The following is a 55661-nucleotide window of genomic DNA, read 5'->3' on the forward strand; positions in this document are numbered from 1 at the left end:
CTTCGCGGTCTCTTCGGCGGCGGCGCCGTTGCGGTCGACGCAAAACACCTGCGCGCCCTCGCGCGCAAAGGTCACGGCGGTCGCCTTGCCGTTGCCCCAGCCCGGCCCGATCGAGCCGGCGCCAACCACCATCGCAACCTTGCCCTTGAGCCGATCCATCGTGGTCTCCCTTATTGCTGTTGTTGTTCGCAGATGCTCATCTTGGTGACGTTAGCACCGATCGGATGCCCGATGATCTCCGACAATGTCTGGCAGGCGCCATCATGGCACAACCGCCATTCGCCGGCGGCGCCGGAATTGCCGAGCACGACCTCCTGCATGGGTGCGCGTTTCGGCTGCCACTGAAACCAGCCGTCGACGAGCCGGGCTTGCGGCGGCGGCTCCATGCCGGCGCCCGTGCCCTTCACCCGTGCCTGCACCAGCTCGAGACCGGCCGGCGTGACGCGCCAGTCCTCCTGCCATTCGATCTTCTCGATCGAATGCGTCCAGGCAAGCGTGAAGGCGGTCAGCGCCAGCGCCTTCACGCCGCCCGCTGTGGCAAAGCAGAGGCTCACACCGCCTCGACCACTGCCGGCGGCCGCTGCCNGCCACTGCCACAGCACGAGCGCCGCAGAGAGCACGAAGCCCGCGGTGTCGCTGAACGGGAAGTCACCGAGCAGGCAGAGCGCGGCGCCGAGCGCCGCCGCGCGTTCGACCAGCGTCAGCCGCGTGAACAGGAAGCCGATCGCCACCATGCCGAACAGACCGATCGCGACCAGCGCCTTGAAGGTCGCCAGCGCCACCGCGCCGTAGAAGCCGAGCTGCGCGGCCATGGGATCGCCGGCCTGCAGCATCAGGGCGGGCGAATAGACGAAGATGAAGGGAATGACGTAGCCGGCGAGCGCGATGCGCATCGCTTCCCAGCCGATCTTGTCCGGATTCTCCTTCGCGATCGGCGCCGCCGCAAGCGCGGCCAGCGCGACCGGCGGCGAGAGGTCGGCCATGATGCCGTAGTAGAACGCGAACATGTGGCTCGCGATCAGCGGCACGCCGAGCTTGGCGAGCGCGGGCGCGGCGAGCGCCGCGGTGATGATGTAGGTCGGGATCGTCGGGATGCCGGTGCCGAGCAGGATCGACAGCAGCATGGTCATGATCAGCGCCAGGAACAGGCTCTTCTCCCCGAGCCCGATCACCCAGCTGCCGAAGATGGTGCCGACGCCGGTCTGCGACATCATGCCGATGATGACGCCGACGATGGCGCAGGCCATGCCGACGGTGATGGCGGATTTCGCACTCTCGGCCAGCGCATCGCGGCAGGCGCGCAACGCCGCGAGGCCGCCACGCACGAACGCCGTGATCACGATCAGCCCGACGACGACGCTCGCGACCGGCACGATCTGCAGGCCGTCACGCGACAGCGCGGCGACGACGAGCGCGAGCCCGATCCAGAAGATGTAGCGGATGACCATGGAGGAGGCGCCGGCGGTGATGCTGGCCCCGAGGATCAGCGTCACCGTGAGCGCAAGGCCCATGCTGCCGGCATAGAGCGGCGTAAAGCCTTCGAACAGCATGTAGACGAGCGCGGCGAGCGGCAGCACGAGATACCAGCGCGTCACCAGCGCCTTCCAGGCGCTCGGGATCTCCGCGCGCTTCATGCCGACAAGGCCATACTTGCCGGCTTCCAGATGCACCATCCAGAACGCGGAGGCGAAATAGAGCATGGCTGGGATCGCAGCGGCTTTGACGATCTCGGAGTATTGGACGCCGAGCGTCTCCGCCATGATGAAGGCGACCGCGCCCATCACCGGCGGCATGATCTGTCCGCCCATCGACGCAGTGGCTTCGACGCCGGCCGCGAAGGCGCGGCGGTAGCCGAACTTGATCATCAGCGGGATCGTGAACTGGCCGACGGTGACGACGTTGGCGACGCCGGAGCCGGAGATCGTGCCCATCATGCCCGAGGCGAACACCGCGACTTTCGCTGGACCGCCGCGGGTGCGGCCGAACAGGCCGAGCGAGACATCCGTAAAGAGCTGGATCATGCCGGCGCGCTCCAGGAACGAGCCGAACAGGATGAACAGGAAGATGTAGGTCGCCGAGACGTAGATCGGCACGCCGTAAAAGCCTTCGGTGCCGAACGACAGATGCGTGATGATCTGGTCGAAGTCATAGCCGCGATGGTTGAGCGGCGACGGCAAATATTGGCCAAAGAACCAGTAGACCAGACACGCGCCGCACATCAGCGGCAGCGCCGCACCCATCAGGCGCCGCGTGCCCTCGAAGATCAGCACCGCGAGCAGCGTGCCGACGGCGAGATCGAGCCGCGTCGGATCACCGTCGCGCGCTATCAGGTCGGCGTAGAAGATCCACTGGTAGAGCCCGCAGAGGAAGCCGGCGCCGCCGACAAGCCAGCCGAGCGCGCGACTGAAATCGCTCTTGGCGGTGAAGTTGGCGATCAGGCCGAAGGTGAGCAGGATGAGGAAGCCGACATGGACGCCGCGCACCACCTGGCTCGGCAGGTAGTTGAAGGCGGCGACATAGAGCTGGAACGAGGCGAAAGCGATGCCGATCCAGTAGGCGAGATTGCCCCACCAGCCCGGGCCGAACCCTTCCGGAAAACCATGCTCGAAATTGTCGAATTCAACCTTGATGGGCGCTTGTTCGCCCTCTGCCTGCAACATCGATGTTCCCCGCGCCCATCACCTGTGGCGCTTATAACACTGAGCTTCCGCTCACCACACCGTCATGGCCGTGCTTGTCCCGGCCATCCACGGCTTGCGGCGCCTCCAAGACCGTGGATGCCCGGGACAAGCCCGGGCATGACATCGACGGATGAAGCGCCTTACTTGATCAGCCCCTTTTCCTTGTAATAGCGGATCGCACCGGGATGCAGCGGAACCGGGCTGCCGCTGGCGGCGGTCTCGAGCTTGATCTCCTTGCCGGCGGCATGCGCGTTGGCGAGCTCGGGGAGCGACTCGTAGATCAGCTTGGTCATCTGATAGGCGAGATCGTCAGACACCGCCGAGCTCGTCACGAGATAGTTGACCACGGCCGCGGTCGGCACGTCCTTGTCCTGGCCGGTATAGGTGTTGGCCGGAATGATCGCCGAGATGAAGGGCGGCCCGATCTTGTCGACGGTCTCCTTCGGCACCGCCACGACCGTGATCGGGCTCGAGGTCGAGAGATCCTTCAGCGAGGCAACACCGAGGCCGGCCGATTGCAGCGTGGCAGCGAGCTGCCGGTTCTTCATGAGGTCGACGGATTCGGCGAACGGCAGATATTCGACCTTGCCGAGATCCTTGTAGGTCATGCCGGCAGCGGCGAGGATCGCGCGCGAATTGAGCTCGGTTCCGGACTTCGGCGCGCCGACCGACAGGCTCTTGCCCTTGAGGTCCGCCAACGTCTTGATGCCGGACTCGGCGGTCGCAACGATCTGGATGTAGTTCGGATAGATCGCCCCGATGGTGCGCAGCTTGTCGAGCTTGTTCTTGAAGCCGGCTTCCTCCTCGCCCTCCCAGGCCGCTTTCAGCGAGTCACCCAGCGTGAACGCCAGCTCGCCGCGGCCCTGCTGCAGCAGGATGAGGTTTTCGACCGACGCCTTGGTGGCCTGCACCTGCGTCTTCACGTTCGGAATCTTGTCGCCGTAGATCTTCCCGATCGCGACCCCGAGCGGATAGTAGACGCCGGAGGTGCCGCCGGTCAGGACGTTGATGAACGACTGCGCATGCGCGCGAGGTGCCGACGCCGCCAGAGCAAGAGCCGCGGCAACGCCGAAAAACTTCAATTTCATGATTTCTGAACTCCCCAAACCGGGCGGGAAATTGGCCGGACGAGGGAAGCGGGTCAACCCATCCAAAAGGCAAAACAGGGCTGCGGGAAGCGGCTGTTTTGGCTCGACCTTGGTGGAACCCGGCAGGTGCGGCGACGTGGCGCAGCTAGATCAGGCCAGCTCACGTGAGGATCACTCACTCGCGCCACTGGTTCGGCGCGACGTCTCCCGCTTGCGGGAGAGGCAGAGACGCCGAGGCAAAGTCTCCGCGATGGCGAAGCGCCGGGTGAGGGCTTCCTCCGCTTGGGGATTGTCTCATTGCGGATGCACCCTCTCCCCAACCCTCCCCCGCAAGCGCAGGGCAATCGCATATGAGAGAGAGTTTGGCAGGCAGCCTCCTTGCGGCCCATCCTTCGAGACGCCCGCTTTTGGCGGCTCCTCAGGATGAGGTCTTTTTGCGGCAAGATCTTAGACCCTCATGGTGAGGAGCGCCGCCTTACGGCGCGTCTCGAACCATGAAGGCCGAGCGCGCGCCACCAGGGCATATGCGATAGCCCTGCCCGCAAGCGGGGGAGGGAGTGCACCGTCACTGGAAGGTCATATCCAGGCACTTGGAGATGTCGGAGCCGAGGCCGGAGGAGATGATGATGCAGCCGCGGACCTTCTGCGTGGTGACGTCGGCGGCCCAGACCGAATAGCCGCCAGGACCGAAGAACGAGTTGGTGTTCGGCGGCTCGGTCTCGGTCGCGTCGAAATCGTAATGTCCGTCGGTCTCGAAGATGCGCTGCTTTTTGGTGCAGCCGCCGTCGGTCTGCACGTTGATCACTTCCTTGTTGTCGCGGGTCAGCGCGAGCGAGACCTGGCAGCGGAAATATTCCGAGGTCCTGGTATTGAAGAGATAAGTGTAGGACCTGCAGGTCGCGGTGTTGAGCTTGCCCGGGGCAAGGCCACGGCTGCAGGAAATCCTCTGGTTGTGGCTGAGCTGGAAATCGTCGGCCCAGGCGGCCGGCTCGGACGTCACCAGCGACAGCGCAGCGGCCGAACAAATTTTCATGACGTGACGCATTCGAATCACCCCCACCAATCTTTTTGTCGAGTTGCGTTCTAGACTGAAAGCGGAACATAGTCGCGCGGGGACGAAGGGAAAATCACAAACTGCTGGACAAGACGTGATGCGCCGCGGTGGAGATCGCAGATTGACCCGAAAACGCCGTTCGTGATTTGTTCAAGCCTGCTAGCCCCGATTAAGGGGAGGATGGATGATGGCATTTTCAACGAAGACATTCGCAACGAAGACATTTGCAATCGCAGCGGTGCTCGGCGCGTTCACAGCGCCGGCTTTCGCGCAGGCCGCGGCGACGCCGTGGGAGCTGAAGCCCGACATGGGCTATGCCTATGACAAGGACGGCAAGACCTTTTCCTACAGGATGGGCACCAGCAATGCCGGCGAGCTCCTGAAGGGCGCCAAGAAGGTGCCGAAGGGCACGCTGTTCTTCATCGGCCACAACGGCCAGCTCTACATGCGCACCGGCCCGTATCTCGAGGGCGACGGCAAGTTCAAGTTCGGGCCGGATCAGTAGACCCTCGCTGCCGTAGGGTGGGCAAAGGCGCACCAGCGCCGTGCCCACCATCTATCAGCGCATTCCGATCTGAAAAATGGTGGGCACGCTTCGCTTTGCCCACCCTACGGCACCTGCCTAAAACGCCCCCGCCAGCTCCCGCGCGCCACCATTGCTGCTGTTGCTGTCCATCCGCGCATCCGTCACCGCGAGCAGCTTCGCCACAGTGTTGTGGCGGATCGCGACCGGATTGCGCTCATAGCCGCCGCGCTGGAAGAAATTCGAGGTCGGCACCTGCTCGCGCATCGCCTGCGGCATGGTCACCATGTCGAGCCCGGTGCCATCGCCGGTGAGGTTCATCATCTCGAGCTCGGCGGCGGAGAGCTGGCGATTATAGCCCTTGGCGCGGGCGAACAGCACCGACGTCAGCAGCTTGTGAGTCTGCAGCATCGGGCCGACGTCGATGTCGAGCACCATCGCATGCATGGCCCAGCCCTGCGCGGTGTTGCCGATCTTCTCGTGCTCCGACCAGGTGTCGGGCACCGACTTCGCATGCGCCACCATGCGCTTCAGCACGGCGAGCTTGTACTCGAGCGACTTGCGCGCCGGCCCCGAGGTCTGCGTCACCTTCTCACCGAGCGCACGGATGAATTCGTGGCCCTGCTCGGCCAGCAGCTCGACGCTGTTGGTCGTCAGCAACTGGTTGTAGCCAATCGCGGTCGAGATCGCGCGCTTGCCGCCATGCTCGATTCCCGCCTGCACGTCGTAACTGCCGGTGCCGCCGGTCTCGAACGAATAGACCCGCACGGCCTGCTCGCGCGTAAGCCCTGAAGCGAGCGCGTAGCGCGCATAGACGCGCTTGAACTCGACCTCGGAGGTCGGACGCTGTGGCGTGAACTGATATTGCTCCTGCGCCGCGCGAAGGAGATCGGCGACCACGGGAATCGGCTTTCGGGCGGGACGCTCCGGCGTTTCCTCCGGCTCCGGGTTCACCGGCCGCTTCGGCCCGTTATAGAGCGGCGGATGCTCCAGCACATAATCGTCGAGCGTGACCTGCTGCCCGCTCCGGCGCTTGGCGTTGCGGGTGCGCCGCTTCTCCGCGATCTGGCTCCAATAAGCGCCGGCCTCGGCATCAAAGGCGGCGCGCGCCTCCTGATACTCCTGCAGCTTGCGGCGATATTCGAGCACGGCAGACGACGCCCCGCCTTGCGCAAAAAACTGCGACAATAGCTGGGCTTTGGCATTGCTGACGGCGGGCGGCAGCGCGGCAGAATCCTGGGCGGGCGCCGCGGGCGCAAGCAGGACGAGCGCGAATGGAACCAGCCTCAGGACACGTCGAATCGGGATGTGATGCATGCGCCCTTGTAGCAAGCATCCGGTAACCGTCACGTTAACGCTGCGTTTACCATCGTCACTTCCAGGCGAATACCGGCTGTTCCAGGTCGCTGACGCGGGTTTGGCGCCCTGCCAGCACCTCGCGGAACTGGTAGATCAGGGCTGCGGTCGGCGCGTGGATCAGGCTCTCATGATGATGGAAGCGGATCACACGGCGCGTGCTCTCGGGAATCGCGACGAAGTCGAAGGCAGCATCGCGCTCGATCGTCGCGAGCGCGATGCGATGCACGGAGGCGACCTCATCGGGGTTCGGCCTGATCGCGGCGCTGCCGGCGGCCCAGACCACGACCGGTGTGATCAGATAGCCCGAGCGGGTCGGATAGTCGTCGAGCTGGCCGAGCACCTCGCCAGCCCCGAGCTTGAGGTTCAGCTCCTCGTCGAGCTCGCGCAGCGCCGCCTCAACCGGCGTCTCGCCGGCATCGCAGCGTCCGCCTGGCAGCGCCCATTGCCCGCGATGCGCGCGCAGGTGTGATGCGCGCCTCGTGAGCAGGAAGGCGGTGTCGTCGCTGTCGCGCGCCGCGGTCAGCGCAACCACCACCGCCGCGCGCTTGAGCGATGCCGGGTCGGCATTCTCCGGCAGACGCGTGAAGGCTGCGCAGGCGGCCGCGATATTCCGCCTGGTGGCATCGTCGAACGGTCTCATGATGCTTGACTACACCAGGAGCGCGCTTGATGAAATGACGGCAGATGCCCGCGCAAGAATGGACCAGCAGATGATCGACAAGACCGCCGCGAAGCTCAAATCGGACGGCTGGACCATCCTCGAGACCACGGGCTTCATGCACCTGATCGGGCCGCTCTGGGAGCGCAAGGTCGATGGCCATTACGAATTCGCGCTGGCCACCGAGGACAAGCACCACAACCGCCGCGGCATGGTCCAGGGCGGCGTGATGATGACCTTCGCCGACCGCACCTGCGGCATGACCGCCCGCTACGTCTCGGGCAAGGAATTCATGGCGACGGTGCAGCTCGACACGCATTTCGTCGAGGCCGGCAAGATCGGCGACCTCCTGATCTCCCGCCCCCGCGTGGTCCGCTCGACGCGCAGCCTCATCTTCATGAACACCGAAGTCACGGTGGACAACCGCTGCATCGTGATGGCGAACGGTGTGTTCAAGATATTGAAAGGGCCGGAGTAGCGGACCGTTTCGCTTCGCCCCCACCTCACGGTGAGGCTGCCAGCGCTGCGCGCCACACACTCCGCCGCCGTCCCGGCGAAGGCCCGGGACGACGTTGGGGAAGCAAGGGAGCTTCCATACTTCGTCATTGCGAGCGCAGCGAAGCAATCCAGACCGTTGCTGCGGTGACATTCCTGGATTGCTTCGCTGCGCTCGCAATGATGGAGCGGCATGGTTATGCTGGCGCCAACGCAAGCGTTGAGGAAATAGCCCATGCAATATCGCCAGCTCGGCCGCAGTGGCCTGAAAGTGTCGCCGATCTGTCTCGGCACGATGATGTTCGGCGGGCCGACGGATGAAGCGGACTCGCGGCGGATCATCGCCAAAGCGCACGAGGCCGGCATCAACTTCATCGACACGGCGGATGCCTATTCGAACGGCGCATCCGAAGAGGTGGTGGGACGCGCGATCGCGAGCAACCGCGATGCCTGGGTGCTCGCCACAAAACTCGCCAACCCCATGGGCAAGGACCCCAATCGCGTCGGACTGTCGCGGCGCTGGGTGTTGCAGGCGGCCGATGAAAGCCTGAGGCGGCTCGGCACCGATCACATCGACATCTACTACCTGCACAAGGAAGACCATGCGACGCCGCTGGAGGAGACGGTGCGCGCGATGGGCGATTTGATCCGCGCCGGCAAGGTGCGTTATTTCGGCGTCTCGAACTACCGCGCCTGGCGTGTCGCCGAGATCTGCAACATCTGCGACCGGCTCGGCATCGACCGGCCCGCGGTGAGCCAGCCCTATTACAACGCGATGAACCGCATGCCGGAGGTCGAGCATTTCCCGGCCTGCGGCTATTACGGCCTCGGCATCGTGCCCTATAGCCCGCTGGCGCGCGGCGTGCTCACCGGCAAATACCGGCCCGACGCCGCACCGGACAAGGAGACGCGCGCGGGCCGCAACGACACCCGTATGATGCAGACCGAATGGCGGCCGGAATCGCTCCAGCTCGCGCAGCAGATCAAGAACCACGCCGAGAAGAAAGGCATCACCGCCGGCCAGTTCGCGGTCGCCTGGGTGCTGAACTCCGCCTTCGTCAGCTCCGTCATCGCCGGCCCCCGCACCGAGGAGCAGTGGGACGACTATATCCGCGCGCTCGACTATCGCTTCACGGCCGAGGACGAGGCGCTGATCGACGCGCTGGTGACGTCCGGCCATCCATCAACGCCGGGCTACAACGATCCGGCCTATCCGATCGAAGGACGGCGCGCACGGACGGCGTGAAAGCGGGAGACGACGATGGCGCATGAGGATCGCTACGGGCTGCCGCTCTCCACCGGCTCGGATGAAGCGGCATCCGCCTATCGCGAGGGCGTCGACCTCATGCTCGCCGGCTGGACCGGCGCGGCGGAGGCGCTGGAGCACGCGATCGCAGCCGACCCCGATTTCGCGCTGGCGCATATCGCGCGGGCGCGGCTCTACGCCTTCTATCAGCAGGGCGATCTCGCACGGCAGGAGGCGGCGGCAGCGCGCGCGCTCGTAGCCAAGCGAGGGACGGAGCGCGAGCGCTCGCATGTCGAGACCTTGGCGCTGTCAGTCGAGGGGCGGCCGCCCGAGGCGCTGGCGGCGACGTTGAAGCATATCGAGAGCTGGCCGCGCGATGCCGTCGTGCTGTCGCTGCCGCTCGGCGCGTTCGGCCTGTTCGCCTTCTCCGGCATGGCCGATCACGACCGCGCTCGGCAGGAGCTGTGCGAGCGCGTCGCAAGGCATTATGGCGAGGACTGGTGGTTCCTGACCCTGTACGGCTGGGCCATGACCGAGAACGGCGACGTCGCGCGCGGCCGCCCCGTCACCGAGCGCGGCTTCGCGTTGCGGCGTCAGAACGCCCATGCCGCGCACGCCGTGCTGCATGCGATGTTCGAGGACGGCTCGATCGACGAGGCCGATCGTCTCGTCGACGAGTGGATTCCGACTTACGACCGCGCCGGCATCTTGCACGGCCATATCCGCTGGCACCAGGCGCTCGGCGCGCTCGAGCGTGGCGATGCGGCGCGCGCGCTTGCGATCTATGCCGACGTGCTGCAGCCGCAGGCGACGCGGGCGCCGCCGCTCAATGTGATCACCGACGGCGCCTCGCTGCTGTGGCGGCTCGCGGCTTACGGCCACGACGTGCCAAAGGCACTCTGGGCCGAGGCCGACGCCGCCGCGCAAAAACTGTTCCCGAAATCGAGCATCCCGTTCGCCGACGTCCACATGGCGCTGTTCGCAGCCGCGACGCAGAACCGCGAGGCGCTCGCCGCGCGGCTGGCCGTGATCGAGCAGCGGCTCGCCGACGGCAAGCTGCCCGCCGGTCCCGTGGTGCCCACGATCTGCCGCGCGATGACGGCCTTTGCCGACGAAGACTATGGGACCTGCGCGCAAACGCTCGCGCCTGTCATCGCCGAGGTCGTGCGCATCGGCGGCAGCCACGCCCAGCGCGAGCTGATCGAGGACACTTTCATCGTGGCGCTGATGCGCAGCGGCGACCTCCCCCGCGCCCGCGCCCTGCTCGACACCCGCCTGCACCGCCGCCCTTCCTTGCGCGATACGCGCTGGCAGGCGGCGATGGCTTGAGGCAGGATAACGAAAACAGACCGGAGGACGCCCATGACCGAGATCGTTGCGCTGGAAGCGCTGGCCGCGCGCGTTGCATCGGGGCTGACGCTGGCCGTTCCCGTCGATCGCTCCGGCGTCGCGATGGCCGCGACCGCCGCGCTGATCGATGCCGGCGTCGACAACCTCCATCTGGTCTGCGTCCCCATCAGCGGCATGCAGGCCGATCTCCTGATCGGTGCCGGCGCGATCGCCACGCTCGAGACCAGCGCCATCTCGCTCGGCGAAGCGGGTGGCGCGCCGCGCTTCGGCGCCGCCGTCCGGGCCGGCTCCCTAACCTTGCGCGATGCCACCTGCCCCGCGATTCACGCAGGTCTCATGGCGGCGCAGCACGGCGTGCCCTTCATGCCGATCGCCGGGATCATCGGCAGCGACCTGCTCGAGGTGCGCCCCGACTGGAAGGTGATCGACAGTCCGGTCGGCGAGGCGCGCAAGGTCGTCGTCGTGCCGGCGATCACGCCCGACGTCGCGCTGTTCCATGCACCCGAGGCCGACCGTGCCGGCAACGTCAGGATCGGCCGCCTCCGCGAGCTCGCGACCATGGCCTATGCCGCAAAGCGCACGCTGGTCACCGTAGAACGCATCGTCGACCGCAATCTGCTGGAAACGGAAGACTCCGCCGCGGGCGTCTTGCCCTCGCTCTATGTCGACAGCATCGCGGTCGCTGCGCGCGGCGCCTGGCCGCTGGCGCTGTGGGACGAATATCCGGCCGACGAGGCCGAGATCGCGCGCTACGCAGCGATGGCGCGCAGCGAGGAGGGTTTTCGGGCCTATCTCTCGACCTTCCTGGCGCATCGCAAGCAGGTGGCGTGACGCCATGTCATCCGAACGCGAGCGCCGCGAAATCCTGATCGCCACCATCGCCGATCTGCTCGACGGCATCCGTCACGTCGCGGTCGGCGCGTCGTCGCCGATCCCGGCGGCCGGAGCGATGCTGCTGCGCGCGCGCAACGAACGCGACGGCAAGCCGCCGGTGCGCATCTCGATCCTGGGATCGCAAGCGCACAACTTCTTCACCAATGGCGGGATCGAGCTGTTCGACTGCGCCGCTCAGGGCCGCGTCGACGCCTTCTTCCTCGGCGGCGGCCAGATCGACGGCGAGGGCAACATCAACCTGGTCGGCACCGGCGACTATCCGCGAACCGACGTGCGCTGGCCCGGCTCGTTCGGCTCGGCCTATCTCTATCACCTGATCCCGCGTGTGATCCTGTTTCGCGAGGAGCATTCGCCGCGCGTGTTCGTGCCCAAGGTCGATTTCGTCAGCGCGCGGGCGATCACGCCGGAGGTCCCGCGCCGCGGCGGCCCCTACGCGCTGCTGACCAACATGGCGCTGTTCGATTTCGACCGCGAGGCGGGCGGCTTTGCCCTGCGCTCGGTGCATCCGCCCTTCACCCCGGCCGACATCAGGGACAACACCGGCTTTTCCTATGCGGAGCCGGAGGTGGTTCGGGAGACGCCGCGGCCCGATCCCGCAACGCTGGCGCTGCTGCGCGGACGAATTCTCGATGACCTTGCCGAGACTTATCCGGCCTTCGCGCGAACGATGAAGCAGGCTGCGTGACCCCTGCCCGCCTCTGCCACGAAAAAAACATGGGCTTGGCGGCATGTGCCGGCTTGGGACGGGTTGGGCGATCTAGCGAATCGCCGACGGGTGGCGCGGTGGTATTGCAGTCTGGCATCGTAGAACGAACGGGATCGCAACCAATTCGGGGTTCGATGGTTGGTGGACGGAATCTGCCCGCTCCACTGGTCTCCGCCTCTCTGGTCTCTTGGCATGCGAGCCTGACGATGCGCCTCCGCCGACCGGTTCTCGCCGCGACCCTCGTGCCTGCTTTCCTGGCTTTCGCCAGTCCCTGTTTTGCCGAGTCTTCCACCCCGATTGCAGTCAACAACCCGCCGGCGCAGCAGAACGCTCTGATCGACCTCCTGGCGCTGATGTCGGGCAAGTGCAAGACGTTGAAGATCGCGGGCCGCACCTTCGCCTGCAAGACGGTGGCGTACGCCCATGGCGACAAGGGCCGGGTCAATTTCGCCGTCGCGATCGACGATCCCAGCGATGACAGCCATGTGGTGTCGTTCTCCGGCGAGAACGGCAAGCGCGCCGACGACAATTCCTACGAGCTGCCGATCGACCGCATGTTGCTCAACTCCAAGCACCGGCCCAAGGTCGACGGCCTGCCGGTGCCGGCCGAGCAGGCCTCCACGGGAATCTGCCGCCAGACCGGCAATTTCGCCGCCAAGAAAGTCTCCGACATCACCTGCTCGGCGACCGACAGCGAGGGCCGCAAATACGAGCTGCTGTTCGTCTCCGACGGCACGCCGGTGAGCGTGCGCCGGATCCGGCAGTCGTCGCCGTCGATCCAGGATCCGTTCAAGTAATATTCCGCGCCGTCGCCGGCTTCTTCGCATAGATCCGCTCGATCTCGGCTTTGAAGCGATGTTCGAGCGCGGGTCGCTTGTTCTTCAGGGTCGGCGTGAGAAGTCCGGCGGCGATGGTCCAGGGCTCGAGCGTCCACCACACCGCACGCGGCGTCGCGTAGGACGGATAGGCCTTCACCGCAACAGCGATCCGCGCGAGCAGATCGGCGCGCTCGGCCGCTTCGCCCTGCTTGCCGCTCGTCGCAATCCGCGCGCGCTCCTGCTCCCAGGCCTCGGCGTTGAGCACGACCAGCGCGGTGAGGAACGGCCGCTGCTCGCCGATCACCATCGCCTGCTCGAACAGGGGATCGGCGAGGATCGCGGTCTCCAGATCCACCGGCGCGATCTTCTCGCCGGTGGAGGTGACCAGGATGTCCTTGATGCGGCCGGTGATGGTGATGCGCCCGTTGTCGATCCGCGCCTGGTCGCCGGTGTGCAGCCAGCCATCGGCCTCCTTGACGCGGCGCGTCTCCTCCGGCTTGTGCCAATAGCCGAGCATCACGCTCCGTCCGCGAACGAGCAGCTCATCACGCTCGCCGAGCCTGACCTCGATGCCGTCGAGCACGCGGCCGACCGAGCGCGGGTCGTTGTCCTCGACCGTGTTGACGCTGACCACCGGCGAGGTCTCGGTCATGCCGTAGCCCTGGAGGATGTCGAGCCCGAGCGACAGGAACAGGCGGATGACGGGCTCGGCGATCGGCGCGCCGCCGGAGACGGCGACCCGCAAGCGGCCGCCGAGCTGCGCCAGCACCTTGTCGACCACGAGCCGCTTCAGGAGCGGCCAGGCTAGGCGGTCGAACAGCGAGAGCGAGGCGCGCCCCTGCCGCGCATCGAAACGCCGGCCGCCGACGGCAAGCGTGAGATCGAGCAGCGCGCGTTCGATGCCGCCTGCCGCAGCGCGATGCTGCATGATCAGCGCGTAGATGCGCTCATAGATCCGCGGTACCGAATTCAGCACCGTGGGGCGGACGCGCTTCAGATCCTCCGACAGCAGCGGCACCGAGCGCGCATAGGCGACGCAGGCGCCGGCCGCGATCGGATAGTAGTAGCCGCCGGTCCGCTCGAACGTATGCGAGAGCGGCAGGAAGGACAGGAAGACATCGTCCGGGTGAGCGGCAATACGCCCGGCGATCGCCTTCACATTGGCGACGATGTTGTCGTGCGACAGCATCACCCCTTTCGGCCGCCCGGTCGTGCCTGACGTGTAGACGATGGCGGCGAGATCGTCCGGATTGACCGCGACGTCCGGCATCGGCGCGGCCGCGCCTGGTGCCGCATCGAGCCAGTGGTCGAGCGCGACGATGCGCGCCTCGTTTGCCGCAAGACCCGGCGCATCGGCACAGATGATGCGCTTGAGAGTGTCGAGCGGCTGGCCGGCGGCCACGATCGCCTGCCAGCGCGCCAGCGTGTCCACGAACAGCAGAAGCGCACCGGAATCGGCGAGGATGTAGGCGATGCTGTCTGGGTTGTCGACGGCGTGCATCGGCACCGGCACGAGGCCACGCGACAGCGCCGCCTGGTCCATCGCGATATGCGCAATCCCGTTCGGCATCAGGATCGCGACGCGTTCGCCTGCCGCCAAGCCCTCCGCCGCGAGCGCCCGCCGCCAGCGCTCGAGCTCCGCATCGATCTCCTGCCAGGACTGGCTGACCCAGCGCCTCGCGGCGTTGTCGAAATGCCAATAGGCCTCCGCCGCCGGCGTCAGAGCGATCCGCCAGCGCAGGAGCTCTGGCAGCGTCCCCACCTCGGCGAGCGTGCGAGGCGCAGCCTGCGGTCGACTGATCGGCGGTTGACTGATGGGCTCCGGCATGGCGTCCTCCCGCAGCGATCGATTCCCGGAAAGATTTACTGCCTTGAGGTTAGGTCGGCCAGCCAGTCCCACCTTGATCCTCAGCAAGGCGGCCATGTTTCGGAGCGGCCCATGACGCGTGACCGTCTGTTTCTGCTGCGCCCCGATTTCGAGGACCCGGCCTTTCCGGGCCGGCGCTTCTATTGCTGGCATTGCGCACTGATCGAGGGCGTGCTGGCCTCGTTTCCGGCGCTCGCCGGAAGGCTCGACGTCGAGCGCATCGCATGGCCGCGACCGCGGCAGGCCGTGATTGAGCTCGTCGGCGAAGAAAACCAGTCGCTGCCGCTCCTGGTGCTCGCGATTGGGGCGACGTCACCGCACCAGACCGGCCAGCATCGCGGCCGCGCCTTCATCGCCGACAAGGACGCGATCCTCGCCGCACTGTCCGAACGCCACAGCTTCCCCGATCCGCATCCGTGAGGGGGTGCCGCGTGCGCGGTGGCTGCATCAACACGCCATTGCGAGCATGAGGTCGCCACTCAGCTCACTCTCGCCATCCGGCGGCCCGTCTCGAAACGAGGGAAAAATCGGCCTTGTCTGCACCGGTCGCAACCTCGCATACTCCCCACCAAGACCCGGAAAGCTACCCCCATGATCCGCCTGCCCTCGCTCACCGCCCTCATCGTCGTCGACGTCCAGCGCGCGTTTGATGAATGGGAGGCTGCGGGGAAGCGGCGCAACAATCCGGATGCGGTGGCCCGGATTGCATATCTGCTCAAGGCGTTCAGGGCGAGCGGCGCGCCGATCTTCCACATCCGCCACGAGGGCACGCGGCCGACATCGTCGTTTCTGCCGACAAGCTCCGGCCACAAGGTCAAGGACGAGGCGCGCGAAGCGCCGGGTGAGCCGGTGATCATCAAGCGCGTCAACAGCGCCTTCATCGGCACCGACCTCGAGAGCCGGCTGCGCGCAGCCGGCATCACCACCCTCGTCATTTGCGGCGCCACGACCAATCATTGCGTCGAGACGACGACGCGGATGGCCGGCAATCTCGGCTTCGACACCGACCTCGTGCGTGATGCGACATGGACGTTCGATCGGCTCGGGCCCGATGGCGACGCGCATTCGGCCGAGGCGATCCATGCGATGACGCTGTCGAACCTCAACGACGAGTTTGCCCGCATCGTCACAACGGATGAAGTTGTCGCGATGCTTGCCACGGCATGACACCGCGGCGATTGCGAGGCAGATACGGCGTCATGCGACAATAGATCGCGCGACACGCGATCATTCACACGCGTTGATCAAACTGAGATCTGCGTCGTTTCGACGCCGGAACGTCGCGGACGCACTTCTGTTATCACACGGTAATCTCAACTGGAGTGATGACATGAAGTATCTCCTTGTCGCGATGGCTGTCGGTGCTGCGGCACTTGCCGGCGGATCCGCGGCTCACGCGGCCAACAACGGAAAGGCGGCGCAGAACGCGCAAGGTAGCCCATCGACCGACATCAGCGCGCAACACCGGCATCACTGGCGCGGACACCGCCACCATCATCATCACTGGGGTCATCACGGCCACTATCGTCCATACTATCGCAGCTACGGCTATTATCCGCGGCATAGCTATTATGGCGGCGGGCCCTACGGCTATTACGGCGGTGGCGGTCCCGGCGTGACGTTCAGCTTCGGCTCCGGCGGCTATCGCTACTAGACGAAAGGCCCGCAAAGATGCGGGCCTTTTTCCTGGCGAACGCACTCGGCCTCATGGTTCTCTAGGCGTTGCGAAAGCATCGTCCGGGAGACGCGCCGGAAGGCGGCGCTCCTCACCATGAGGGTCAAAGATCGTACCGCGAAACAAGACCTCATCCTGAGGAGCCCGCCAAAGGCAGGCGTCTCGAAGGATGGCCCGCTATGAAGCTGCTTCCCAAGTTCCTCTCCAAATGCGACAGGCCTATCCCCGCAAAATCATCTTCGCCGTCTCAAGCCCGCTCGCCAGTGCCGCTTCGACCGTTCCCATGTCGCGGCCGCGATAGAGCGCTTCGCCGGAGAACAGGACAGGACCATCCGCGCGCTCAAGGATCGATTGCGCCTCGCGCGTCTGCGGCGTCGCCCAGGAATAGGCGCCGCGCGCGAAGGGATCGTGCGCCCAGTTGGTCGCGGTCGCCGCCACAAGGCCGCGTTCGATATCCTTGCGTGGCAGGCCGAAGATGGCGGCGAGCGAATCCAGCCCGGCCGCGATCAGCGCCTGCGGATCGAGGCGGGACAATTCCGCCGTCCTCGGGCCGCCGAACCAGCCGGTGAGCACCGGACACTTCGAGGGACGTTGCGTCCACCACACCGGGATCGTCTCGTCCGACAGCAGGAAGGTGAGCTCGCCGAGATCCTCCTTCCAGTCGAGCCACCATGGCCGCTCGAAACGCAGCAAAATCTTGATCACGTTGCCGAAGCCGATATCGGCGGCGACTGCAGCCTTGTCGCGCGCAGCTTGCGGAAGCGCGATTTTTGCCAACAGCGGAAGCGGCACGGTGAGGATAACCCTGTCGCAGGCGTACGCCTCGCCGTCGGCGCAGCGAACGCTCACCGTGCCGCCAGTCTCCTCGATCGCCGAGACGACCGAGCCGAAGCGAATCGCAACGCCATGCCTGCGGCACTCGGCCGCGAGATAGGCGACGAGGCCGCCATAGCTGCCGATGATCCGCGCCAGCGGGCTGTGCCCGCCGTCCATCCATTCGTCGCGCAGCGCCAGCGTAGAGGCACGCTCGGGGTCGGCGGCGTCATAGCCCTCGACCATCAACGCAATGTCATGGCGCAGCCGCTCGTATTCGCCTCCCGCAAAATGGCGGCGCAGGAAGTCGGCGACGGAAAGATCGTCCTTCAGCTCCTTCAGCACGCCATGAAGCTTCGCCTCATGCGGATCCAGCTCCTCGCGCGCGAGCGTTTTGCCATCGAAAATCCATTGTGCGCCTTCGATCTCCTCGAGCGACAGATTCGCCTCGCGCGCAAGGCCGCGCGTGACCGGCGCCTCGCCGTGGACGAATTCGGCGCCGCCGTCGGCGGCGTAGCCGAACTCTGATGAGGACAGCGGATGGATGCGCCCGCCGCAGCGCTCGCGTGCCTCCAAAATCGTCACGCGCGTCCCCGCGCGCGCGAGCTCGCGCGCGGCCATCAGACCGGCCGCGCCGGCGCCGACGATGACAATGTGCTCTGATGATTTGCGTGACATGCCGGCGCTTTTACTTGCCCACGGCCTGCGGGTCATTCTGGATGAGATAGCGCAGCAGCAGGACGCCGCCGCCGAGCGGCCGCGTGCTCTCCAGCGTCATCGCGGTGACGGGCGCGCGCTCATCGCTCTCGGCTTCGCCTGAGTCGAACACGATCGGCGCGCCCCTCGCGCCATCCACCGCGGGACACAGGATCAAGTTGAGCTCGTCGATCAGCCCTGCGCGCAGGAACGCGCCATTGGCCGCGCCGCCGCCCTCGAGCAGCAGTCGCTTCACGCCGAGCTCGCGATTGAGAATTTCCAGTGTCAGCGCCAGGTCAATCTCCGACTTTCCGGCAAAGATGTAGGATACGCCTTCGCCGCGCAGGCCGGCGAGATGCGCATCCGACACACTCTCGGTCAGCACCACGACGATCGGATCGCCGCCGATGTCCGAGCGGCCCCAGCCGATCTTGCCGTGCGCGTCGAGCACGACGCCATAGGCGCTCGCATCGCGCCGCGCGAACCAGTTTTCGCGCGGAAACGTCTCGCTCGTCGTGGTGGGATACGGCCTGCCCTTGGCAAACTCCGAGCCGGTGACGCGCCCGATCAGCCAGGCATCGCCGCCGAGCTCGTCATGGATCCGCTCGAACCACTCCGCCCCCGCGCCCTTCGGCCGCCAGCGGCTGTGATGCGTGCGGCCGTCGACGCTCGTGGTCATCAGGCAGATGACATGCGGTTTCATGCAAAACTCCGGGATGCTCTCTCAGGCCGCCGGTCCGCCACCCTTGGCGCGATCACCCTTGGCGCGATCACCTTTGGCGCGATCACCTTTGGCGCGATCGTTCACGATCACCGCCAGCGGATTGAGCTTCGGCGGCGCGACCAGCTTGAGCGTATTGGTGTCGCGGTGATTGAACGGCGCGCCTCTCACGAAAAGCTCGGTCTGAATCAGGTAGGTCCAGCTTCCATCATCGTTGAAAGTGATATCACAACGATAACTGTCGGTGCGGAAGGCTTGTTCCAGGAAATCGGTCGAGCAGATCCCGTAAGCCGTCTCGCCGCGCTTCGCCGTAACCGAGATCTTCTTGTCATCCGGCTGAGCCTTGCCCGACGCAAGCAGCACCTGCCCGCGCGGAATGGCGAGCGTCTGCATGATCAGCCCGGTCGCGGGCTCCCACAGCCAATAGCCGACCTGGTCGTGGAAAGTGATGTCTTCCTCGGGTGTGTTGATGTGGATGTGATAGCGCAGCCCATAGAAGAGCTGCGGCCCGTTGGCCTGCGGATCGATCGGATCCATCCGGATGTGCTCGATGAAGGTCCGCCGCTCCGGCCCCTCGGCCTTCGGATTGATGTCGATGCCCTTGTCCGCCTGCCAGACCCCGGCGAGACGGCGGAGCGGTCCGAGATTGGCGAGACCATCGGGGGAGACGTCGTCGGGCTCGGTGAAGATGTCGGCTGGGATGGGAAGCATGGGGCGGCCTCGCGGGGGGTGCGGGAGTAGCAATAGCACAAGAGCAGGCTATGTGGATTCAAACGCGCCTCACAAACCGGGTGGGCACTGGCGATCCGTTCAGCGCAAGTCGCTCATCCAGGCCACGCCGGCATGCAGGCCTCGTCAGCTCTGGACGCGATGTTTACTACTTCAACGCCAGGCTGCTGCAATACGCCATAGTCTCACCGGATCGCCAACCGGTGATCCGTCCGGCTTCCTTGCACTCGTCGTAGGTCTTGTAGTTGCCGACGTTTCGGCAAGTGAACGAGTACACGCCACCCGAAGCGTTGCAACCGACCCAGGGCTTATTGCCCGTCTTGAAGCTCGATTGGCAACCGCCGACGCAACTGCCCGTTTCGTGTTCGAGCTTGGCAAGCTTCGCGGCATCCGACATTGGCGCCGCCGAAGCGGTCGAGATGGTTGGCGACGTGCGAGAGACGGTGCTGTGGGCTGCCATATGACGCGTCGGCCTGTAAGGCCTCGCCACTTGTTTCGGCGCGTCGACCGTGACGCCGGGAAGCTGGGTGTCGGCGGGTGTCGGTTGAGACATTGCCGCGCCGCCCAGGCCACACAGCAGCAGTGCGAGCGATGCGATTGCGACCGCTGGGCTCGCGAAGAAGAGCGACGAAAGCCTCATAGCCATGTCCTCCCAAATGCGGGGACGGCCAATGTCCATCCCGGAACGGAAGGTATCACGCTCCCATGAAAGTTGAGCTACCGCCTCTCACAACCAGACATGACTGTCGGTCAGATTCGGAAGCTTGACGGCGGAATCAATTGGCCCGCTTCGGCCGAGCATCCAGACTTCAGCAAGCGATTTTCAGGAAAGCGCCATCAGGCTGGATGGTGCCCAGGGGCGGAATCGAACCACCGACACTGCGATTTTCAGTCGCATGCTCTACCAACTGAGCTACCTGGGCGTGCTCCAAGAGAGGGGCCAAGGCCCATCGAGCGGGCGGTTTATAGTGGGCTCGGAGCGGCCTGTCCACCCGGCTTCGCCAAGAGGCTTCGCCGGGCGCGGCCCAGCTGTGCACAAGATGAGGCGGGGCTCGGCGGGTGCGGATGACGATGGACCAGACTTCACGTAACAGCTTGATAAGACATTACTATTCGACGTCATCCGTCTCGTCATCGCGGCCGGGGATGACGTAGGAGCCCTTCAGCCAGCGGTTCAGGTCGACGTCGCGGCAGCGCGAGGAGCAGAACGGACGGGTGGCATGCTCGGCGGGCTTGCCGCAGATCGGGCATTTTCGCTTCGGGTTGGCGGGCTTTTTGACGTGGTCGTCCATGATCGGGGCAGCTTACACGAGGTTAGGCAGTTCAAGAGCCTGTCGGCAAACGGGTTCCGCCAGTGGACGCGCACGCGTCGCCGCCAGGGTTCCACGGGGACTACTCTACTTTGCATGGGGTTGTTTTCGAGATTTTTGTCGGCGCGCGGCCGGCGCCGCCTTCGTGCTCACACGCCGGCGGCGTTGAGCCAGCCGAAGCGGATCGGGAAGCCCTCGCCGCCGAGCAGCGCGGTGGTCTCGTAGAGCGGCAGGCCGACGACGTTGGTGTAGGAGCCGACCATCTTCACAACGAAGGACCCGGCGATGCCCTGCACGGCGTAGCCGCCGGCTTTGCCGCGCCATTCGCCGGAGCCGATATAGGCCTGGATGTCGTCCTCCGAGAGGCGCTTGAAGCGGACGCGGGTCTCGACCAGACGCTGGCGGAAGGCCTCGCGCGGCGTCACCAGGGTGATTGCGGTGTAGACGCGGTGGTTGCGGCCCGACAGCAGCCGCAGGCACTGCGCGGCTTCGTCCACGAGGTTGGCCTTGGGCAGGATGCGGCGGNGGCCGACCGCCACCACCGTGTCGGCCGAGAGGATGAAGGCGCCGCGCAGCTCGTCGTCGAGCTGCACCGACTTCAGCGCCGCATCGGCCTTGGCCCGCGCCAGGCGGTTGGCGCAGGCGCGCGGCAGCTCGCCCCGCTTCGGCGTCTCGTCGACGTCGGCGGGCCTGAGCGCGTCCGGCTCAATGCCGGCCTGGTTGAGCAGCGACAGGCGTCGCGGCGAACCGGAGGCAAGAACGAATTTGGGGCGGCCAAGCATCAGGTGATTTGAGGGGGCGAAGCAGGGGGTGAATTGCGCGCGGAACCTATCGGAAGGGGGCTGATTTCACAACCCGGGAACCCGGACTTAAGCGATTCGGTGGTGCCATGATGCGTGTGCCTGCGCTCTGTGACGGGGGTGTTACGGGGCTCGGGGTTCCGGACGGGGCGCGAGAGTTACCCGCTCGCCGCGCCCGCCTTCGCAAAGCGGCGGCGGATGCGCAGCAGGAGCTGGTCGCAGACCTCGCGATAGGCCGCGAGCTTCTGGTCGCGGCTGCCCTCGGTGGTGGTGGGGTCCTGCGTCGGCCAGTATTCGACGTCGGCAGCGAGCGTTCGGGTCAGATCCAGCGCCTTGTGATGCGCCTCCGGCGACAGCGTGATGATGAGATCGAAGTTGAGCCCCTCCCAATCCTCCAGCTCCTCGAAGGTCTGCGGCCTGTGGGTGGAGATGTCCTGCCCGAGCTCGGCCATCACGGTGACGGCGAACGGATCGAGCTCGCCCTTCCTGGCGCCGGCGGATTTGACGTAGAGGCCTTGCGGAAACATGTGCCGCAGCAGGCTCTCGGCCATCGGCGAGCGCACGCTGTTCATCGCGCAGGCGAACAGCACCGATTGCGGATCGCGTGCGCGTGGCGGACCCGCCATCGCACTTAGCCCTTCCAGTGCAAGACAGTAATGAGCGTGAACAGCCGGCGCGAGGTCTCGAAGTCGACCCGCACCTTGCCCTTCAGCCGCTCCTGGAGCGTGCGCGAACCTTCGTCATGGATGCCGCGGCGGCCCATGTCGATGGCTTCGATCTTGTCCGGCGTCGCCGTGCGGATCGCCTGGTAGTAGCTGTCGCAGATCATGAAATAGTCCTTCACGATCCGCCGGAACGGCGTCAGCGACAACAGATGCGCGACCACGGGCGCGCCGTCCTCTTTGCGGATGTCGAACATCAGCCGGCTGCCGGTGATGCCGATATGCAGCGTGAACGGCCCCTGCCCATCCGCGCCATCAGGCGCGAACAGGTTCTGCTCGATCAGATCGTAGATCGCGATCGCCCGCTCGTGCTCGATGTCGGGCCCGGAACGGCCGATCGAGTCCTCGTCGAGGGTGACCGCGACGATGCGATTGTTGGAGTCGTCCTGTTCGGGCGAGCTGGTCATGACAGATTGAGGCGCAATCCAACCGAGCGCGAATGGGCGTCCAGCCCCTCCGCCTTGCCGAGCGTCATCGCGGCCGGACCCAGCGCACGGAGCTGATCCGGGCCGCATTTCAGAATCGAGGTGCGCTTCATGAAATCATGCACCGACAGCCCCGAGGAGAATCGCGCCGAGCGCGCGGTCGGCAGCACGTGGTTGGAGCCGCCGACATAGTCGCCGATCGCCTCCGGCGTATGCGCGCCGAGGAACACCGCGCCGGCGTTGCGGATCTTGGCGGCGAGCGCATCGGGATCCGTCGTCATGATCTCGAGATGCTCTGCGGCGATCGCATCCGCGAGCGGGATGGCGTCGTTGAGATTCTTCACCACGATGATGGCGCCGAAATCTTGCCACGAGGCGCTGGCGATCGCGGCGCGCGGCAGCGTCTTCAGCTGCGCAGCCACAGCGGCTTCGACATCGGCGGCGAGGCGCGCGGAATCGGTGATCAGGATCGACTGCGCGCTGGCATCGTGCTCGGCCTGCGCCAGGAGGTCGGCGGCGATCCAGTCGGCATTGCCGGTGTCGTCGGCGATGACCAGCACCTCGGAGGGACCGGCGATCATGTCGATGCCGACCTTGCCGAACACCAGCCGCTTGGCGGCGGCGACATAGGCATTGCCGGGGCCGACGATCTTGGCGACCGGCGCGATCGTCGCGGTGCCGTAGGCGAGCGCAGCCACCGCCTGCGCGCCGCCGACGCGATAGATCTCGCTGACACCGCCGAGCCGGGCCGCCGCCAGCACCAGCGGGTTGAGCCTGCCGTCCGGCGCCGGCACCACCATCACGAGCCGCGCGACGCCGGCAACTTTTGCGGGCACCGCGTTCATCAGCACCGAGGACGGATAGGCCGCGGTGCCGCCGGGCACGTAAAGGCCGGCGGATTCGATCGCGCTGTAGCGCCAGCCGAGCTCGACGCCGAGCGGATCGGTGAAGCGCTCGTCCTTCGGGAGCTGGCGGCTATGGTAGGTCTCGATGCGGTCGCGCGCGAGTTTCAGCGCATCCAGGGTTGTGGCATCGCAGACCTTGACCGCGGCCTCGATCTCGGCCGCGGAGACGCGAAGTGCGGATGCAGCCAGCGTCAGGCGGTCGAACTTTGCCGTCGCCTCGATCAGGGCGGCATCGCCGCGTTTCGCCACGTCGTCGACGATGGCGCGCGCGGCGGCTTCGACATCGGCCGAGACTTCGCGCTTGGCGGCGAGGAAGGCCGCAAATCGCTGGTCAAAATCGGCGCTGCTGCGGTCGAGACGAACGGGCATTTTGGCGTGGCTTCTGGCTGGTCTTTTGGGGCGGATCGGCTCACCCGGTCCCCTGCTCAATGGCGCGGCGGGGAAGCGGCGTCAACCCTTGGTCACCCCTTCAGGGATGTCGCTGGTATACCGCCGAGCGCCGGTTTCACCCCTCCCCCGCGATCCCCGGCCCGGTCCCGAGCACATCCGCCCCCAAATCGGTCAGCTCGCATTCCAGGCACTCGACATCGAGACGGATGGCGCCGCCATCGGCGAACAGGAGCAAGGCACTGCCGCTGGGCTCGTCGGCGCGGCCGTCCCGGGGATGAAACTCGATGCCGATGAGGTCCAGAACCGTCTCCGGCGCGGCGAGATCGATGTTGCGCGACTTGCAGGCGAGCACGCGGTCGAAGCGGAGCGCCGCGACCAGCCGGCGCGGCTCGGCCTCGCCGTCCAGCGTCTGCTCCCAGTCGAGCCGGCTCATGCCGACCACCAGCCGCTTCTCGCCCTGCCGCCAGATGATGTCGGCGGTCTGCACGCGGGCATCCTGCACCTGGGTCGAGATCACGGCGAGATCGTCGGCGTCGAGCGCGATCATCTTGAGTTGGGGAGACATCGCCGGCACCTCTCCTTCGACGCGGAATCAGCTCAACGCGCGGGAGCGCCAAGATTTCCGCGCAAGCTACCCGGCCGGCGGGCTAGAGGCCATTGATATCGACCATCTCCAGCACGTTCCGCGGATAACCCTCCCGGGCGACCCGGATCATGGCGCGACCGACCTGCTCGGTCGAGGTCACGTAGCTGGGTGCGAGGCGGCGCAGCACCGACCAGAGCGGCCCGGTCACGGTGTAGACGGCTTGCACCCAGGCCGTCTTGGAGCGCGCGCCGTGCAGCGGCTGGATCGCGGCGGGCCGGAACATGTAGGCGGCCTTGAACGGCAGCTTGAGCAGATCGTTCTCGGTCTTGCCCTTGATGCGCGCCCACATCCGCGCGCCGTGCTCCGTGGAATCGGTGCCGGCGCCGGTGACATAGGCGAACGTCATCTGCGGATTGAGCCGTGCGAGCGTCGTCGCCGCCGCAAGCGTGATGTCATAGGTGAGATGGCGATAGCGCTCCTCGCTCATGCCGATCGAGGAGACGCCGAGGCAGAAGAAGCAGGCATCGAAGCCTTCGAGCTGCGGCGCGATGTCCGCATAGTCCAGAAAATTCTGGTGGACGATTTCGGTGAGCTTGGCGTTGCGCACGCCGGTCGGGCTGCGTCCGACCACGAGCACGCGCGCGATGCCGCCATCGATCAGGCATTCGCGCAACACGCCCTGCCCGACCATGCCGGTCGCGCCGAAGATGATGACCTTCATCAGGATATCTCAGCAGTTCAAGCTGCGGCCGCGATCTCGTTGAAGGATACCCCGGTCAGGGTGGCCGAAACATCCCACAGCCTGGCTCGGGCCGCAAAGTCCTTCGCCTGCGGCATGATCTTCGCAGGCGCTGGCGCGCCCTTCAATTCATAGAACCCGTTCGGACCGTAATAGCCGCCGGCCTCAACAGCCGCCGAGGTCGCGGCAAGGAGCGTGGGCAACGCGCCTTCCGCGGCGGACTGGCTGATGAAAGGCTGCAGCAGCCGGCCGACGCGCCACTGGAGGGTGTCGGCGCCCGGGCCATTCGCAATGAGATCGGTACGCGCGTAGCCGGGATGCGCGGCAATGCTGCGCAAGCCCCAGCAGGCCGCATCGCTGCGGCGCTGCAGTTCGAGCGAAAACATCAGCATCGCGAGCTTGGACTGGCAATAGGCGCGCCAGGGACGATAGGAGCGCTTGCTCTGCAGATCGTCGAAATTGATCGCGCCGGAGCGGTGCGCGAGGCTGGAGAGATTGACGACACGCGGCACCTTGGCGCGGCGCAGTAGCGGCAAAAGGTGCGCGGTCAGGGCATAGTGGCCGAGATAGTTGGTGCCGAGCTGCATCTCGAAACCGTCCGTCGTCTCCTGCCGCCTCGGCAGCGCCATCACGCCGGCATTGTTGATCAGGAGGTCGAGCTGTTCGTGGCTGGCGGCAAAGCGCCTTGCAAAGTCGGCGACGGAGGCGAGGCTTGCGAGGTCGAGAGGCTCATAGGCGATCAGCGCATCGGGAAAGCGGTTGCAGATGGCCTCGATCGCCCGCAGGCCCTTTGCGTCGCTGCGCCCAGCGAGTATGACGATGGCACCGGCGCCCGCCAGCGCCAGTGCCGTCTCGTAGCCGAGACCGCCCGTGGCCCCGGTAATGACGGCGGTCTTGCCGCTGAGGGAGGGAATGTCTGCCGTGGTCCAGTCGGTCATGCCATATCTCCAGGCTTTGAAGGGGGTGGAAGTGCCCCCGCGAACGGCTAAATGTGCACTTGGTGCAAATTTGCAAGAGGTGAAATAGTTTGAAGGCATCCAAGGGCGTGCGCCGACGCGCCAAGCCATTGACTTCAGGAAGCAAATCCGCGGCCACCTCGGGCCTGCGGCAGCGCAAGCGCGAGCAGACCCGCGAGCGGCTGACCCGCGCGGCGATGGCGATGTTCCTGGAGCGCGGCTTCGAGGCCACCACGATCGACGACATCGCGGCTGCCGCCGAGGTATCGCGCCGCAGCTTCTTCCACTATTTCGCCTCGAAGGAGGACGTGGTCGCCGCCTGGCAGGAGGACGCAGCGACCGCACTGGTCGACGCGATCATCGCGAGGCCTATCGAGGAATCCATGCTGACCGCGGCGGAGAACGCGATCGCGGCAGTGGTCAAGCGGGTCGATCCGGCTGAAGCAGCCGCGATGTCGCGGCTCAAGCGCGACAACCCCGCGCTTCAGGCGCGCGACCAGCTCAAATACGAGAAGCTCGAGCGCGCATTGGCCGAGGGGCTCGCCCGGCGTTCCGGCCGAAAATCGGACCGGCTGAAGGCGCGGCTCGTCGCGATGATCGCCACCGGCGCGATGCGCGTCGGCGGCGAAAGCTGGATCGGCGAAGGCGCGCGCGAGAAGCCGGAGGTCTTCGTGAAGCGGACGTTCGATGCGATCAGGGGGATCTTGAAGTGAGGTGTCACCCTCCCCTGGAGGGGGAGGGTAAGCAACGAGGCGTCAGCCTCAGCTCTTGAAAAACGCCAGCAGGTCCGCGTTGATGGTTTCGGCTTCCGTGGTCGGCATGCCGTGCGGAAAGCTCTTGTAGGTCTTCAGCGTACAGTTCTTGAGCAGCTTGGCCGACAACGGTGCGGAATCGGCGTAAGGCACGATCTGGTCGTCATCGCCGTGCATCACCAGCACCGGCACGTTGATCTTCTTCAGGTCCTCAGTGAAATCGGTCTGCGAGAACGCGACGATGCCGTCGTAATGAGCCTTCGCGCCGCCCATCATGCCCTGGCGCCACCAGTTCTGGATCACCGCTTCCGAGGGCTTCGCTCCGGGACGGTTGTAGCCGTAGAACGGACCGGCGGCGATGTCGCGATAGAAGCTCGAACGGCCGGCGGCGAGCTGCGCCTGGAAATCGTCGAACACCTTCTTCGGCAGGCCGCCCGGATTGGCCGTCGTCTGCACCATCAGCGGCGGCACCGCTGAAATGATCGCAGCCTTTGCCACGCGGCTCTCGCCGTGGCGCGCGATGTAGTGCACCACCTCGCCGCCGCCGGTGGAATGGCCGACGTGAATGGCGTTCTTCAGGTCGAGATGCGCCGTCACCGCCGCGAGATCATCTGCATAGTGATCCATGTCATGGCCATCAGCGACCTGCGCCGAGCGGCCATGGCCGCGGCGGTCATGGGCGACGACGCGGTAGCCACGGGTCACGAAGTACATCATCTGCGCGTCCCAGTCGTCGGACGACAGGGGCCAGCCGTGGCTGAATACGATCGGCTGACCCGAGCCCCAATCCTTGTAGAAGATCTCGACGCCGTCCTTGGTGGTGATGGTGGGCATTGCAAGGCTCCTTATCGTAAGAGTAATCCGCAGATGGCCGCGCGAGGTCACCGGCGCGATGCCTCGCATCGCCCGGCAATGTCGGCGATCGGGCGATCAGGCAAAAGCCGTCGGCCTGAAACGACGCCAGGCGCCGATGATAACCAGCACGAAGAACACGAGCACGATGCCCTGCACCACGGCAAAAACTGGGCCTGACGGCGGTGCCGGCGGCACGGCGGGCGCGAGCGCGGCAAGCGCCGGCACCTTCAGGAACGACTGGATCACCAGCACGAAGACGTTGAGATAGAGCGAGACCATCGCGGTCACGATGTAGATCGGACGCCACGCGCCCGACAGCTTCATGCCGTAGAGCGCGATGCAGGCGATCGCGAGCAGCACCAGCGACAGAATGCCGATCATGTGCGACGGCAACAGCTCCTTGAACGGAAACAGGAAACCGGTGACGCTGGTCAGGATGGTGAAGAGGAGAAAGATCGCGGTGAGGCCCGGCATCGGCTTCGAGCCGAGCAGCCCGAACATCACGACAAGGCCGCTGGCGATCGCGATCAGGCTGATGATGACATGGACCAACGTGAAGGCGGGCAGGCTCAACCCAAGAACCACGGCATCTCTCCTACTCTGCGCTGAGATCAGAAGAATGGTATTACGGTCCTCATCGAATTGCCACATGCGTTGGCGCCGCACTTGCGCGCCAAGCCATGCGCCGTCGTGCGAATTGACAAACGCATGCTCAGATTTTTTGCATCGCTGTCACAAACCTCAGCAGGTTTTCGCCGAAAGCTGAATCGATTGTCGCAACATCGGCCCGCGATCAGCGGGCCGATGCGACGGGGTCTCAGACTTCCTTGGTGTCGAAGATCAGCAGGTCGGCGCCGCCACTGGCGAATGTCGGCACATCGCCTGCCGCCGCCTTGCCTTCCGCGCTGCCGAATGCCGCCTGGATATCGGCCACGCTGTCGAAGGTGAGGATGGCAACAAGGTGGACTCCGGAAGGTCCGGCGGGGGAGCCGACCGGCCCCTTGCTGATCGCGTACTTCTTCAAGCCGGGAAGTTTCTTCGCGAGCGGGATGTGCGTTTCGGCATAATGCTTGTCGAAGGCCGCAGCATCCTTGGGCGTCTTGTAGAGCACGACGAGTTCAGCCATTTAGTCCTCCCTTGAACCTAGTTTTGTGTAGACCCTCATGGTCAGGAGCGTGCGAAGCACGCCCCGCGGACGATGCTTCGCATCGCCGCGCGAACCATGAGGCCCCGACGTCCGGGCCTTCATCCTTCGATGACGCGCGCGATGCGCGCTCCTCAGGATGAGGGGATAGTCTGCAGGATGGGTCGCAATGGCAAGTCACATTCCGCTTGCCGATCGCTTGTCTTATCCTTGGCTAAAGCGCGACGCGATCGGTTCCGATCGCGTCGCGCTTTAGGTTATTGTTTGAGCATGATCTTTTCGGAAAACCGCTGCACACTTTGCGCTTGCGCGGCCCTGCGGGTCCGGATCATGCTCTAAAGCGCCGGTTTTGCGGCGTCGCCGAGATAGCCGTGCAGGGACGCCACGACCTGCGCGCCTTCGCCGATGGCGCCGCCGACGCGCTTGACCGAGCCGGAGCGGACGTCGCCGACGGCATAGACGCCGGGCACCGACGTTTCGAGCGGAGCCACGAGCCGCCCCAGATTCTGCTCGGACTGCGCGCCGGTGACGACGAAGCCGCCGCGATCGAGCGTGACGCCGCAGCCGGCTAGCCAGCCGGTGGCGGGATCGGCGCCGACGAACAGGAAGAGATTGCGGATCTCGGCGGAATCCTCATCGCTCGACAACCGGCTCTTCCAGCGGATGCGCCGCAGCAGCGAGGTCTCGTCGCCTTCGAGCGCGGTGATCTCGGTGTTGAACAGCAGCTCGATGTTCGGTGTCGCTTCGATGCGCTCGATGAGATAGCGCGACATGCTGGCGCCGAGGCCGCCGCCGCGAATGATCATCCAGACCTTCTTCGCATGGCCCGAAAGGAACACGGCGGCCTGCCCTGCCGAATTGCCGGCGCCGACCAGCGCCACCTCCTCGCCAGAGCAGAGCCGTGCCTCGACAGGCGAGGCCCAGTACCAGACGCCGCGTCCCTCGAATTCTTCCAGGTTCGCGATCTCCGGCCGGCGATAGCGCGCGCCGCTCGCGACCACCACCGCGCGCGAGCGCAAGGTGTCGCCGCAATCCAGCGCCAGCGCGAAGGCGCCGCCGGCACGCGAGCAGTCCAGCGACTTCACCGACATCGGGATCATGATGTCGGCGCCGAACTTCTGGGCCTGCGTGAAGGCACGGCCCGCCAGCGCCTGGCCGGAAATGCCGGTCGGAAAGCCCAGATAATTTTCGATACGCGCGCTCGCGCCGGCCTGACCGCCGAAGGCGCGGGTGTCGACGACGGCGACCGAGAGGCCTTCGGAGGCCGCATAGACCGCGGTCGCAAGCCCCGCCGGGCCGCAGCCGACGATCGCGACGTCGTAGATGCGATCGTTCTTCGGGCCGCCGATCATGCCGATGGCGCGCCCGAGCTCGATCTCACTCGGATTGCGCAGCACGGTGCCGTCGGCGGTGACGACGAGCGGCCAATCCTCCGGCTTCGGCGAGTAGCGCGCGATCACCTCGGCCGCATCATGCTCGCTGTCGGGGTCGAGCAGATGATGCGGCTGGCCGTTGCGGGTGAGGAAGCCCTGCAAGCGCACCACGCCGGCGGAGTTCGACGGCCCGATCAGCACGGGGCCGCCGACGCCGCCCTGGATCAGGTTGACCCGGCGCAGGATCAGCGCGCGCATGATGCGTTCGCCGAGTTCGGCCTCGGCGACCAGCAGGGCGCGCAGCCGGTCCGGCGGGACCAGGAGCACCTCGACGTCGCCCTCGGCGCGTCCATCGACCAGCGCCGGCCGCCCCGAGAGCTGGCCGAGCTCGGCCAGGAACTGGCCCGGCCCCTGATCGATCACCGGCGTGACGTGACCAAGCCCGTCACGCTCGGTGATGGCGACATGACCCGACAGCACCACGAACATGCCCGGCCCCCGCTTGCCGGTCTCGAACAGAAGCTCGCCGTCCTTGTAGTGCCTGACCTCACCAAACAGGCGCAGCCGCTCGATCTCGGCGGCGGCAAGCGTCGGGAATGTCTGCTCGGGGCGGGAGAACCGCGAGATCAGTGCGTCCCCCTCGGCTCGTTGCGATTCGTCCTGCGCCATTGTCGCTCTCACTCATTCCAAGAAAATTCAGCGGCCGGGCTTCCCGGCGGTCTCCTCATCTAGGGAGGGTTCGTCATTGTGCGAGGGGCCGGTCATCTCCGCGCGCTCGCGCGCCTGGGTCTTCCGCCGCTTCAGGTTCTCGCGCAGCGCCGATTTCAGCCGGTCCTGGCGGGAGTCTGCCGTTCGCTTCTTGTCGTTCTCGTCGGTCATCATGGCCCATGGCGTTGGTCGGCGGCAGCATGCCACCGAAAAACGACAGCTCAAGGGGTCGTCGTCCTGCCGGTGCAACGAAGCGGCCAGAATGGGTCGAATCCAAGGGTACGGCCAACTGGCCATTTGGCTGGGGATTTCTTCGGGAACCAAATCGAGCCAAAATCGGTCATTTCGGGACAAAAAGGCCGCCTCCGGCATCCAGCGGGGCCGATTTTATCGATTTCGCGAGGCGGCAAGCTTGCACATGAGGGGGCCTTGTGGCATCCATCGCCCCGCTTGGCGGGCCCATGTCGCGGCCCGATTCTTTGCCAGCATTTGCTGCCGTAGCTCAGTGGTAGAGCACTCCCTTGGTAAGGGAGAGGTCGACAGTTCAATCCTGTCCGGCAGCACCAGAAATCCAGCAAATTCAAATACTTAGACAAGGATGCAGAGCGCGACAAATACAACTGTTGCGTTAATCTCGCATTTTTCGGGGAAATCGTGCCACCCAATTTGCCACCCCGATCATAGCTACAATCGAAATAGAAAGCCCCTCCAAAGCCTTTAGAGGCCGTAGAGGGGCTATTCGTGTTTGCGCTCCATCTGTGGATCACTTGAGGGGGCGCTAATGGAAAACCGAAGTCTGTTGTTAGATAGGTCTTCGACCGAAGGTGACCTTGAAAGGAGACGCTTCACATGGGCCAGGACAAACAAGAGGGCTGCCTTTGGGCCTTTGTATTCTTTCTGGCGGTCGGTGGTCTGCTTTGGCTTTTTGGTCCAAAGAACGAACAAGAACTAATGGATCACGCTCGGAGGACGTGCGAGCGGCGCGGCGGAATTTTCTACGACAAGGATTTAGGAAACGGCGTCCATCAACTCTGCCATGACGTTCGATGAAGTTCGGTTTCGCAATGTCTCGAATCGAAGTCGGGACAGCGGAAGCCATCCCGACCAAAGCTAGCCGCAAAAGGAAAAGACTAGCTTTACCATAGGTGATTTGTAACCGATGAAACCGCTGTAACCGTTGTAACCGATGATTTCTGGTATACCCCTAGCTGTAAATATCGCTCCCAAGCTTCTTCAAAGTCTGACTTGTAATAACCTTTGTCGGGAGTGCCTTCGAATCTAATCGTCTTTGGTTTGATTTGATGGGGCTTCAACACCCTAGCCAATCCTCTGCCGTCTAATGGCCTTCCGTAGTTGAAGGTAGACCACGGCGATTCATCGATTGAGTTTAGTTTCTCTAAAAGCTCTGTAGTCCTGATCTGCCGTAGCTCTTCTAGGTCGTCATTGAAGACAGAATAGATATCCTTCAAAAGCAATTCACTAAAGCTTGCCGGTTCTATGTCTTTATCGACTAAAGAAAGCTCTATAGCTGCCTTTCGGATTTTGTCTTCCCAACCGTTGCCTGCCAGTCTCCCGACGATAAACAACGGCTCCCACTTGTCTTGCTCTCGGTCGTTGAGACAATCCGGCATCTCGGGTTCTATTTCCTTAGCCTGATCTGAAACGCTTTTAGCCCAATCAATCAGCTTGCGTCCTAGCGCCAACCCTTCGCCAGAATGTTTTCTAGGAAGTATACGAAAGTCACTCTCAAGGCCCGTGGTGAGGCCATGGCGAGGTTTCCGAGATACCCGGCATAGCCAGCGGGCCATCCGCACCGGCTTCCAGCGAAGAAGCCGATGGTGTTTGCGGTACGGACATCGACGGCCAAGGAAATTTATCAGATTGAGCCGCTGGCGGTCGTTTGGATTCCTGGTATTCTTTGATTTGCATCCGGCAGGTCTTGCCCCCAATGGGTGCTTGCATGTGGATCGTTCACGCGCGGATTTCGGCAATCGCGGCTGAGACTGTCGTGCTGTTACTTTGCAGTCAGACGCACGCATTGGCTCGCGGCAGCCAGGTTGGGCATGACGATCCCTGGAGTTCGGCACGTATCGATCGTCTGCCTCCCGAGGTTCGGACTGCTGTCATTCGCATGTGCCGAGACCCACCGCAGGCCGGTCAGTACTTTGCGACCTATATCGACAATTCACGCGTGATGAAGCTGCACTTCGAACATCTGCACTGTGGGGGACAGGCAACATTTTGCAGGGAAGACACTTGCCTCCGCCAGGAATATGTCACTACCGGAGGCCACTATCAGCTCAAGAGAAGCTATTACGGTCGCAATAACGACTGATCTGGCGAGCCATAGCGAAATAGCCCCGTCGGCTACGCGTTACCCAGAAGACGAGCAAAACAGTCACGGAACCTGACTAAAGTCTGTGACCGGCCGCGGATCGCCACTACGTCCTCGAACGGCGACGGGCGGAACGGCACCTTGGAGGAGCTGATCCACTGCCCAGTTCGCAGCAGACATTTGCAGGTTTCGGTCGCGGCTGCTCAACATCGGCGGGGCTGACCACGGACCTACAATTGACGAAGATGGTAGCTCAGATAAGATTGCGCTGCGGCTGAAAGCCGAGGGACATTACCGCTCGAATGCGCTGGTTTCGGGACACTATGAGGCAAAGTACATGGCTGGCGCTGATTGCGCTGGCCATAAACCTCGGGCTGTCCTTTGGTCACTTCCACGCGATCGACGGCAAGGTTTCTGGGCGCGGGATTGCCGAAATGGCGGCCATCGCGTCGCCGGACAATGGCCAGAATAAAGGTCATCCCAACGAAGGCCATGCCGACTATCTCTGTCCGATCTGCATGGCCGCGACCGCGATGGCGAACGCGCTCGCCTCGGCGCCGCCTGCTCTGCCGTTAGAGCCTGCCAACGTTACAGTCGATCGTAAGATCGAAGACGTGCTTGGCTTCGTCGAGCCATCACGGGGCGCATTTCAACCGCGCGGGCCACCGATTTCCTGACATCGCTGTTCCGGTTCCCTGTTAGCGCAGCGTGCTGAAGCACGTTAGCGCAGATGGGTACGAAGCTCCGATCGCGTAGGCGGCGCGTCTTTGGCCGCAAGCTCGAATCTCAGGATTTGGCCATGATTGGTTCCCACTCCTCGCGCGTTAGACGGAGGATTCTCTGCTCCGCATCGTCGCTGGCACTGCTTGCGGCATCGAATGCGCCCATTCTGGCGCAGAACGAGACCACCTCGCCGCCGCCCACCACGGCTGCGCCGCAGCCTCCCGCTGCTACCCCGGCGCCTCAGGAGAGCGCCACGCCCGCCCCGCAACAGACGCCGGCGCCCGAAACGCCACAACAAGCCACGGGTGGCAATGTTCTGCCCGAGACGCGCGTCGTCGCGCCGGCCGAGCGACGCCGGCCGCGAACACCGCCACTGCGTCAGGTGGTGGCCCGGCAGCCGGCCCCGCCGACACCGACACAGGCGCAGGTCGTGAACCAGCAGAACCAGAAGCTCGACGCAGCCCGGCAAACCATTTTGGCGCCAGTCGGTGCTTCCTCCTATGAGGTCAGCCACCAGGCGATCGAGGCGCAGCCGCAGGGAAATAATGCGACGCTGGACAAGGTGCTGTTGCAATTTCCCGGCGTTACCCAGGATTCAGCCGCGAGCGGCGAGTTGCATGTGCGCAACGAGCACGCCAATATCCAATATCGCATCAACGGCATCATGCTGCCCGACGGTGTCGGCGCCTTCGGCCAAATCCTCGACACCGGCATTGTCGGCAGCTTGGCGCTCCTGACCGGCGCGCTGCCGGCGCAATACGGCCTGCGGACGGCGGGCGTGCTCGACATCCAGACCAAGACGGACGCCTTCAACAACACTGGAAGCGTCAGCGTCTATGGCGGCAGCCACGGCACCATCACGCCGAGCTTCGAATATGGCGGCACGGTCGGACAAACCCAGTATTTCGCGTCCGGGCGCTTTCTGCAAAACAATCTGGGAATAGAAAATCCGACACCGTCGAACGAAGCGATTCACGACCGCACGTCGCAGGAAAAGGGCTTTCTCTATCTTTCGACGGTACTCGATCCCACCAGCCGCCTGACGTTCATGAGCGGCATTTCGAACGCGTCGTTTCAGATTCCCAATAGGCCGGGGCAGACGCCCAACTTTAACGTCAATGGGATAACCAACTTCGATTCCTCAACGCTCAACGAGCACCAGAACGAGTTCAATCAGTTCAACGTTCTTGCCTACCAGAAATCGGCGGGGGATATCGACTACCAGATTTCCTACTTCAACCGGTACAGCCAGTTGCATTTCTTTCCTGACCCGCTCGGAGATCTGATCTTCAATGGCGTGTCGTCGGACGTCTACCGTCAGAGCTTTGTCAACGGCATTCAGGAAGATACCGCTTGGCGCGTGGGTTTTGCCCATACGCTGCGGTTCGGATTTTCCGTGAGCGCTGAGCGCTCTTTGGTCAACAACATCTCCACTGTGTTGCCAGTCGATCCCGCAACCGGCAATCAGGTCGATCCCGTAACCGGCAATCCGTTCGGTCCACCCTTCACCGTGTTCGACTCCAGCTCCAAGACCGGCTGGCTGCTCGGCACTTATGTTCAGGACGAGTGGCGGATCACGAATCAACTAACATTGAACGCTGGATTGCGCTTCGACCAGATGTATCAGTATGTCGATGCCAACCAGTTCAGTCCGCGCATCAGCCTGACCTGGAAGCCCTACGACGGAACCACCTTCCACGCCGGCTACGCGCGAAATTTCACTCCGCCACAGCAGGTGATCGCTGCCCCGACCAATCTTGCGCTGGTGACGCCCCCTACCGCGCCCGCCAACACGCAAACTCCCGAGGTGCCGCTCAACAGTCCGGTGCTACCCGAACGCTCTCACGTCTTCGATGTTGGGGTCGTTCAGAAGATCTATCCCGTGCCCGGTCTCGAAGTCGGCGTCGACGGCTATTACAAGATCGCCCGCAACCTGCTTGACGATGGCCAGTTCGGCGCAGCCTATGTGCTAACCGGCTTCAACTATGACCGCGGCGAGAATATTGGCCTCGAATTCAAATCGACCTACACCAACGGCAACTTCCGCGCCTGGGGCAACGTGGCCTGGGCAAAGCAGGTTGCCACCAACGTCGTATCGAACCAGTTTCTGTTCGCTCAGGACGAACTGAACTATATCGCTAACCACTATATCTACACCGACCACGCCCAGGTCTTGACCGCTTCCGCGGGCGCCTCCTATCTGTGGAACGGCACGCGCTTCAGCGCCTCGATGATCTACGGTAGCGGGCTTCGTTCCGGCTTTGCCAATACCGATCATCTGCCGTCTTACACGCAGGTCAATGTCGGGGTATCGCACGATTTCAACATCGTTGCGCCGAACAAGCCGACCACTGTGCGGTTCGATGTCGTCAACCTGTTCGACAAGATCTACGAGATCAGGGACGGAACGGGTATCGGCGTGTTCGCCCCGCAATTTGGACCGCGGCGCGGTTTCTTTGTCGGCGTTTCGCAGAAACTCTGAGTTGGGGCGTGATCACTTATCGAAGAGAGGACCACATGTGGCATAGCAGGCACGGTGGCAGTTTTTGCAGTGGAATCATCACGAGGTTTGCGGGGTTTCTTGCCTATTTGGCAGTGACGGCAGAACCCGCGTTTGCCCAATCTCCAAATCCCTTGTTGCCGCGAAACCTGTCGCCTTGGGGCATGTTCCTCAATGCCGATATCGTGGTGAAAGTGGTGATGATCGGGCTTGCCTTCGCTTCGCTGGTGACCTGGACGGTGTGGCTCGCCAAAACCGTCGAGCTCGGTGGCCAGAAGAGGCTCGCACGTCGCCGGCTCAAAATGCTAGAAAGCGGGGGCAGTCTTCGAGAGGCGGTCCGCGCTTGCGAGACCAGTAGGGACGCCGTTGCGCAGCTTGTCCTGTCCACGGCCCGAGAAGCCGAGCTATCCGACGGCGTCTTTGACGAAGGTTTCAAGGAACGCGTCGCGTTGCGGCTGGAGCGGGTCGAAGCCGCGATGACACGACAGGTTTCGCGTGGCGTCGGCATCCTGGCAACGATAGGCGCCACGGCCCCGTTCGTTGGCTTGTTCGGTACGGTCTGGGGCATCATGAACTCCTTCATCGGCATTTCGGAATCCCACACAACCAATCTCGCGGTGGTGGCCCCCGGTATCGCCGAAGCCTTGCTCGCCACCGCGCTTGGGCTCGTCGCCGCCATTCCGGCGGTCGTAATCTACAACCATCTCGCGCGTGTCATCAGCGGCTACCGCACGCTATTGGGAGACGCCTCGGCGCAACTCCTGTTGATGGTCAGCCGCGGACACAGGAGCCGCGTTGATCAGATGCCCCGCGCTGCGGAGTGAACCGATGGCAGTGCGTCTTGGTAAACGCTCGGGCGACGATGATCTCGAAATTCAGCACGAGATCAATGTCACGCCATTCATTGACGTAATCCTGGTACTTCTCATCATCTTCATGGTGGCCGCGCCGCTCGCGACCGTGGATATCGGCGTCAACTTGCCCGCCAGCACTGCTCCCGAGCAGCCTCGCCCGGACAAGCCTGTGTTCGTCACCATCAAGCCGGACGAGACCATTGCGGTCGGCGAGACTGTGGTGACGCGCGAGGAACTTCCGGCCGCGCTCGATTCCGCCACCAACAATCACAAGGACGAGACGATTTTTGTCCGCGCCGACAAGACACTGAGCTATGGCGAACTGATGGGGGTCATGAACACCTTGCGTGATGCTGGATATCTCAAGCTCGCCCTCGTCGGGCTGGAAGCGCCTACGGCCAAGCAATGAATGCGTTCGCTCTGCATCTGCCAGAAAGGCGCGGGCTTTCCCGCTGGACGTTGGCCGGTCTGACGATCCTGATCGCGCACGCAGCAGTCGTGACAGTGGTTGCGCTATGGTATGCCCGCAGACCAGTGGAACCGAACATTCTTCCAGCCATCGCAGTAACACTTGCACCGGTCGAAGCCAGTTCGCCGCAGGTTCAGAACCAGGACATCGCGGTCGGGCCGACCATGCAACAGGCGGAGGACGCGCCGATAGAGCCTCCCAAGGTCGAGGACAAGCCATTGGAGCAGGTGATACAACCGCCGTCGCCGCCACAACAGGCCGAGGTCACGCTGCCGCAGACCGAGCCGAAAGAAGTGGAAAAGCCGAAGCCGCAAGAGCAGCCTCCCGCGCCGGAAACACGGGCGCCGCCGAAGACGGAGCATGTCGGTCAATTCACTCAAGCCGGCTCCAATGCCTACAACGCGCTGGTGTTTGGGCACCTGCAGCGCTTCAAGCGCTATCCATCGTCGGCGCGAGGGGCACAGGGCACAGTGGTGGTGAGATTCGTCCTGAACCGCGCGGGCGCGGTGATGGAGAGCGCAGTGACGAAATCTTCAGGCAATGGCGTGCTCGATCGCGAGGCGCTCGAAATCCTGCGCCGCGCCAGTCCCTTCCCGCCATTTCCGGCGGCGAAACCCGGGTCTCAGGATAGCTACATCGCACCGGTGAATTTCGCGCGGTAGCTCGAACACGGGCCTTCCTCTTCGACAGCGCAGCCATGCCCATTAGCTCGACCATCTCCTTCGCGAACGCCCTCCTCGGCGCTGATCGAATAGGTTGCGCGTCTGCCCCACAGAACGCCCTCTCCGGGGCAGGTCGATTAGGTTGCCCCCATGCCCATAGGACGCTCCCTTCGGCGATGATCGAATAGGTTGCCCATTCGCCCATACAGAACGCCCCACTCACTCTCGCAGGTGACAGCTCTAGGCCGGTCTGGTCTCCGGCTGATCGACATTTTCAAGGCGAGAGTGACGGTGTGTGGTCGCTCCTGCCGAGGACAGCTCTCGGTCGGCCTTGGTCTGCCCGGCTGACGACATCCTCGGTAGGGGCCCTTCCCTCTCCCCATCTCGCCAAGCCCTTCACTAAGCGCCGAGCAGCACGTCAAGCATGCTCCTGGCTCCCATTGCACCGGGTGCGACAGGGAATGCGAGGGCATGTTGCCCGACGCAAATCACCATCGTGAAGGGTTTGGCCGGATCGGTCACCATTCAATCACACACACTCCAAAGCTGCGGATCAAAGACCGTCATTCATTTTCGGGGTGTTTAGTTCATGGGTAATGCTTGGTCCACCCCGCGCGGAGCTGCCAAGCCACTGAAGCTACCACTTCAGATGCACCTCAGCATTCCCAAGATCAGCCACCCCAGAGTTCCCCGATCAACTTCCAAAGGCCAAATGGGATCGCACTGCTTATGCTTTACGTCCAAGAAACTCTTGACCGCCAGACTGGACTGCTCGCCACCAACACCGTTGGCGAATACGTCACCGTCACTGAACTCGGTGACAAGTACCGAGTTGGGCCGCGGCGTGCCCGCGCGATCCTCCATCACATGGGTGTTCTCGCTGCCGAAGGGCGGCGTTATCGCTTGCCCCGAGCGTTCGTTGAACGTGGCCTTGGCTTTCGCCACGACACCCCAAGATCGGGCTACCCGTTCGACGTTCTGTCTCCGAAGTGCCAAGCTCTAATCGCTGAAGCGTGGGATGACACAGTTGCTAGCCTCGATAGCGAGGCCGACCCGACGATGCATCGTGCCAAGGCAGCGCTTGATGCATTCCGCTCGACCCGCCGTCGTGAGCTGAGCACACAGGAGGCGGTGTGTTGGCTGTGCGACAATTATCCCCGCCTCCTCCATCGTCAGATTGCGGACATCCTCGGTGTCACCGCTCAGCTAGTCTCGAAGTTCACCAAGCTACGAGCCAAGCAGATCAACATCGCCCGCACGACACAGGCGCGGCCCATTCCAACAGTGACCGCCGACCGCAAAGATCACAACATGAAAAGACCAACTCCGAAAGCAGACCAATGAATCCCGACGAAATCCAGATCACCGCGATCATCATCGAGCCGACTGTGGTCAATGACACTGGCAAGTTTACCGCAAACGATGACAGGCAAACCAAGCGGTTTGTCGCTGTCGATCAACCTGACGGCTCGGTAGAGATCATCACCGAGGTCATCTTGGAGTGATCACCAATCACCTAGCGAGTATTCGGTGTGAGCACCTCGCCGTTCTGATCTTGATCATCGCAATATCAGCACAGCCGCTGTTGTCAGCGCTGTGATCTTCAATCCTCAAGACCACCCAAGACCGACTGAAAGAACAGACCAAATGTCTATTGCTTCTGACCGCGACGACCTCCAGCAGGCGTCAGTCTACACGAACAACAATCTCCAAGGCACTCCGGCGTCCCGTGAGCGGGCTACTCTCGATGCCCTAGCGGCGCACCAGCAGTCCCTGAAGGACCTTGCAGCGGCCCAGCGTGCATCCGAGGAAGCCGCCCGTTCATCGTCGTCCTCAATGATGAGGACCAACACCGCGAGCAACGCGTCGATCACCATGTCGCAGGGCAAGGCGTCAATTGTCTCTGGCAGCCCGCACCGTGCCACCGCCGCTTCCTCTCCGCGTCCGGGGATGGTCACCGTCAACGGCATCACCACGACCATCGAAGCAGCCAAGGCAGCCGGTCTCATCTCCCAGGACTACCAACCGGGTTTTAGCACTGGGGTCGCCGCTGCCCCGCAGTCTATTCAGCAGCAGCCGCAGGTTCAGCAGCAGCAATATCAGAGCAACGACGATAGCACCATCAAGGCCACGGCAGAGCAGGCAAAGGCAATCAACGCTTCGACGGCTGCGATTGAGCAGGCTAACGACGCTATCGGCAACTTCGCCGTATCGTCCCTGCTTGAAGATGCCGTCGTGTCGGGTGACATCCCGACCACGCCGCCTAGGGGCGTCAGCGCTGAGCAGGTGTCGGCCGTTGTCGCTGGCTTCGAGGCTCAGGCCAACGCCGTACTGTCCGAGACCGGCGCCTCCGTTTCGCTCCTCAACAATATGCTCAACGAGAGCGAGCTTCGGGCCGCCCGCCTCGCCACCTACCGTGGCAATGATCGGGAACTGCGGGACCTCGGCAACAAGGCGATGGACCGACTGGCGAAGCTGCCAAACGATCCAGCCCTATTCAAGGCCATGACGGCCGACTGGCACGACATCCAGATCACGCGCGGCAAGGACGGAGACACGCTTGTCAAAGCCCCCGGTTGGCCCAAGTCCATGTCGTGGTCAGCAGCAGTGAAGCAGCGTCTGATCACTCCGGGCTAACCAACCAATGAGCAAGCCAGCCAAGCGGCACGCTCCGGGCGCTTCGACTGAACTGCCTGACGCACTGACAAAGCATCTCGACTGGCTTGCTGACGCTATACTGAAAGGAGCCGGGAAATTACCGCCCGGCTACAATCGCGGCAACATCAGAGCCATGCTCCGTGGAATGGCAAAGCGCAGCGTCGACGCCAACGGACCCGACCTACCACCCGACACATTCATCAATTCATCCTCGTAAGGAAGATCATGGACACTTCAACTACTCCTCTGGCCTCCGCGATCCTCGCCGCGAAGGCTGCGAGGCAGGAGCATCGACGTGAGCGTATGCGCAAGAACGCGAAAGCGCTCTATTGGCGGACGCTTGAAACCGACCCTCGGAAGGCGATGCTGCAAAACGCTCAGCGAGCAGCCCGCCGCTTCAGCATTCCCATTGACATCACGGTAGACGACATCGTGATCCCGGCCCGCTGCCCCGCCTTCGACATCCAGCTAGAGCGGTCGAATGGCGTTGCGGGAGAAGCCTCCCCGTCCATCGTTCGGATTGAGCCGGAGCTTGGCTACGTGAAAGGTAACGTCATCGTCGTGTCAGCCAAGGCGGCGCGTGACGTGCTGGCTCGAACGCTGCTCTTCAAGGCATTGCGGGCGAACTGAAAGCTCAGCCCCAGAGCAACTCATTCGCCTGAAAAGCCCCGGATAGTCTGCGCAAATTTGCGAAACGGTGTTTGAGAGGGTAGCGGTCAGCTTCTTCCCCCTGGGGGTGGGGTCCGATCCAAAACGTTTCGTCTGTCGGACCCTTCCTGCACGAGCGAACCCCGCCCTCAACATGTTCGCTTGCCCCTGAACTCTGCTCCCACGCGCCTGCACTCAACTGAGCAATTAGGACGGGGGGCATGCTCTTCCATCGTTGCGGCTCTGCGTCAGCATGCCGCCATGATCAGCGCTGGAAGCTGCTTGTCCCATAGAGTGCCAGTCTTTACAACTTAGTCAACGTTCGTTGATTGAGATGTAAGGGGCGATGTCGATGGCTGAGGGTGTGTTCGTGGCGTACTGCCGGGTTTCAACGGCAAGGCAGGGCAAGTCAGGGCTTGGTCTCGAAGCGCAGCGCGAAGCAGTGAGGAGCTACCTCGACGGAGGTCAGTGGTCGCTCGTGGCGGAGTTCACCGAGGTCGAGAGCGGCAAGAAAGGTGATCGCCCCGAACTGGCGAAGGCGCTGCAGGCATGCCGCGTCTACGGTGCCAAGCTGGTCATTGCGAAGCTGGATCGGCTGTCCCGTGATGCGCACTTCCTGCTTGGGTTGGAGAAGGCGGGCGTTGACTTCGTGGCGGCAGACATGCCTCACGCCAACCGCTTGACTGTGGGCATCATGGCGATGGTGGCCGACGAAGAGCGGCGGATGATCTCGCAGCGGACCAAGGCCGCACTGGCAGCAGCGAAGAAGCGCGGCGTGAAGTTGGGCGGCGACCGAGGTGCTCGATTGTCTCGCACTGCCCGGAAGGCGGGTCGCGATGCTCAGACCGCACGGGCGAACGAAAGAGCGGCGGACCTCGCCCACGTCATTCGCGACCTTGAGCGAACGGGAGTGACATCTCTCAGCGGCATGGCGCGGGCACTTACGGAGCGCCGCATCCCCACCCCGCGCGGCGGAAGTGAGTGGACAGCCACACAAGTTGCTCGGGTAACGGTGCGACTCACCGTATAAACTCATCTTTCTTCGCCAATCAGTGTTTTTGGCAAGCGCTAAAAGCCGCCCATCCACATGATGTGGGGATTTTCTTCCCGACTACCCCCACGATCTTGTGGCTCGGAACCGACTCACCTATAACGCGAACATCTTGTCCACTCGCTTCTGGGGGCCGGGCTCGATCTGAGCGTCGGTTGTTCCGGGGGTGAGGTCCGTGTGGCTGTTGCTACATCGGATCAGGTCGCACCCGAGGGATGCACACTGCGCCTTCGGAGCCTTGGGGATCGGACTTCGCCCTCGGCGGGTTGGAAGCTGACCGTAGCCCTCACCATTACGGGGACCTATCGGACGGTTGGCAGCTTTTCTTTCTCCGTCGGCGTGGAGGGTCGCGGGCAGCTCTTGACCGGCACCGCCAAAAAGGTAGGCGGACCTCGAAGGAGCGCGCCAGATGACCAAGACATGCAAAAACGTGCCAGTCGATCGGCACTCGCTACGGCTGCGGCGTGCTTCGCAGCATTGGTCCACTCGCTTCTGGGGGCCGGGCTCGATCTGAGCGTCGGTTGTTCCGGGGGTGAGGTCCGGGTGGCTGTTGCTACATCGGATCAGGTCGCACCCGAGGGATGCACACTGCGCCTTCGGAGCCTTGGGGATCGGACTTAGAGCTTTGGCCGAGGGCGGGCGCACTGATAGGCCCTCACACCACAGGCGTGCAGATGGTCGATGACCTCTACAAGAGACTCCGGTCCCGAGAGGTCCTTCATCGGTCGTGGGCGGCTGTGAAGCAGAGCGGGCTCGCGTCGCCCAGCGAGACAACGGTGACCGCCATCAGGCGCTACGATGAGACGTGGCTGAGCAATCTTGAACAGATCGGCAAGCGGCTTCGTGGCAACACGTTTCGCTTCGACGGAGAAGAAGGCCTCACGATCCCCAAGGGGAAAGGCAAAGGTCTTCGCCCGGTCGTCATGGCTCCGATCGCCAACCGGATCGTACGTCGAGCCATTCTCGAAGTGCTGCAGGGCTACGGCTGCGACAGTTCGCGAAAGACTTGGCACGGCGTTCCTGCTGTCAGGCAGATTATGGAAACGAGAACCAGCGTGGGGGGCATCAAGGATCGAGGTGTTCCTCATGGCTTGTCGTTGATTGATGAAGCCGTCCGCAGTGGCAAAACTTCGTTCGTAAGGTCTGACATCAAGAACTTTTTTACGCGCATTCCGCTGCCGGAGGTGAATGCGTTCATCGCCGAGGCCGTCGCTGATCGAGCATTCGCAGATATTTTCAAGGCGGCGCTTACCACCAACCTAACCAACAGGGCGCAGTTGGAGGAGCGCAAGCACTTCAAGTTATTCCCCGACGATGATGTAGGCGTGGCTCAGGGCTCGGCCCTCTCTGCTCTTGCAGCAAACATTGCTCTTCGCTCGTTCGACAAGCGGATGAACGACCGGGGGATCGTTTGCGTTCGCTACATCGACGACTTCATTATGCTTGGCGCATCGCCTGCCAAGGTTCGAGCCGCATACGTCGCAGCGCGTGAGCACTTGGCGCTGATGGGCATGGATGTCTACGACCGAACCGACGACGCCGCTCGACACGCTGGAAAGTTTGATGAAGGTAACATCTACAGTGGCACCGATGTGCTCGGCTACAAAGTTTCAGAAACTTCCCGACAGCCTTCCGCAGCGGCCATCCAGGCTTTCAGGAAGAAGTGCGACGTCATTGTCGAACAGGCAAAGAAGCAGATGAGCCTTGCAGCATCGGGGCAGTCTCCGCCTAATGGGCAGGGTTACCATCAAGCCATGGTGATGCTGCACAAGACAGTAAGGGGATGGTCGCAGGCGTTCCGCCACACTACGGCGACACAGGTCTTTCAATCCCTCGACCGGGAGATCGACCGGCGCATCGAAGACATGAGGGCATTCGCGCTCACCCTGACACAGGGAGCCACCGCGCAATCACGACGACGCGTTATGGGCATCCAGCTCCTCGGCGAGACGCCTTCGCATCCCCTCCCCATCATCCCCGCACAACAACGGCACATTCCCGAACGGGATGACGATCTGGGAGACATGGCACCAGCCGCCTGACTCCAGAGCCTCCGACTTTCCAACCAAGCTCCCCCCGTACAAGGGTCCGATCCGGCCTTTCGCTCACGGCAGCTCGACACAATCGAACGAGTCACCTAAACGCCGCACCAGAGGCGGTACGTTCTTTACCGGCGATTAGGAACTTTACAGGAACGTAAGCCGTTCGCTATGATTGCCTCTGATGCGGGGAGTGGCTCGATGACTAATGATCTGAAGGAACTTATTGAGCGGGCTCGCCAGATTGAGATGACGCCTGACCAACTGGGCGAACAGCGCCGGAGCTTTGCCTACGGCAACACTCACATCGAGAACGATCGGATCACTCGCGAGATGGTCGCCGCACTCGACAAGAAGCTCCACTCGGGCGAGTAGGAGCAATCGTGGCCGAGGACCGGCATAGCGTTGCCGAGACAGCGCCACTTCTCAACGACCCGGACGAAATTGCTCGGCGCGAGGCTGAGAATGGCATTCGCCAATTCGACCTCGCGCTGGAGATGATCCGGTCTTTCGTCAAGGAACCCGAGCGCCCCTTTCGCTTGCGATCGAGTTTGACCCTCAAGCTGCACCAAGCGGCTCTTGATGGCATCCATCCGCTTGCGGGAACATGGCGGAACACCAATGTGACAATTCAGGGCAGCAAGCATCAGCCTCCTGAGGCGCCCTTCGTATCCGAGGAAATTGAGTATCTGTGCGACTACGTCAACGACAATTGGTCGAAGACGGCAGTTCATCTTGCCGCATACGTGCTGTGGCGGCTCAATTGGATCCATCCGTTTGCTGATGGCAACGGGCGTACCGCGCGAGCTGTGTCGTATGTTGTGATGAGCGCCAAGCTGGACAGCCTGCTGCCGGGTGCTCCGACGATCCCTGAGCAAATCGCTGGAAACAAAAAGCCCTACTACGACGCACTTGAGGCTGCCGATCTCCGCCTTACCGAGGGTGCAACCGACGTGAGCGCACTTGAAGACATGCTGGATCGGATGCTGGCGACCCAACTTCTGAGCGCGGCGAAGGAAGCAAAGGGCGAGGTGAAGGGGACCGCGAGCCGAAACTACCACTGATCCTGAACTGCAGTGACGTGACAACTGCACCCACCGCTGATACACAGGGTCACTTGGCGAAGTCGAAAACTTCAACAATTTCAGTGTAGTCGCTGCTTCTCGCAACAGTTCAATCCTGTCCGGCAGCACCAGCTTTTCCACCAACGATGTCTCGTCCTGTTCCTCCCGGGGTCCATCTTGATCAAGCGTTCCCTACCTTATGCAGGACTGCTCCACGAGGTCGTCGAGCATAATGGCGTGCTCTATCTCGGCGGCGTCGTTCCCGAAAATGCCGGGCTCGACATGGCAGGCCAGGCCGACGATGTGTTTCGCCAGTTGAAGACTCTGCTCGAAGGAGCCGGCTCCGATCTCTCCTGCGTTCTGCAGGTGACGATCTACGTGACCGATCTCGCCGACAAGGCGGCGCTCAACCAGGTGTGGAAGCGCTACTTCGCCGTTGAGCATCTGCCGGCGCGTGCCGCGGTCGGCGTCGCGGATCTCGGCCCGGGCATCAAGCTGGAGCTGACGGCGATCGCCGCCCGCCGCTAGGCGCTTCCGGCCGGCGAGCCAGTCCTGGTCCCGACCAGAAATATCGAAAAACAACCCCATGCAAAGTAGCTCGGCGGCCGTCGGACGGGGCGCGAAGCGCTTCCTTGTCGTCGACGGTCATCCATGGATCGCGTCCTCCCCGAGGGGATCTTGTCGCAGAAGCGCAACACCCGGTCAAATTGCGAAACCCATTCCGCCCAGTCCGTGCGCAATGCCGCCCCGCCCAAGCGGGTGCACCCCTGGCCCATTATGCATGGCGAACGCGAGCGATCGCACTGAATCCGTGACGACCACCGGGCAGTGTGAGGACAAGCTCGATATGCCGCGTTGAACACTTCCTCTGAGGGCGCCAATGATCCGGATGTTGCTGCGAACCATCTTCGTGTCCCCCTTCCTGCTTGGAGCCGGCGCCCATGCCGCCGATCTGGCGCTGAAGGCACCTCCTCGTGCGATTGTCACGGCGCCTCCCTGGACGGGCTGGTATGTCGGGTTGAACGCCGGGGGTAACTGGGGCCGATCCGGTGGAGACACCTTCTATTCGTGCAGTGATCCGGATGGCGTCGGCTGCTACAGCAGCGCCGCTTATTCCGTCGCGATCAACAATCTCGGCGCCGGTCAGAGGTTCGATACGGCGGGATTTACCGGCGGCATTCAAGGCGGCTACAACTGGCAGGCAGGAAACTGGCTGCTCGGCCTGGAAGCCGACCTCGATTATTTCCGCAGTGCCGGTTCGAGGACGGTGACCGCCGCAGCTCCGTTCTCGAACGGCACGCTGTCGCTGACATCCTCCATCAGCACCGATTGGCTCTTCACCTTCCGCCCGCGCGTTGGCGTGGTGGTCAGCAACTGGCTGTTCTACGGAACGGGCGGATTGGCCGTCAGCCAATTGAACGGCCGTTGGAGCTTCGTCCATTCCAATCCATTCGGCCCCTTCACGGAGAGCGCGTCCGCGTCGGCCGTCAAGGCAGGATGGACCGTCGGGGCCGGCTTCGAAACGATGCTCGCCGATCGCTGGACCGTCGGGGCCGAGTATCTCTACGTGAAGTTCGACGGCGTTTCGGCAACCGGCAATCTGGTCACCCCTGCGGCACTCCCACGCAACGACGCGTTCAACCATAACGCCGACCTCTCGGCCAACATCGTCCGCTTGCGCTTGAACAAGATATTCTGATCTGGCTTGGCGAAACCAGCAGGTAAGGCTTCAAAAAACCCCAGGGTGTCGCCTTGGGGTTTTTTCTCGTCGAGAATCTTCCTGCTGCCGTACGCGGACAATAAGCGTGGAAGGACGGGTGCGCCAATTGGCGAGGCGACCGAGCGGCCATCGGTGCGACCTGCTCTCAGTCATCGCCAAGCGCCTTCCGTCGCAAGGATGCAACATCCGTTCGAATTGCGAAAGCAGTGCCGCCCAGTCCGCGCGGCGTACCGCCTGGCCCAAGCCGGCGGACCGTCTTCGCTCTATCCATAACGGTATCCGCATGGACGGGGGGCGACGCGTTGAGTCGACTGCCCCAGCGATGCTTTTGGGGAATGATGATGCAGAAGACTGTTGTTGCCGTTGCCGCGATCAATGCGCGAACCGGAACGCGAGCGCGTGCCGCGATGCTGGCGACATGCTCCATGCTTGCGATCGTGGCCACGGCTGCACCGGCGCGGGCGCAGAATGCCACCTGGAATACGGCCCCCGGGAGCAACGATTACAATACCGGCGCGAACTGGACTCCTGGAACCGTGCCGACCGGCACGGCCTTCTTCAACTTAACGACCCAACCCAACATCACAATCAGCGCGGACAGCTCCGTGGGGGGCTGGACCTTCAACACCGGCAACTACGCGTTCACGCTGGCACCAAACAAGGATCTCATTTTTACAGGCGCCGGCATCGCGGTCACGAGCGGCAGCGTTTCCATCTCTAACACCACCGGCAACCTGAATTTCCAAGGCAGCAGCACCGCGGGGACTGCTACGATCATCAACCCATGGAACCTGAATTTCCAAAACAACAGCACGGCGGGCAGTGCCACGATCACCAATAGCGGCGCCTTGGCCTTTTTTAATAACAGCACGGCAGGCAATGCTGCCATCACGAACATTGCGCATGGGCAGACGGATTTCTCCGCAACGTCCGGACCCAGCGGCAATCACCAATTGACCGCCGGTTCTATCAACGGCGGCGGATCGTTCCTTCTTGGCAGCAACCAGTTGACGGTCGGTGGCAACGACCAGTCGACGGTGGTGTCCGGCGTGATCAGCGGGATCGGAGGTTCGCTGGTCAAGGTCGGCACCGGCACCATGCAGCTCACCGGCACAAACACGTATACCGGGGCGACCACCGTCAATGGCGGAAACCTTCAGGTCGACGGCTCGATCGCCACGTCCAGCCTGATCACGGTGAACCACGGTGGACTTGGCGGCGTGGGCACGGTCGGCAATGTGCAGGTCAATTCGAGCGGCGCACTATACTCCGGCAGTGGCCAGCCGGGAACATCGCTCACCGTTTCCGGTAATCTCGCCCTTCAATCCGGCGCGTTCTATGCCGTTGCGGTAAATCCTTCGAGCGCTTCCTTCGTCTCGGTCTCGGGCACGGCGACACTCAACGGCGCCACGTTGGGCGCTACCTTCTTTCCCGGCAGCTATCTCAGCAAGCAGTACACGATCCTGACTGCGGCCGGCGGACGCTCCGGAACATTCGCATCGACGATAATCAACAACGGTCTACCTGCCGGCGCCCAGGAGAGCCTCAGCTATGACGCCAACCACGTCTATCTCAATCTCGCGCTGAGCTTCAGTGGGCCGTCCAACAACGGGCTCAACCAAAACCAGCGGGCGGTCGGCGACGCGCTGGTCGGCTACTTCAATTCCACCGGCGGCATTCCGATGGTCTATGCGAGCCTCTCGCCTGACGGCTTGACGCAGGCCTCGGGCGAGCACGCGACCGGGTCGCAGCAGACCACCTTTGACGCGATGGGCCAGTTCATGGGCCTGCTGACCGATCCCTTCATGCGCGACACCGGCTGTGGAGCCAATTCGGCTTCGGCTGTCGTGCGCGACCGCTGCGGCGCAAGTCCGGCGGGTGCGGCGGGGTATGCGGAAGAAGGTGCCGCAAGCGCCTATGCCATGTTCACCAAGGCGCCGCTGCGCGCGCGGCCGTTCGAGCAGCGCTGGAGCGTGTGGGCGGCGGGATATGGCGGTTCGCAGACCACCGAGGGCAACGCCATCGTCGGATCGAACCGGGCGACCAGCCGCATCTTCGGCACGGCCGTCGGTGCGGATTATCTGTTCTCGCCGAACACGCTGGCCGGCTTTGCACTGGCCGGCGGCGGCACCAATTTCGGCGTCAACGGGCTCGGCGGCGGACGCTCCGACCTGTTCCAGGCCGGCGCCTATGTGCATCACACCAGCGGCCCCGCCTATGTCACGGCCGCGCTTGCCTATGGCTGGCAGGACGTGACCACCGACCGCACCGTGACGATCGCGGGCACCGACCGTCTGCGCGCCGAGTTCAACGCCAATGCGTGGTCCGGCCGGCTCGAAGGCGGCTACCGCTTCGTGGCGCCGTGGATCGGCGGCGTCGGGCTGACGCCTTATGCAGCCGGCCAGGTCACGAGCTTCCAGCTCCCGGCCTATGCCGAGCAGGTGATCTCGGGCGCATCGGCCTTCGCGCTCAACTATGGGGCCAAGGACGTGACCGATACGCGGACCGAGCTTGGCCTGCGCACCGACAAATCCTTTGCGCAACAGAACGGCGTCTTGACGCTGCGCGGCCGCGTTGCCTGGGCGCATGATTTCGACCCCAATCGCGCCATCGCCGCGACCTTCCAGGCGCTGCCGGGCGCGAGCTTCGTCGTCAACGGCGCGGCGCAGGCGCGCGACTCCGCGCTCACCACCGCGTCCGCCGAAATGAAATGGCTGAACGGCTGGTCGGCAGCCGCGACCTTCGAGGGCGAGTTCTCGCAAGTCACCCGCTCCTACGCCGGCAAGGGCGTCGTGCGCTACGCGTGGTGAGGGAGTGGCTACGTCCGCGATCGCATCGCGGGCGTGGCAACGAACGACCGCTTCCGGCCTTGTGTCCCTGACGCCTGATCGACTGGTGTTGAGTCTCCAAAACTCTATTCCGTCATTCCGGGGCCCGAGCGAAGCGAGGGAGCTATGATGCGCAATTGCGCATCTGAGAATCCATCGGGCCGCAAAGCACGTGGACGAATAGATTCCGGGCTCACCGCTTCGCGGTGCCCCGGAATGACGCTGAAGTGAAACGCAACACTCAGCGTCGCGAGATCCTGAGCGCGACATGCCGGCTGCGCAAGAGCCCGATGCGGCCGAACCGCCATCGCGGCCCACTCTCCAGCACCGGCTGGCGTCTTTCGTCGCAACAATGCAACAGCCGTTCAAATTGCGAAAGCAATGCCGCGCAGTCCGCGCGGTGTGCCGCCTGGCCCAAGCGGGCGCATCTTCCGCGCACTATTCATGATGGCATCCGCATGACGGGGGGCGACTCGAGTCGCCTGGCCCAGTGACGCTTTTGGGGAATGATGATGCAGAAGACCGTTGTTGCCGTTGCCGCGACCACCGCGCTGACCAGAACGCTGACGCGTGCCGCGCTGCTGGCAGGAACTTCCCTGGCTGCGATCGTGGTCCTCGCCGTGCCCGCGCGGGCGCAAAATGCCGCCTGGAATACCAACCCCGCGAATAGCGACTACAACAACACCGCGAACTGGAGCACCTCCGCAGTGCCGACCGGCACCGCGTTTTTCGGGCTCCCCTCCAGCCTGACGAATATCGCAATCAATGCGAGTAATTCTGTGGGAGGCTGGACCTTCAATGCGGGCAACTACCAGTTTACGGTGGGAGCAGCTCCAACGACTTTCGACTTCACGGGTGCCGGCATCACCGTCAACGGCGGCAGTGCCACCATCACCAACAACGGAGGCCTGGCCTTCCGCAATAGCAGCACCGCGGGCACTGCTTCGATCATCAACAATTGGGTCGTCAACTTCGTTAACAGCAGCACGGCGGGCAACGCTAGCTTCATCAATAGCAACACCATTGCATTTTTTAGTAACAGCACGGCGGGCAATGCCGCCATCACCAACGTCGCGCTGGCAGCGGTCACGGATTTCTCAGGTACGTCCGGACTTAGCGGCAATGGACAAGTGTCGGCTGGCTCCATCGCGGGAACCGGGATCTTTGCCCTTGGCAACAACGAATTGACCGTCGGCGGTAACAATCAGTCGACGACCGTGTCCGGCCAGATCACTGGCGGCGGTTCGCTAGTCAAGGTTGGAAGCGGCACGCTGATATTGTCGGGCGCAAATACCTACAGCGGCGTGACCACGGTCAAGAATGGTACGCTGCAGGTCGATGGTCAGTCCGATTCAAACACAGTGGTGAATACCGGCGCGACCCTTACAGGCCAGGGGTTGATCCAGGATGTGCAGATCAATTCCGGCGGCACGCTGGCGCCCGGCAATGGCACTCCGGGGTCGTCGCTGAGCATTTTCCTCAGTCTCGCCTTTCAGTCCGGCGCGATCTACATGGTTCAGGTGAATCCATCGGCCGCCTCCTCCGTGACAATGAACGGCACGGCGACGCTCGGCGGCGCGACGGTGAATGCCGCATTCGCTCCCGGCACCTATGTCAGCAAGCAATACACGATCCTGACCGCAAACTCCGGAATCTCCGGCACGTTTGCGCCGACTGTCGTCAACAGCAACCTGCCCGCCAACTTCCATGACAGCCTGAGCTATGACAGCAAGCACGTCTATCTCAATCTCACGCTGGGTTTCGCGCCGACGCCGGGAAGCGGGTCGCTCAATCAAAACCAGCAGGCGGTCGCCAACGCGTTGACTGGTTTCTTCAATTCCACCGGCGGCATTCCGGCGGTCTATGCCGGCCTGACGCCCGCCGGCCTGACGCAGGCCTCGGGCGAGCACGCGACCGGGTCGCAGCAGACCACCTTCAACGCGATGGGCCAGTTCATGGGCCTGCTCACCGATCCCTTCATGCGCGAGGTCGGCTGCGGCGGCAATTCGGCTGTCGTGCGCGACCGCTGCGGCGAAACTCCCGCAGGCGCGGCCGGGTATGCGGAAGAGGGTTCGGCGAACGCCTATGCCATGTTCACCAAGGCGCCGCTGCGCGCGCGCCCGTTCGAGCAGCGCTGGAGCGTGTGGGCCGCAGGATATGGCGGTTCGCAGACCACAGACGGCAACACCGTCGTCGGATCGAACCGGGCGACCAGCCGCATCTTCGGCACGGCCGTCGGCGCGGACTATCTGTTCTCGCCGAACACGCTGGCCGGCTTTGCGCTGGCCGGCGGCGGCACCAATTTCGGCGTCAACGGGCTCGGCGGCGGTCGCTCCGACCTGTTCCAGGCCGGCGCCTATGTGCATCACACCCAAGGCCCCGCCTATGTCACGGCCGCGCTCGCCTATGGCTGGCAGGATGTGACCACCGACCGCACCGTGACGATCGCGGGCACCGATCGTCTGCGGGCCCAGTTCAACGCCAATGCGTGGTCGGGCCGGCTAGAAGGTGGCTATCGACTTGTGGCACCGTGGATCGGCGGCGTCGGGCTGACGCCTTATGCGGCCGGCCAGTTCACGACGTTCCAACTGCCGGGCTATGCCGAGCAGGTGATCTCCGGCGCGTCGGCCTTCGCGCTCAGCTATGGGGCGAAGGATGCGACGGACACGCGAGTCGAGCTAGGCGTGCGCACCGACAAATCCTTCGTGCAACAGGACGGCGTGTTTACACTGCGCGGCCGCGTTGCCTGGGCGCAAGACTTCAATCCGAACCGGTCGGTTGCCGCGACCTTCCAGGCGCTGCCGGGGGCGAGCTTCGTCGTCAACGGCGCGGCGCAGGCGCGCGACTCCGCGCTCACCACCGCGTCCGCCGAGATGAAATGGCTGAACGGCTGGTCGGCAGCCGCCACCTTCGAGGGCGAGTTCTCGCAGGTCACCCGCTCCTACGCCGGCAAGGGCGTGGTGCGCTACGCCTGGTGAGGGTGCGGCTACGTCCGCGGTCCCATCGCGGGCGTAGCAACGAACGACCGTTTCCATCGTCGAGTTTCTAACGTCTGATTCACTCAGTGTCATTCCGGGCGCGACGAAGTCTCGAGCTATGATGCGCAATTGCGCATCTGAGGATCTATTCATCCACTAACCCTGCGCCCGATGGATTCCGGGTTCACCGCTTCGCGGTGCCCCGGAATGACGCTGAGGCGAATTGGGCTCGGTGCCAACTTCAACGTCAAGTTCTGAGAAACGTAGCAATGAACGAGCAGACTATTTCTCTGGTCCAGGAGAGTTTCAAGAAACTGGCACCAAAAGCCGATGAAGTTGGCATGATGTTCTATGACCGCCTCTTCGAGATCTATCCCGAGGTGCGTCCCATGTTCGCGCGGGACATCGGGCCGCAATCCCGAAAGCTCGTGCAGATGCTTGCACTCGTCGTGAACGGGCTACGGAATCTGGATTCCATCCTTCCAGCAGTCAAAGAGCTCGCGCAACGGCATCATGGCTACGGCGTCGTCGACGCACACTATCAAGCCGTCGGTTCGACGCTGATCTGGACGCTTCGCCGTAGTCTCGGCGAGGCCTTTACGACGGAGGTTGAGCGCGCCTGGCATGATGCCTTTGAGACACTGTCGACGGTCATGATCGAGGCGTCGAGGGAGAGACGACCGGCCTGATACGAAAGCACGATTTTCACGGACTGCGGGCGCGAGCCGATCGTCGATATGGACGGTCTCCCGCGCGTCAGACGTGTCGCCATTGGGGACAGCAGGTATTTGCGCTTGTTGCAGCTTGGCGACTTTGTCCGGCGTTCGCGTGGTGGTTGGCGGTTCGGAACAAAGATCATCACCGACCAGGTCGCCGACAGGCTCATCGCCGCGGGTCGAGCGGAGGTTTGCGACGACCGCTTGCGACTCAAACGGAATGGTTGGCGCCAATAGTTACTGCCTTGCCGCCTTCGGCGCGATGCTTGTGCAGCCGACGGTCGGGCAGTTCAGGGCGAAGCCACGTGCATCGAGCCTGCAAGCTAACACCGACTCGCCCCGATACGGGATGCCGTAACACGCGGGGTCGGCCCGGCACGCGACGACATTGCGATGGTGCCCGCAGGGATCGCCTGGCGGCGCCGCGCACCAGTCGTTGGGAGCCGTGCCGCAAATCTGCGGTGGCGTCTGCGCAAGCGCCAGCACGGCCACCAGCATGAGCGCCACCAGCACCAGAGGGGACCTGGACAGGAAAATTGCCTTTGGATTCATCGCACCCACCCGAACGCCGTCAGAGGATCACCTTTGCTGCCGCGCGATCTCGCGCGCATCCGACGGCGTCATGCTGTAGCGCTGGCGGAAGGCGCGGTTGAAATAGGAGAGATCGCCGAAGCCGCTCTCAAAGGCGATGACGTGAATAGGGCGGTGCAGATGCCTGGGATCGGTCAGCATCTGCCAGGCGCGGGCGAGCCGCGCCTCACGCACGAAATCGGTGAAGGTCGTGCCCTCATCGGCGAAGAGCTGGCGGATGTAGCGCTCCGAGATCTGCTGGCTGGCCGCGATCTCGCCGACCGAGAGGGAGCTCTGCGTAATCCGTTGCAGGATGTCGTCCTTCAAAGCCTTCAGCCTCGCCGCGCGAAGTCCGTCGGCGAGATGCGGCTCGAGCCTGGCGCCGAACAACAGGGCCGCAAGATCGTGCATGTGCGTGCTGACGGCGCGGCGAAGCCCGGCCGTTCCGAGCACGCCATGATCGTTCAGAGCGCGGGAATAGCCCACCAGCAGGCGAAGCGCCTGGCTATCCCCTGGAATCGGGCGGGCGACCAGATCGTCGAGATTGGGAACGTGGGGTCGCAGCAGATCCCGGCGCAAGCGATAGCTGATGGTGCGGGACGGCACCGGTATCGCAAAGCTTGCGGGGGACCCGTTCGACGACAACACGGCCTCGCCCGCGCCGATGGCCGCTACGCGGCCATTCTCGTTCAGTTCGCCCGCACCGTCTGCGAAGACGACGAGGAAGAAATCGTCGTGGTTGATGTGCTCCGCGGTGCGCCGAGTGAGCATCGGCGATCGCGATCCGCTCGCCATCGTAAAGTCCGGC

58 protein-coding genes, 2 tRNA genes and 2 pseudogenes (2 of these 62 only partly in view) are annotated in these 55661 nt (G+C 63.6%); 31 read left to right on the forward strand and 31 right to left on the reverse strand.

Features of this window, described 5'->3' with window-relative positions; genetic code table 11:
• From AXW67_RS28340 to AXW67_RS28360, 5 genes and pseudogenes are all read right to left on the reverse strand, one after another.
• Positions 1–159: the 5' end (the start) of an SDR family NAD(P)-dependent oxidoreductase gene (locus AXW67_RS28340; protein WP_063680537.1), read on the reverse strand. It extends 648 nt beyond the left edge of the window; only the first 159 of its 807 coding nucleotides appear in the window; the start codon lies at positions 157–159; its stop codon lies off the left edge, out of view.
• Positions 160–170: 11 nt separating this feature from the next.
• A complete protein-coding gene (locus tag AXW67_RS45105; RefSeq protein WP_063680538.1) occupies positions 171–554 on the reverse strand; it encodes a DUF1850 domain-containing protein in 384 nt (127 codons plus the stop codon).
• A 32-nt stretch (positions 555–586) separates the two neighbouring features.
• Positions 587–2660 (reverse strand): annotated as a pseudogene (locus AXW67_RS28350) (TRAP transporter permease); the annotation flags it as partial.
• 161 nt (positions 2661–2821) lie between these two features.
• Positions 2822–3769, reverse strand: a complete 948-nt coding sequence (locus tag AXW67_RS28355; RefSeq protein ID WP_027552285.1) for a TAXI family TRAP transporter solute-binding subunit — start codon at positions 3767–3769, stop codon at positions 2822–2824.
• A 565-nt stretch (positions 3770–4334) separates the two neighbouring features.
• A complete protein-coding gene (locus AXW67_RS28360) occupies positions 4335–4814 on the reverse strand; it encodes a hypothetical protein (RefSeq protein ID WP_063680539.1) in 480 nt (159 codons plus the stop codon).
• Between the two features lie 193 nt (positions 4815–5007).
• Here AXW67_RS28360 and AXW67_RS28365 point away from each other — a divergent pair, with 193 nt between their 5' ends.
• Positions 5008–5328 (forward strand): hypothetical protein, encoded by a 321-nt coding sequence (locus AXW67_RS28365; protein ID WP_082908073.1) that lies wholly within the window; start codon positions 5008–5010, stop codon positions 5326–5328.
• 117 nt (positions 5329–5445) lie between these two features.
• Here the strand turns inward: AXW67_RS28365 and AXW67_RS28370 are convergent, their stop codons facing one another.
• Together AXW67_RS28370 and AXW67_RS28375 are read right to left on the reverse strand one after the other, a co-directional pair.
• Positions 5446–6663 carry a hypothetical protein gene (locus tag AXW67_RS28370; protein WP_063680541.1) on the reverse strand — a complete coding sequence of 406 codons (1218 nt, stop codon included), beginning with the start codon at positions 6661–6663 and terminating at the stop codon, positions 5446–5448.
• 55 nt (positions 6664–6718) lie between these two features.
• Positions 6719–7345, reverse strand: a complete 627-nt coding sequence (locus AXW67_RS28375) for an NUDIX hydrolase (protein ID WP_035684759.1) — start codon at positions 7343–7345, stop codon at positions 6719–6721.
• A gap of 70 nt (positions 7346–7415) precedes the next feature.
• Here AXW67_RS28375 and AXW67_RS28380 point away from each other — a divergent pair, with 70 nt between their 5' ends.
• The 6 genes from AXW67_RS28380 to AXW67_RS28405 all read left to right on the forward strand — a co-directional run bounded on the left by AXW67_RS28380 (position 7416) and on the right by AXW67_RS28405 (position 12851).
• On the forward strand, positions 7416–7841 hold the full coding sequence (locus AXW67_RS28380; protein ID WP_063680665.1) for a PaaI family thioesterase: 426 nt from the start codon (positions 7416–7418) through the stop codon (positions 7839–7841).
• A 252-nt stretch (positions 7842–8093) separates the two neighbouring features.
• Positions 8094–9104 (forward strand): aldo/keto reductase, encoded by a 1011-nt coding sequence (locus AXW67_RS28385; protein ID WP_063680542.1) that lies wholly within the window; start codon positions 8094–8096, stop codon positions 9102–9104.
• Between the two features lie 15 nt (positions 9105–9119).
• Positions 9120–10433 (forward strand): tetratricopeptide repeat protein, encoded by a 1314-nt coding sequence (locus tag AXW67_RS28390; protein WP_063680543.1) that lies wholly within the window; start codon positions 9120–9122, stop codon positions 10431–10433.
• Positions 10434–10466: 33 nt separating this feature from the next.
• Complete coding sequence (locus AXW67_RS28395) at positions 10467–11285, forward strand: CoA transferase subunit A (protein WP_063680544.1); 819 nt, start codon at positions 10467–10469, stop codon at positions 11283–11285.
• 4 nt (positions 11286–11289) lie between these two features.
• Positions 11290–12033 carry a CoA transferase gene (locus AXW67_RS28400; RefSeq protein ID WP_027552276.1) on the forward strand — a complete coding sequence of 248 codons (744 nt, stop codon included), beginning with the start codon at positions 11290–11292 and terminating at the stop codon, positions 12031–12033.
• 227 nt (positions 12034–12260) lie between these two features.
• Complete coding sequence (locus tag AXW67_RS28405) at positions 12261–12851, forward strand: hypothetical protein (RefSeq protein WP_063680545.1); 591 nt, start codon at positions 12261–12263, stop codon at positions 12849–12851.
• Here AXW67_RS28405 and AXW67_RS28410 read toward each other — a convergent pair.
• Positions 12844–14700 (reverse strand): AMP-dependent synthetase/ligase, encoded by a 1857-nt coding sequence (locus AXW67_RS28410; protein ID WP_082908074.1) that lies wholly within the window; start codon positions 14698–14700, stop codon positions 12844–12846. The genes AXW67_RS28405 and AXW67_RS28410 overlap by 8 nt on opposite strands.
• Positions 14701–14811: 111 nt before the next feature.
• On the opposite strand from AXW67_RS28410, the gene AXW67_RS28415 reads away from it, so the two are divergent.
• The 3 genes from AXW67_RS28415 to AXW67_RS28425 all read left to right on the forward strand — a co-directional run bounded on the left by AXW67_RS28415 (position 14812) and on the right by AXW67_RS28425 (position 16393).
• Entirely contained in the window at positions 14812–15159 is a 348-nt protein-coding gene (locus tag AXW67_RS28415; RefSeq protein WP_063680546.1) for a DUF3088 domain-containing protein, read from the forward strand.
• A gap of 171 nt (positions 15160–15330) precedes the next feature.
• Positions 15331–15906 carry a cysteine hydrolase family protein gene (locus AXW67_RS28420; RefSeq protein ID WP_063680547.1) on the forward strand — a complete coding sequence of 192 codons (576 nt, stop codon included), beginning with the start codon at positions 15331–15333 and terminating at the stop codon, positions 15904–15906.
• A gap of 163 nt (positions 15907–16069) precedes the next feature.
• Positions 16070–16393 carry a hypothetical protein gene (locus AXW67_RS28425; RefSeq protein WP_063680548.1) on the forward strand — a complete coding sequence of 108 codons (324 nt, stop codon included), beginning with the start codon at positions 16070–16072 and terminating at the stop codon, positions 16391–16393.
• A gap of 240 nt (positions 16394–16633) precedes the next feature.
• Here AXW67_RS28425 and AXW67_RS28430 read toward each other — a convergent pair whose 3' ends face one another.
• From AXW67_RS28430 to AXW67_RS28490, 14 genes and pseudogenes are all read right to left on the reverse strand, one after another.
• The gene (locus tag AXW67_RS28430) at positions 16634–17905 is read right to left on the reverse strand and encodes a flavin monoamine oxidase family protein (RefSeq protein WP_063680549.1); all 1272 of its coding nucleotides are present in this window, start codon (positions 17903–17905) and stop codon (positions 16634–16636) included.
• Positions 17906–17915: 10 nt separating this feature from the next.
• On the reverse strand, positions 17916–18626 hold the full coding sequence (locus tag AXW67_RS28435) for a RibD family protein (protein ID WP_063680550.1): 711 nt from the start codon (positions 18624–18626) through the stop codon (positions 17916–17918).
• Between the two features lie 21 nt (positions 18627–18647).
• Positions 18648–19355 (reverse strand): FABP family protein, encoded by a 708-nt coding sequence (locus AXW67_RS28440; RefSeq protein ID WP_063680551.1) that lies wholly within the window; start codon positions 19353–19355, stop codon positions 18648–18650.
• 166 nt (positions 19356–19521) lie between these two features.
• Complete coding sequence (locus AXW67_RS28445) at positions 19522–20013, reverse strand: hypothetical protein (protein ID WP_082908089.1); 492 nt, start codon at positions 20011–20013, stop codon at positions 19522–19524.
• Positions 20014–20220: 207 nt separating this feature from the next.
• Positions 20221–20296 (reverse strand) — tRNA-Phe (locus AXW67_RS28450).
• A gap of 186 nt (positions 20297–20482) precedes the next feature.
• Positions 20483–20665, reverse strand: coding sequence for a DNA gyrase inhibitor YacG (gene yacG, locus AXW67_RS28455; protein WP_063680553.1), 183 nt, complete (start codon positions 20663–20665; stop codon positions 20483–20485).
• Positions 20666–20832: 167 nt separating this feature from the next.
• A partial coding sequence (locus tag AXW67_RS44415) for a Maf family protein (RefSeq protein WP_245315759.1) occupies positions 20833–21208 on the reverse strand: 376 nt, incomplete at its 5' end.
• Between the two features lies 1 nt (position 21209).
• A pseudogene (locus tag AXW67_RS44420) lies at positions 21210–21465 on the reverse strand (Maf family protein); the annotation flags it as partial.
• Between the two features lie 176 nt (positions 21466–21641).
• Positions 21642–22109, reverse strand: a complete 468-nt coding sequence (locus tag AXW67_RS28465; protein WP_027552237.1) for an arsenate-mycothiol transferase ArsC — start codon at positions 22107–22109, stop codon at positions 21642–21644.
• A gap of 5 nt (positions 22110–22114) precedes the next feature.
• On the reverse strand, positions 22115–22612 hold the full coding sequence (locus AXW67_RS28470) for a UPF0262 family protein (protein WP_063680555.1): 498 nt from the start codon (positions 22610–22612) through the stop codon (positions 22115–22117).
• A complete protein-coding gene (hisD, locus tag AXW67_RS28475) occupies positions 22609–23904 on the reverse strand; it encodes a histidinol dehydrogenase (protein WP_063680556.1) in 1296 nt (431 codons plus the stop codon). Before hisD ends, AXW67_RS28470 begins: the two co-directional genes overlap by 4 nt.
• 136 nt (positions 23905–24040) lie before the next feature.
• Complete coding sequence (locus AXW67_RS28480; RefSeq protein ID WP_063680557.1) at positions 24041–24490, reverse strand: DUF2948 family protein; 450 nt, start codon at positions 24488–24490, stop codon at positions 24041–24043.
• 82 nt (positions 24491–24572) lie between these two features.
• A complete protein-coding gene (locus AXW67_RS28485) occupies positions 24573–25232 on the reverse strand; it encodes an NAD(P)H-binding protein (RefSeq protein ID WP_063680558.1) in 660 nt (219 codons plus the stop codon).
• A gap of 17 nt (positions 25233–25249) precedes the next feature.
• Positions 25250–26188: an SDR family oxidoreductase gene (locus tag AXW67_RS28490; RefSeq protein WP_063680559.1), complete on the reverse strand. Its 939-nt coding sequence runs from the start codon at positions 26186–26188 to the stop codon at positions 25250–25252.
• An 89-nt stretch (positions 26189–26277) separates the two neighbouring features.
• Here AXW67_RS28490 and AXW67_RS28495 point away from each other — a divergent pair, with 89 nt between their 5' ends.
• Entirely contained in the window at positions 26278–26919 is a 642-nt protein-coding gene (locus tag AXW67_RS28495; protein WP_063680560.1) for a TetR/AcrR family transcriptional regulator, read from the forward strand.
• A 48-nt stretch (positions 26920–26967) separates the two neighbouring features.
• Here AXW67_RS28495 and AXW67_RS28500 read toward each other — a convergent pair whose 3' ends face one another.
• The 5 genes from AXW67_RS28500 to AXW67_RS28520 all read right to left on the reverse strand — a co-directional run bounded on the left by AXW67_RS28500 (position 26968) and on the right by AXW67_RS28520 (position 31209).
• Positions 26968–27792 (reverse strand): alpha/beta fold hydrolase, encoded by an 825-nt coding sequence (locus AXW67_RS28500; protein ID WP_063680561.1) that lies wholly within the window; start codon positions 27790–27792, stop codon positions 26968–26970.
• A gap of 96 nt (positions 27793–27888) precedes the next feature.
• Positions 27889–28398, reverse strand: a complete 510-nt coding sequence (locus tag AXW67_RS28505) for a hypothetical protein (RefSeq protein ID WP_063680562.1) — start codon at positions 28396–28398, stop codon at positions 27889–27891.
• A gap of 232 nt (positions 28399–28630) precedes the next feature.
• Entirely contained in the window at positions 28631–28939 is a 309-nt protein-coding gene (locus tag AXW67_RS28510) for an EthD family reductase (RefSeq protein WP_027552228.1), read from the reverse strand.
• A gap of 353 nt (positions 28940–29292) precedes the next feature.
• Entirely contained in the window at positions 29293–30999 is a 1707-nt protein-coding gene (locus tag AXW67_RS28515; RefSeq protein WP_063680563.1) for an FAD-dependent oxidoreductase, read from the reverse strand.
• Positions 31000–31026: 27 nt separating this feature from the next.
• Positions 31027–31209 (reverse strand): hypothetical protein, encoded by a 183-nt coding sequence (locus AXW67_RS28520; RefSeq protein ID WP_063680667.1) that lies wholly within the window; start codon positions 31207–31209, stop codon positions 31027–31029.
• Positions 31210–31529: 320 nt separating this feature from the next.
• Here AXW67_RS28520 and AXW67_RS28525 point away from each other — a divergent pair.
• Positions 31530–31604 (forward strand) — tRNA-Thr (locus AXW67_RS28525).
• A gap of 283 nt (positions 31605–31887) precedes the next feature.
• A complete protein-coding gene (locus AXW67_RS42270) occupies positions 31888–32088 on the forward strand; it encodes a hypothetical protein (protein WP_145927927.1) in 201 nt (66 codons plus the stop codon).
• A gap of 86 nt (positions 32089–32174) precedes the next feature.
• Here AXW67_RS42270 and AXW67_RS41015 read toward each other — a convergent pair whose 3' ends face one another.
• Entirely contained in the window at positions 32175–32846 is a 672-nt protein-coding gene (locus AXW67_RS41015; RefSeq protein WP_161491302.1) for a DUF3631 domain-containing protein, read from the reverse strand.
• 829 nt (positions 32847–33675) lie between these two features.
• Here AXW67_RS41015 and AXW67_RS28530 point away from each other — a divergent pair.
• The 15 genes from AXW67_RS28530 to AXW67_RS28595 all read left to right on the forward strand — a co-directional run bounded on the left by AXW67_RS28530 (position 33676) and on the right by AXW67_RS28595 (position 47740).
• Positions 33676–34050 (forward strand): DUF2946 family protein, encoded by a 375-nt coding sequence (locus AXW67_RS28530; protein WP_063680564.1) that lies wholly within the window; start codon positions 33676–33678, stop codon positions 34048–34050.
• 53 nt (positions 34051–34103) lie between these two features.
• On the forward strand, positions 34104–36578 hold the full coding sequence (locus AXW67_RS28535; protein ID WP_245315761.1) for a TonB-dependent receptor: 2475 nt from the start codon (positions 34104–34106) through the stop codon (positions 36576–36578).
• A 35-nt stretch (positions 36579–36613) separates the two neighbouring features.
• Entirely contained in the window at positions 36614–37420 is an 807-nt protein-coding gene (gene exbB, locus AXW67_RS28540; RefSeq protein ID WP_082908076.1) for a tonB-system energizer ExbB, read from the forward strand.
• 4 nt (positions 37421–37424) lie between these two features.
• Positions 37425–37859, forward strand: coding sequence for a TonB system transport protein ExbD (exbD, locus tag AXW67_RS28545; RefSeq protein ID WP_063680566.1), 435 nt, complete (start codon positions 37425–37427; stop codon positions 37857–37859).
• Positions 37856–38581, forward strand: a complete 726-nt coding sequence (locus AXW67_RS28550; protein WP_063680567.1) for an energy transducer TonB — start codon at positions 37856–37858, stop codon at positions 38579–38581. The genes exbD and AXW67_RS28550 overlap by 4 nt, the downstream gene beginning before the upstream one ends.
• A 729-nt stretch (positions 38582–39310) precedes the next feature.
• Positions 39311–39925, forward strand: a complete 615-nt coding sequence (locus tag AXW67_RS28555; RefSeq protein WP_063680568.1) for a hypothetical protein — start codon at positions 39311–39313, stop codon at positions 39923–39925.
• A complete protein-coding gene (locus tag AXW67_RS42890; RefSeq protein ID WP_161491303.1) occupies positions 39922–40086 on the forward strand; it encodes a hypothetical protein in 165 nt (54 codons plus the stop codon). Before AXW67_RS28555 ends, AXW67_RS42890 begins: the two co-directional genes overlap by 4 nt.
• Before the next feature lie 142 nt (positions 40087–40228).
• Positions 40229–41218 (forward strand): hypothetical protein, encoded by a 990-nt coding sequence (locus AXW67_RS28560; protein ID WP_063680569.1) that lies wholly within the window; start codon positions 40229–40231, stop codon positions 41216–41218.
• Between the two features lie 324 nt (positions 41219–41542).
• Positions 41543–41869 (forward strand): hypothetical protein, encoded by a 327-nt coding sequence (locus AXW67_RS28565; RefSeq protein ID WP_145927928.1) that lies wholly within the window; start codon positions 41543–41545, stop codon positions 41867–41869.
• A gap of 370 nt (positions 41870–42239) precedes the next feature.
• The gene (locus AXW67_RS28570) at positions 42240–42917 is read left to right on the forward strand and encodes a recombinase family protein (RefSeq protein ID WP_063680669.1); all 678 of its coding nucleotides are present in this window, start codon (positions 42240–42242) and stop codon (positions 42915–42917) included.
• Between the two features lie 797 nt (positions 42918–43714).
• On the forward strand, positions 43715–44980 hold the full coding sequence (locus tag AXW67_RS28575; protein WP_161491304.1) for a reverse transcriptase domain-containing protein: 1266 nt from the start codon (positions 43715–43717) through the stop codon (positions 44978–44980).
• 198 nt (positions 44981–45178) lie between these two features.
• Entirely contained in the window at positions 45179–45352 is a 174-nt protein-coding gene (locus tag AXW67_RS43340) for a hypothetical protein (RefSeq protein ID WP_201723728.1), read from the forward strand.
• A gap of 8 nt (positions 45353–45360) precedes the next feature.
• Positions 45361–46041: a Fic family protein gene (locus AXW67_RS28585; protein WP_063680573.1), complete on the forward strand. Its 681-nt coding sequence runs from the start codon at positions 45361–45363 to the stop codon at positions 46039–46041.
• Between the two features lie 177 nt (positions 46042–46218).
• Positions 46219–46569 carry a RidA family protein gene (locus AXW67_RS28590; protein ID WP_082908078.1) on the forward strand — a complete coding sequence of 117 codons (351 nt, stop codon included), beginning with the start codon at positions 46219–46221 and terminating at the stop codon, positions 46567–46569.
• Between the two features lie 352 nt (positions 46570–46921).
• Positions 46922–47740 (forward strand): outer membrane protein, encoded by an 819-nt coding sequence (locus AXW67_RS28595; RefSeq protein WP_063680575.1) that lies wholly within the window; start codon positions 46922–46924, stop codon positions 47738–47740.
• 655 nt (positions 47741–48395) lie between these two features.
• Here AXW67_RS28595 and AXW67_RS44425 read toward each other — a convergent pair.
• A complete protein-coding gene (locus tag AXW67_RS44425; protein ID WP_245315762.1) occupies positions 48396–48650 on the reverse strand; it encodes a hypothetical protein in 255 nt (84 codons plus the stop codon).
• A 64-nt stretch (positions 48651–48714) separates the two neighbouring features.
• Here AXW67_RS44425 and AXW67_RS28600 point away from each other — a divergent pair, with 64 nt between their 5' ends.
• The 3 genes from AXW67_RS28600 to AXW67_RS28610 all read left to right on the forward strand — a co-directional run bounded on the left by AXW67_RS28600 (position 48715) and on the right by AXW67_RS28610 (position 54256).
• On the forward strand, positions 48715–50571 hold the full coding sequence (locus AXW67_RS28600) for an autotransporter family protein (protein ID WP_347336764.1): 1857 nt from the start codon (positions 48715–48717) through the stop codon (positions 50569–50571).
• A gap of 530 nt (positions 50572–51101) precedes the next feature.
• Positions 51102–53567, forward strand: coding sequence for an autotransporter family protein (locus AXW67_RS28605; protein WP_245315763.1), 2466 nt, complete (start codon positions 51102–51104; stop codon positions 53565–53567).
• Between the two features lie 269 nt (positions 53568–53836).
• Positions 53837–54256: a globin family protein gene (locus tag AXW67_RS28610; protein WP_063680577.1), complete on the forward strand. Its 420-nt coding sequence runs from the start codon at positions 53837–53839 to the stop codon at positions 54254–54256.
• 264 nt (positions 54257–54520) lie between these two features.
• Here AXW67_RS28610 and AXW67_RS28620 read toward each other — a convergent pair whose 3' ends face one another.
• Together AXW67_RS28620 and AXW67_RS28625 are read right to left on the reverse strand one after the other, a co-directional pair.
• A complete protein-coding gene (locus tag AXW67_RS28620; RefSeq protein WP_063680579.1) occupies positions 54521–54835 on the reverse strand; it encodes a hypothetical protein in 315 nt (104 codons plus the stop codon).
• A gap of 27 nt (positions 54836–54862) precedes the next feature.
• A protein-coding gene (locus tag AXW67_RS28625) for an AraC family transcriptional regulator (protein ID WP_063680580.1) crosses the window boundary here: on the reverse strand, positions 54863–55661 show its 3' portion. It continues 167 nt past the right edge of the window; the window shows 799 of its 966 coding nt (coding positions 168–966); its start codon lies beyond the right edge, outside the window — the gene reads right to left on this strand; its stop codon occupies positions 54863–54865.

Origin of the sequence: Bradyrhizobium neotropicale, from assembly GCF_001641695.1 — a bacterium.
Classification (GTDB): domain Bacteria; phylum Pseudomonadota; class Alphaproteobacteria; order Rhizobiales; family Xanthobacteraceae; genus Bradyrhizobium; species Bradyrhizobium neotropicale.

Bases quoted from the DNA above. Each gene is read 5' to 3' on its own strand.
- AXW67_RS28355 (WP_027552285.1), bottom strand. From the start codon at position 3,769: ATGAAATTGAAGTTTTTCGGCGTTGCCGCGGCTCTTGCTCTGGCGGCG.
- AXW67_RS28360 (WP_063680539.1), bottom strand. From the start codon at position 4,814: ATGCGTCACGTCATGAAAATTTGTTCGGCCGCTGCGCTGTCGCTGGTG.
- AXW67_RS28365 (WP_082908073.1), top strand. From the start codon at position 5,008: ATGATGGCATTTTCAACGAAGACATTCGCAACGAAGACATTTGCAATC.
- AXW67_RS28370 (WP_063680541.1), bottom strand. From the start codon at position 6,663: ATGCATCACATCCCGATTCGACGTGTCCTGAGGCTGGTTCCATTCGCG.
- AXW67_RS28375 (WP_035684759.1), bottom strand. From the start codon at position 7,345: ATGAGACCGTTCGACGATGCCACCAGGCGGAATATCGCGGCCGCCTGC.
- AXW67_RS28380 (WP_063680665.1), top strand. From the start codon at position 7,416: ATGATCGACAAGACCGCCGCGAAGCTCAAATCGGACGGCTGGACCATC.
- AXW67_RS28385 (WP_063680542.1), top strand. From the start codon at position 8,094: ATGCAATATCGCCAGCTCGGCCGCAGTGGCCTGAAAGTGTCGCCGATC.
- AXW67_RS28390 (WP_063680543.1), top strand. From the start codon at position 9,120: ATGGCGCATGAGGATCGCTACGGGCTGCCGCTCTCCACCGGCTCGGAT.
- AXW67_RS28395 (WP_063680544.1), top strand. From the start codon at position 10,467: ATGACCGAGATCGTTGCGCTGGAAGCGCTGGCCGCGCGCGTTGCATCG.
- AXW67_RS28400 (WP_027552276.1), top strand. From the start codon at position 11,290: ATGTCATCCGAACGCGAGCGCCGCGAAATCCTGATCGCCACCATCGCC.
- AXW67_RS28405 (WP_063680545.1), top strand. From the start codon at position 12,261: ATGCGCCTCCGCCGACCGGTTCTCGCCGCGACCCTCGTGCCTGCTTTC.
- AXW67_RS28410 (WP_082908074.1), bottom strand. From the start codon at position 14,700: ATGCCGGAGCCCATCAGTCAACCGCCGATCAGTCGACCGCAGGCTGCG.
- AXW67_RS28415 (WP_063680546.1), top strand. From the start codon at position 14,812: ATGACGCGTGACCGTCTGTTTCTGCTGCGCCCCGATTTCGAGGACCCG.
- AXW67_RS28420 (WP_063680547.1), top strand. From the start codon at position 15,331: ATGATCCGCCTGCCCTCGCTCACCGCCCTCATCGTCGTCGACGTCCAG.
- AXW67_RS28425 (WP_063680548.1), top strand. From the start codon at position 16,070: ATGAAGTATCTCCTTGTCGCGATGGCTGTCGGTGCTGCGGCACTTGCC.
- AXW67_RS28430 (WP_063680549.1), bottom strand. From the start codon at position 17,905: ATGTCACGCAAATCATCAGAGCACATTGTCATCGTCGGCGCCGGCGCG.
- AXW67_RS28435 (WP_063680550.1), bottom strand. From the start codon at position 18,626: ATGAAACCGCATGTCATCTGCCTGATGACCACGAGCGTCGACGGCCGC.
- AXW67_RS28440 (WP_063680551.1), bottom strand. From the start codon at position 19,355: ATGCTTCCCATCCCAGCCGACATCTTCACCGAGCCCGACGACGTCTCC.
- AXW67_RS28445 (WP_082908089.1), bottom strand. From the start codon at position 20,013: ATGAGGCTTTCGTCGCTCTTCTTCGCGAGCCCAGCGGTCGCAATCGCA.
- yacG (WP_063680553.1), bottom strand. From the start codon at position 20,665: ATGGACGACCACGTCAAAAAGCCCGCCAACCCGAAGCGAAAATGCCCG.
- AXW67_RS28465 (WP_027552237.1), bottom strand. From the start codon at position 22,109: ATGGCGGGTCCGCCACGCGCACGCGATCCGCAATCGGTGCTGTTCGCC.
- AXW67_RS28470 (WP_063680555.1), bottom strand. From the start codon at position 22,612: ATGACCAGCTCGCCCGAACAGGACGACTCCAACAATCGCATCGTCGCG.
- hisD (WP_063680556.1), bottom strand. From the start codon at position 23,904: ATGCCCGTTCGTCTCGACCGCAGCAGCGCCGATTTTGACCAGCGATTT.
- AXW67_RS28480 (WP_063680557.1), bottom strand. From the start codon at position 24,490: ATGTCTCCCCAACTCAAGATGATCGCGCTCGACGCCGACGATCTCGCC.
- AXW67_RS28485 (WP_063680558.1), bottom strand. From the start codon at position 25,232: ATGAAGGTCATCATCTTCGGCGCGACCGGCATGGTCGGGCAGGGCGTG.
- AXW67_RS28490 (WP_063680559.1), bottom strand. From the start codon at position 26,188: ATGACCGACTGGACCACGGCAGACATTCCCTCCCTCAGCGGCAAGACC.
- AXW67_RS28500 (WP_063680561.1), bottom strand. From the start codon at position 27,792: ATGCCCACCATCACCACCAAGGACGGCGTCGAGATCTTCTACAAGGAT.
- AXW67_RS28510 (WP_027552228.1), bottom strand. From the start codon at position 28,939: ATGGCTGAACTCGTCGTGCTCTACAAGACGCCCAAGGATGCTGCGGCC.
- AXW67_RS28515 (WP_063680563.1), bottom strand. From the start codon at position 30,999: ATGGCGCAGGACGAATCGCAACGAGCCGAGGGGGACGCACTGATCTCG.
- AXW67_RS28520 (WP_063680667.1), bottom strand. From the start codon at position 31,209: ATGACCGACGAGAACGACAAGAAGCGAACGGCAGACTCCCGCCAGGAC.
- AXW67_RS42270 (WP_145927927.1), top strand. From the start codon at position 31,888: ATGGGCCAGGACAAACAAGAGGGCTGCCTTTGGGCCTTTGTATTCTTT.
- AXW67_RS41015 (WP_161491302.1), bottom strand. From the start codon at position 32,846: ATGGCCCGCTGGCTATGCCGGGTATCTCGGAAACCTCGCCATGGCCTC.
- AXW67_RS28530 (WP_063680564.1), top strand. From the start codon at position 33,676: ATGCGCTGGTTTCGGGACACTATGAGGCAAAGTACATGGCTGGCGCTG.
- AXW67_RS28535 (WP_245315761.1), top strand. From the start codon at position 34,104: ATGGGTACGAAGCTCCGATCGCGTAGGCGGCGCGTCTTTGGCCGCAAG.
- exbB (WP_082908076.1), top strand. From the start codon at position 36,614: ATGTGGCATAGCAGGCACGGTGGCAGTTTTTGCAGTGGAATCATCACG.
- exbD (WP_063680566.1), top strand. From the start codon at position 37,425: ATGGCAGTGCGTCTTGGTAAACGCTCGGGCGACGATGATCTCGAAATT.
- AXW67_RS28550 (WP_063680567.1), top strand. From the start codon at position 37,856: ATGAATGCGTTCGCTCTGCATCTGCCAGAAAGGCGCGGGCTTTCCCGC.
- AXW67_RS28555 (WP_063680568.1), top strand. From the start codon at position 39,311: ATGCTTTACGTCCAAGAAACTCTTGACCGCCAGACTGGACTGCTCGCC.
- AXW67_RS42890 (WP_161491303.1), top strand. From the start codon at position 39,922: ATGAATCCCGACGAAATCCAGATCACCGCGATCATCATCGAGCCGACT.
- AXW67_RS28560 (WP_063680569.1), top strand. From the start codon at position 40,229: ATGTCTATTGCTTCTGACCGCGACGACCTCCAGCAGGCGTCAGTCTAC.
- AXW67_RS28565 (WP_145927928.1), top strand. From the start codon at position 41,543: ATGCGCAAGAACGCGAAAGCGCTCTATTGGCGGACGCTTGAAACCGAC.
- AXW67_RS28570 (WP_063680669.1), top strand. From the start codon at position 42,240: ATGGCTGAGGGTGTGTTCGTGGCGTACTGCCGGGTTTCAACGGCAAGG.
- AXW67_RS43340 (WP_201723728.1), top strand. From the start codon at position 45,179: ATGACTAATGATCTGAAGGAACTTATTGAGCGGGCTCGCCAGATTGAG.
- AXW67_RS28595 (WP_063680575.1), top strand. From the start codon at position 46,922: ATGATCCGGATGTTGCTGCGAACCATCTTCGTGTCCCCCTTCCTGCTT.
- AXW67_RS44425 (WP_245315762.1), bottom strand. From the start codon at position 48,650: ATGGCAGCATTGCCTGCCGTGCTGTTATTAAAAAAGGCCAAGGCGCCG.
- AXW67_RS28605 (WP_245315763.1), top strand. From the start codon at position 51,102: ATGCAGAAGACCGTTGTTGCCGTTGCCGCGACCACCGCGCTGACCAGA.
- AXW67_RS28610 (WP_063680577.1), top strand. From the start codon at position 53,837: ATGAACGAGCAGACTATTTCTCTGGTCCAGGAGAGTTTCAAGAAACTG.
- AXW67_RS28620 (WP_063680579.1), bottom strand. From the start codon at position 54,835: ATGAATCCAAAGGCAATTTTCCTGTCCAGGTCCCCTCTGGTGCTGGTG.